General features: G+C 63.1%; 45 protein-coding genes. 25 read left to right on the forward strand and 20 right to left on the reverse strand.

Annotated features, from left to right (window positions below; translation table 11 throughout):
• Positions 1-404 precede the first annotated feature (404 nt).
• The 3 genes from NKI85_RS30055 (at position 405) to NKI85_RS30065 (ending at position 2,410) form a co-directional block, all read left to right on the forward strand.
• On the forward strand, positions 405-938 hold the full coding sequence (locus tag NKI85_RS30055; RefSeq protein ID WP_352523929.1) for a hypothetical protein: 534 nt from the start codon (positions 405-407) through the stop codon (positions 936-938).
• Between the two features lie 14 nt (positions 939-952).
• Positions 953-1,663: a hypothetical protein gene (locus tag NKI85_RS30060; protein ID WP_352523927.1), complete on the forward strand. Its 711-nt coding sequence runs from the start codon at positions 953-955 to the stop codon at positions 1,661-1,663.
• A 108-nt stretch (positions 1,664-1,771) separates the two neighbouring features.
• Positions 1,772-2,410, forward strand: coding sequence for a hypothetical protein (locus NKI85_RS30065; RefSeq protein WP_352523926.1), 639 nt, complete (start codon positions 1,772-1,774; stop codon positions 2,408-2,410).
• Here NKI85_RS30065 and NKI85_RS30070 read toward each other — a convergent pair.
• Positions 2,394-2,609, reverse strand: coding sequence for a hypothetical protein (locus NKI85_RS30070; RefSeq protein ID WP_352523924.1), 216 nt, complete (start codon positions 2,607-2,609; stop codon positions 2,394-2,396). The genes NKI85_RS30065 and NKI85_RS30070 overlap by 17 nt on opposite strands.
• Before the next feature lie 135 nt (positions 2,610-2,744).
• On the opposite strand from NKI85_RS30070, the gene NKI85_RS30075 reads away from it, so the two are divergent.
• Both NKI85_RS30075 and NKI85_RS30080 read left to right on the forward strand, forming a co-directional pair.
• A complete protein-coding gene (locus NKI85_RS30075) occupies positions 2,745-3,005 on the forward strand; it encodes a hypothetical protein (protein WP_352523922.1) in 261 nt (86 codons plus the stop codon).
• Positions 3,006-3,008: 3 nt separating this feature from the next.
• On the forward strand, positions 3,009-3,269 hold the full coding sequence (locus NKI85_RS30080; protein WP_352523921.1) for a hypothetical protein: 261 nt from the start codon (positions 3,009-3,011) through the stop codon (positions 3,267-3,269).
• On the opposite strand, the gene NKI85_RS30085 is transcribed toward NKI85_RS30080, so the two are convergent.
• From NKI85_RS30085 to NKI85_RS30115, 7 genes are all read right to left on the reverse strand, one after another.
• On the reverse strand, positions 3,266-3,970 hold the full coding sequence (locus tag NKI85_RS30085) for an SOS response-associated peptidase (RefSeq protein ID WP_352523920.1): 705 nt from the start codon (positions 3,968-3,970) through the stop codon (positions 3,266-3,268). The genes NKI85_RS30080 and NKI85_RS30085 overlap by 4 nt on opposite strands.
• 115 nt (positions 3,971-4,085) lie before the next feature.
• Positions 4,086-4,304, reverse strand: a complete 219-nt coding sequence (locus NKI85_RS30090) for a hypothetical protein (protein ID WP_352523919.1) — start codon at positions 4,302-4,304, stop codon at positions 4,086-4,088.
• A gap of 134 nt (positions 4,305-4,438) precedes the next feature.
• A complete protein-coding gene (locus NKI85_RS30095) occupies positions 4,439-6,226 on the reverse strand; it encodes an ABC transporter ATP-binding protein (RefSeq protein WP_352523917.1) in 1,788 nt (595 codons plus the stop codon).
• Between the two features lie 9 nt (positions 6,227-6,235).
• A complete protein-coding gene (locus NKI85_RS30100) occupies positions 6,236-7,264 on the reverse strand; it encodes a glycosyltransferase family 2 protein (protein WP_502896172.1) in 1,029 nt (342 codons plus the stop codon).
• A 6-nt stretch (positions 7,265-7,270) separates the two neighbouring features.
• The gene (locus NKI85_RS30105) at positions 7,271-8,374 is read right to left on the reverse strand and encodes a glycosyltransferase family 2 protein (RefSeq protein ID WP_352523915.1); all 1,104 of its coding nucleotides are present in this window, start codon (positions 8,372-8,374) and stop codon (positions 7,271-7,273) included.
• 2 nt (positions 8,375-8,376) lie between these two features.
• On the reverse strand, positions 8,377-9,570 hold the full coding sequence (locus NKI85_RS30110; protein ID WP_352523913.1) for an acyltransferase family protein: 1,194 nt from the start codon (positions 9,568-9,570) through the stop codon (positions 8,377-8,379).
• 487 nt (positions 9,571-10,057) lie between these two features.
• Positions 10,058-11,464 (reverse strand): MFS transporter, encoded by a 1,407-nt coding sequence (locus tag NKI85_RS30115; RefSeq protein WP_352523912.1) that lies wholly within the window; start codon positions 11,462-11,464, stop codon positions 10,058-10,060.
• Positions 11,465-11,668: 204 nt separating this feature from the next.
• On the opposite strand from NKI85_RS30115, the gene NKI85_RS30120 reads away from it, so the two are divergent.
• Positions 11,669-12,571 (forward strand): sigma-70 family RNA polymerase sigma factor, encoded by a 903-nt coding sequence (locus NKI85_RS30120; protein WP_352524200.1) that lies wholly within the window; start codon positions 11,669-11,671, stop codon positions 12,569-12,571.
• Between the two features lie 120 nt (positions 12,572-12,691).
• On the opposite strand, the gene NKI85_RS30125 is transcribed toward NKI85_RS30120, so the two are convergent.
• Complete coding sequence (locus tag NKI85_RS30125) at positions 12,692-13,894, reverse strand: MFS transporter (RefSeq protein ID WP_352523910.1); 1,203 nt, start codon at positions 13,892-13,894, stop codon at positions 12,692-12,694.
• Entirely contained in the window at positions 13,891-14,058 is a 168-nt protein-coding gene (locus NKI85_RS30130; RefSeq protein ID WP_352523908.1) for a hypothetical protein, read from the reverse strand. Before NKI85_RS30130 ends, NKI85_RS30125 begins: the two co-directional genes overlap by 4 nt.
• Positions 14,059-14,131: 73 nt before the next feature.
• Between NKI85_RS30130 and NKI85_RS30135 the strand changes: the two genes are divergently transcribed.
• The gene (locus tag NKI85_RS30135) at positions 14,132-14,560 is read left to right on the forward strand and encodes a VOC family protein (protein WP_352523907.1); all 429 of its coding nucleotides are present in this window, start codon (positions 14,132-14,134) and stop codon (positions 14,558-14,560) included.
• A gap of 97 nt (positions 14,561-14,657) precedes the next feature.
• Here the strand turns inward: NKI85_RS30135 and NKI85_RS30140 are convergent, their stop codons facing one another.
• Positions 14,658-15,542 (reverse strand): LysR family transcriptional regulator, encoded by an 885-nt coding sequence (locus NKI85_RS30140; protein WP_352779793.1) that lies wholly within the window; start codon positions 15,540-15,542, stop codon positions 14,658-14,660.
• A gap of 104 nt (positions 15,543-15,646) precedes the next feature.
• Here NKI85_RS30140 and NKI85_RS30145 point away from each other — a divergent pair, with 104 nt between their 5' ends.
• Positions 15,647-16,396: a glucose 1-dehydrogenase gene (locus tag NKI85_RS30145; protein ID WP_352523904.1), complete on the forward strand. Its 750-nt coding sequence runs from the start codon at positions 15,647-15,649 to the stop codon at positions 16,394-16,396.
• A 160-nt stretch (positions 16,397-16,556) separates the two neighbouring features.
• Positions 16,557-16,940: a YybH family protein gene (locus tag NKI85_RS30150; protein ID WP_352523902.1), complete on the forward strand. Its 384-nt coding sequence runs from the start codon at positions 16,557-16,559 to the stop codon at positions 16,938-16,940.
• Between the two features lie 119 nt (positions 16,941-17,059).
• On the opposite strand, the gene NKI85_RS30155 is transcribed toward NKI85_RS30150, so the two are convergent.
• A complete protein-coding gene (locus NKI85_RS30155) occupies positions 17,060-17,521 on the reverse strand; it encodes an Lrp/AsnC family transcriptional regulator (protein ID WP_352523900.1) in 462 nt (153 codons plus the stop codon).
• A 155-nt stretch (positions 17,522-17,676) separates the two neighbouring features.
• Between NKI85_RS30155 and NKI85_RS30160 the strand changes: the two genes are divergently transcribed.
• Positions 17,677-18,684, forward strand: a complete 1,008-nt coding sequence (locus NKI85_RS30160; RefSeq protein ID WP_352779796.1) for an ornithine cyclodeaminase family protein — start codon at positions 17,677-17,679, stop codon at positions 18,682-18,684.
• An 80-nt stretch (positions 18,685-18,764) separates the two neighbouring features.
• On the opposite strand, the gene NKI85_RS30165 is transcribed toward NKI85_RS30160, so the two are convergent.
• Both NKI85_RS30165 and NKI85_RS30170 read right to left on the reverse strand, forming a co-directional pair.
• On the reverse strand, positions 18,765-19,697 hold the full coding sequence (locus tag NKI85_RS30165) for a dimethylarginine dimethylaminohydrolase family protein (protein WP_352523897.1): 933 nt from the start codon (positions 19,695-19,697) through the stop codon (positions 18,765-18,767).
• Positions 19,698-19,730: 33 nt separating this feature from the next.
• Positions 19,731-21,323, reverse strand: a complete 1,593-nt coding sequence (locus tag NKI85_RS30170) for a zinc-binding metallopeptidase family protein (RefSeq protein ID WP_352779798.1) — start codon at positions 21,321-21,323, stop codon at positions 19,731-19,733.
• Between the two features lie 75 nt (positions 21,324-21,398).
• On the opposite strand from NKI85_RS30170, the gene NKI85_RS30175 reads away from it, so the two are divergent.
• The 6 genes from NKI85_RS30175 to NKI85_RS30200 all read left to right on the forward strand — a co-directional run bounded on the left by NKI85_RS30175 (position 21,399) and on the right by NKI85_RS30200 (position 26,872).
• The gene (locus NKI85_RS30175; protein ID WP_352523894.1) at positions 21,399-22,289 is read left to right on the forward strand and encodes a LysR substrate-binding domain-containing protein; all 891 of its coding nucleotides are present in this window, start codon (positions 21,399-21,401) and stop codon (positions 22,287-22,289) included.
• 251 nt (positions 22,290-22,540) lie between these two features.
• Positions 22,541-23,635, forward strand: a complete 1,095-nt coding sequence (locus NKI85_RS30180) for an ABC transporter ATP-binding protein (protein WP_352523893.1) — start codon at positions 22,541-22,543, stop codon at positions 23,633-23,635.
• A 75-nt stretch (positions 23,636-23,710) separates the two neighbouring features.
• A complete protein-coding gene (locus tag NKI85_RS30185; RefSeq protein ID WP_352523891.1) occupies positions 23,711-24,826 on the forward strand; it encodes an ABC transporter substrate-binding protein in 1,116 nt (371 codons plus the stop codon).
• 24 nt (positions 24,827-24,850) lie between these two features.
• The gene (locus tag NKI85_RS30190) at positions 24,851-25,684 is read left to right on the forward strand and encodes an ABC transporter permease (protein ID WP_352523890.1); all 834 of its coding nucleotides are present in this window, start codon (positions 24,851-24,853) and stop codon (positions 25,682-25,684) included.
• A 4-nt stretch (positions 25,685-25,688) separates the two neighbouring features.
• The gene (locus NKI85_RS30195) at positions 25,689-26,495 is read left to right on the forward strand and encodes an ABC transporter permease (protein ID WP_352523889.1); all 807 of its coding nucleotides are present in this window, start codon (positions 25,689-25,691) and stop codon (positions 26,493-26,495) included.
• Between the two features lie 89 nt (positions 26,496-26,584).
• On the forward strand, positions 26,585-26,872 hold the full coding sequence (locus tag NKI85_RS30200; RefSeq protein ID WP_352779802.1) for a DUF982 domain-containing protein: 288 nt from the start codon (positions 26,585-26,587) through the stop codon (positions 26,870-26,872).
• 132 nt (positions 26,873-27,004) lie between these two features.
• Here NKI85_RS30200 and NKI85_RS30205 read toward each other — a convergent pair whose 3' ends face one another.
• The 4 genes from NKI85_RS30205 to NKI85_RS30220 all read right to left on the reverse strand — a co-directional run bounded on the left by NKI85_RS30205 (position 27,005) and on the right by NKI85_RS30220 (position 30,639).
• Complete coding sequence (locus NKI85_RS30205; RefSeq protein WP_352455430.1) at positions 27,005-27,313, reverse strand: HigA family addiction module antitoxin; 309 nt, start codon at positions 27,311-27,313, stop codon at positions 27,005-27,007.
• A 26-nt stretch (positions 27,314-27,339) separates the two neighbouring features.
• The gene (locus NKI85_RS30210) at positions 27,340-27,618 is read right to left on the reverse strand and encodes a type II toxin-antitoxin system RelE/ParE family toxin (RefSeq protein ID WP_352523887.1); all 279 of its coding nucleotides are present in this window, start codon (positions 27,616-27,618) and stop codon (positions 27,340-27,342) included.
• Between the two features lie 148 nt (positions 27,619-27,766).
• Positions 27,767-28,831: a glycosyltransferase family 2 protein gene (locus NKI85_RS30215; RefSeq protein WP_352523886.1), complete on the reverse strand. Its 1,065-nt coding sequence runs from the start codon at positions 28,829-28,831 to the stop codon at positions 27,767-27,769.
• A 476-nt stretch (positions 28,832-29,307) separates the two neighbouring features.
• The gene (locus NKI85_RS30220) at positions 29,308-30,639 is read right to left on the reverse strand and encodes a dicarboxylate/amino acid:cation symporter (RefSeq protein ID WP_352523885.1); all 1,332 of its coding nucleotides are present in this window, start codon (positions 30,637-30,639) and stop codon (positions 29,308-29,310) included.
• Positions 30,640-30,877: 238 nt separating this feature from the next.
• On the opposite strand from NKI85_RS30220, the gene NKI85_RS30225 reads away from it, so the two are divergent.
• Together NKI85_RS30225 and NKI85_RS30230 are read left to right on the forward strand one after the other, a co-directional pair.
• Entirely contained in the window at positions 30,878-32,737 is a 1,860-nt protein-coding gene (locus NKI85_RS30225) for a sensor histidine kinase (RefSeq protein WP_352779805.1), read from the forward strand.
• Between the two features lie 13 nt (positions 32,738-32,750).
• Positions 32,751-34,106: a sigma-54-dependent transcriptional regulator gene (locus NKI85_RS30230; protein ID WP_352523883.1), complete on the forward strand. Its 1,356-nt coding sequence runs from the start codon at positions 32,751-32,753 to the stop codon at positions 34,104-34,106.
• 30 nt (positions 34,107-34,136) lie between these two features.
• Here NKI85_RS30230 and NKI85_RS30235 read toward each other — a convergent pair whose 3' ends face one another.
• The gene (locus NKI85_RS30235; protein ID WP_352779807.1) at positions 34,137-34,880 is read right to left on the reverse strand and encodes a 2OG-Fe(II) oxygenase; all 744 of its coding nucleotides are present in this window, start codon (positions 34,878-34,880) and stop codon (positions 34,137-34,139) included.
• A 196-nt stretch (positions 34,881-35,076) separates the two neighbouring features.
• On the opposite strand from NKI85_RS30235, the gene NKI85_RS30240 reads away from it, so the two are divergent.
• The 7 genes from NKI85_RS30240 to NKI85_RS30270 all read left to right on the forward strand — a co-directional run bounded on the left by NKI85_RS30240 (position 35,077) and on the right by NKI85_RS30270 (position 41,040).
• Entirely contained in the window at positions 35,077-35,802 is a 726-nt protein-coding gene (locus NKI85_RS30240) for a 3-keto-5-aminohexanoate cleavage protein (protein WP_352523881.1), read from the forward strand.
• A gap of 483 nt (positions 35,803-36,285) precedes the next feature.
• Entirely contained in the window at positions 36,286-36,789 is a 504-nt protein-coding gene (locus tag NKI85_RS30245) for an Lrp/AsnC family transcriptional regulator (protein ID WP_023677254.1), read from the forward strand.
• Positions 36,786-37,949 (forward strand): saccharopine dehydrogenase family protein, encoded by a 1,164-nt coding sequence (locus NKI85_RS30250; protein ID WP_352523880.1) that lies wholly within the window; start codon positions 36,786-36,788, stop codon positions 37,947-37,949. Before NKI85_RS30245 ends, NKI85_RS30250 begins: the two co-directional genes overlap by 4 nt.
• 112 nt (positions 37,950-38,061) lie before the next feature.
• Complete coding sequence (locus tag NKI85_RS30255) at positions 38,062-38,850, forward strand: ABC transporter substrate-binding protein (protein WP_352523879.1); 789 nt, start codon at positions 38,062-38,064, stop codon at positions 38,848-38,850.
• Between the two features lie 92 nt (positions 38,851-38,942).
• The gene (locus NKI85_RS30260) at positions 38,943-39,614 is read left to right on the forward strand and encodes an amino acid ABC transporter permease (RefSeq protein ID WP_352523878.1); all 672 of its coding nucleotides are present in this window, start codon (positions 38,943-38,945) and stop codon (positions 39,612-39,614) included.
• Positions 39,611-40,285 (forward strand): amino acid ABC transporter permease, encoded by a 675-nt coding sequence (locus NKI85_RS30265; protein WP_023677250.1) that lies wholly within the window; start codon positions 39,611-39,613, stop codon positions 40,283-40,285. The genes NKI85_RS30260 and NKI85_RS30265 overlap by 4 nt, the downstream gene beginning before the upstream one ends.
• A gap of 26 nt (positions 40,286-40,311) precedes the next feature.
• Positions 40,312-41,040, forward strand: coding sequence for an amino acid ABC transporter ATP-binding protein (locus NKI85_RS30270; RefSeq protein WP_352523877.1), 729 nt, complete (start codon positions 40,312-40,314; stop codon positions 41,038-41,040).
• A gap of 86 nt (positions 41,041-41,126) precedes the next feature.
• On the opposite strand, the gene NKI85_RS30275 is transcribed toward NKI85_RS30270, so the two are convergent.
• On the reverse strand, positions 41,127-42,242 hold the full coding sequence (locus NKI85_RS30275; protein ID WP_352523875.1) for a tetratricopeptide repeat protein: 1,116 nt from the start codon (positions 42,240-42,242) through the stop codon (positions 41,127-41,129).
• Positions 42,243-42,943: the final 701 nt, after the last annotated feature.

Raw genomic sequence — 42,943 nt, forward strand, 5'->3', positions numbered from 1 at the left:
TCTGGGCCATCCGGCCACGGCTCTGCTTTGTCCACATCCACAGCTTGAATCATAACCCAGCCTCAGACGAAACCCCAGTAAGCCGATTTTCAAAACGGCCTCTTAGCGCTCACACACGCGCCGATCAAACGTGCTCGGCTCTATCGAGATTTTAACGTACGCTTCTCATGCAATTCTGTATGTCAATAGGACGTCAGCGGACAAGCCGCTTTAAGGCATTGATTTCATGGGGATAATTTTCGTATATAATGTCTTGCATACAGACTTCTACCCGGCATCACTATACACATTGAAACATTGCAGAAGAGCATGGGATCATAACTCGCTGTAACAAAAGCATTTTATCTCAGACAATATCAGATATCCACAGACATGTAGAAAACTTCAACGTCGGCGCGTTGACATTGAACGACGGCGACGATACAGCTTTAGATTGTCGCGATAGGGATGGTGCTGAAATGGCTGATAATGAAGGGCTGGAGCAGTTCACACTGACGCTAAAGGGGAATGGGGTCGAGATCAAGCGTGAGATCAGCCCAGATCAATTTGCTGCGATCATGAGCGTGGTTATTGGCAGAGATATGTCTGCCAGTAATACTTCGACCGCATCCACGGGAGCGCCGGTAGAGCTAGCAGTTAAAATCTCGCTCAGAGAATTTCTCGACGAGGTCAAAGCAGTGCGTAAGCCGGATCAAATTGTGGCAATAGGTCATTATATTGGCCTTCATGAGGGTCAGCCCACCTTCTCCCGTGAGGACATAAAGGACCGCTTTGCTGCTGCGAGAGAACCTATGCCCTCGAATTTCCCGCGAGATTTCGGGGTGGCCATCAAAGCTGGGGCAATCGCCGGGGCACATCAAAAGGCGGGCCACTACTACGTGACCAAAACCGGAATACAGGCTGTTGATCGGCACTTCGGGGCCGACGCGAAGAAGTAAGAGGATACGCATCCATGGCTCTCAAGGATTTGGTTGCGGATCGTGGCAAGATCACGGAGGAGATGATCGAGAAGATCATAGCCGATTATATCCGGTATGATCCAGGAACCTACGAAATCGTATTTACCCGGGCCGGCATGGCATTGGGGAACGACGCCAAAGTTCTAGTAATGCTTGTTGCGATTGTGGGCTGGAAGTACGTGACCGACGAAACTCGCTCGGCCGACACGCGACCTGCTGCTTTGGAAGCGCTTACTGGCATCCATGGCGGCTCTTTGCGCCCCACGCTCAAGAAATTGAAAGATTCCCGCCTTCTTGCAGTTGTTGATGGCCATTATTCGGTCAAGGTAGCCAACCTCGAGGCAATTGCGAGCACGGTTGCGGGGGAGAAGGCGTTGGCTCCCGCCAAGCGCACTGCCGGTAAAGCTGACAAGATAGCGAAAACGCTTTCGCCAGATGAACAGGCGACCATCCAGACTGGTCAAACAAGCAGGCGGAAATCGGTTGTGCCGATCCGGGCATCGCTAGACCGGTTAGTAAAAGATGACTTCTTCTCAGAGGTGCGGACTTTGCCACAAGTCTTGGCTGAGCTACATGAGCGCGCAATTATAGCCAAGACAACATCCCTATCTGGACCCATCGCCGATCTGGTTCGAAACGGCAAGTTGAAGCGCAAAAAGGTCATCAACGGAAACAAGGAAATATGGGGCTATAGGGCGGCTTAACATGCGCGACACCATCATCGCGAACCTGTCCGCACATATCCAACCCTGCTGGTAACTGAACTGGTCGACGCTTACGAGCAATTATTAGCAAAACATCGCGCTGGAGACTTGGAGGGCGCGCTGGTGAAAGGCGGCCGGCTCGTCGAGCAGGTGTTTCGGACGATCGAACATCTCCGTACGGGCACCACGCCCGTCGAGATAAAACAGGTCGCCCAAACTATGAAGCAGATAGAAAACGACACGTCACTTTCGGATTCGCTGCGATTCCTCATACCTCGTGCCGCTTATGGCATGATCTACGACCTCCGCAGCAAGCGAAACGCCGTGCACGTGAAGGAAATTGATCCAACTTCCATTGACGTATCCCTAGCGGTGGCAGGGGCGAGTTGGATCATCGCAGAGTTCCTACGGCTCTATCATGTCAGTGATGACAAAGCTGTAGCCCAGGCGATGCTTGCGCTGACGCGAACTTCGATCCCATTGATCGAGGCCATCGATGGAGAAGTGTTTGTGGGTAAACCCGTCGCGGCAAAGTATGAGCTGCTGTTACTACTGGCCCATGCAAGGCCGGCAGGATTGACGCGCACCGAATTAGGTACCGCTGTCAAGTGCAGTCAGCCCTCGGTCAGCAACGGACTTAAAGACCTAGTCAAGAAACGCTATGTTCATTTGTCTTCAACAGGCCAGTATTTCGTAACCAGTGCCGGCGAACAAATGTTAGCGGAGTGGCTCATTTCTGTTCAGTGAAGGTTGAGCGGCACCCTTCTAGCCTCTCACCCGGCGCGCTCCCTCCACCCGCGTCAAGCCGCTCCTGCAGATGCCCATTGAGCACAATCATCTCCTTCAGCGCCTTAACCGCATCTCCCTTATGCAATGCAATGAACTTGTCAGCGATGGCCTGCAGCGCTACCTCCTGGCGGCTGTCCAGTGTCACAATGTGGTCCATGGCGGCGCCTCCGATCGTGCCTGTTGAATTGAACAAAACGGGAACAAAAATGTCAAGAGCGAGTTGACTCAGCGAGGAATGCCTTCCTATTTGTCAGCAGGCGGGGCGGTTGCTCACAAATCGAGGAGAGCCGCGATGGGCAGACGAAAAAGCCGGTTTGACAGGCTGTCGGCAAGGGATGCGGAGGCGCTCATCAGGGACGCTTTGAGCCTGCGCAGGACTGTGCAGTCGTCGCAGTTGCATCTCAAGGCGCATGGCGAGCTGTTCTGGCAGCTTTGCGGGCTTGTCGAGAAATTGCACGAGGTGCTGGCCAGCGTCGCGGAGAAGCAGCCCGATTATCGGATGGCGCACCTTGGCCTGCTTCCCCTCCCCGAGGATTACTCGACCCGGAAGTGACCCATGGCCGGGCCGATGGACAGCGTTGGGCGTGCCGCCAAGGCCAACATGCTGCTCATCGTGGAGTGCGGCCATTGCTACCATGTCGGACGCTTCAAGGCCAATGATGTCGCCCAGGTGGTGGGCTGGAACAAGCCGCTGGAAGCGATCAGGTTCAGGTGCAAGCGATGCAGCCGGAAGGACACGACGGTGAAGACGCAGTTCATCGACCAGGATCATCCGCCCAAGGGCTACATCTGGGTGCTGCAGAAGGTCAAGCGCTAGAACAATGAGCCTTGCGCCGGCGCCTGCTGCGGAAACTTGATCTGCGTCGCCGGTTTTTCGACGATCACCAGCGCATCACCGGGCGCCGGGCGCTGCAGGTGCCTTGCCTCCGACCACGGCGCGGTGAGCCATGTCTCGGTTTCTTCCGGCGTGGTCAGGATCACCGGCATTGCCTTTTCGTGGATCGGCGCGATCAGCGCGTTGGGCCTGGTCGTCATGAAGCCATAGACCTGGTGATCGGCGGGGCCGTCCTTGACCTTGCGAATGCCCTGCCAGCGCGTCCACAGGCCGGCGAAGAAGAACAGTGGGCGGTGCTCGCCGAGTGCAAACCAGTAGTTGCGCTGAATGCCGGTCTCGGGGTCCTTGTCGCCGGGCGTCGGGCTCGGCTCGGCGAAACTGGTGACGGGCACCACGCAGCGGTTCTCGATACCGAGATATTGCTGCCAATGGCCGTATTGCGGGTTGCGGATATTGGTGGTGCCGTAGTCGGCCTTGCCCTTGACCCGCTCCAGCGGCGTCGGCATGCCCCACAGCAGATTGGCCAATTCGCGTTCCCCGTCCGGCGCGTTCCGCACCACCGGGCCTGGCTGGTTGGGATAGATGTCGATGGAGGGTTCGAGATTGCCGAGGATGTCGCGCAAGGCGCGGGTCCACTGGCGGATGGCCTCCTGGCTGGTCGTGATGTTGTAGAGATTGCACATTCCGAGCCGTTCCCAAATGCTCAGGCATCTTGTTGGAAACGGCCCGGAATTTCCAGCGCTGTCCGCCCGGTTGCTGACACGGCCGGCCGTGTCAGCAATGGCTTTTCAATGAGACCTACCGCGCCGATTGTCTCATAGCTTGTGCGGCGACTGCCGCGAGGAAGGCTCTCGCCGCGGCATCGCACGCCGCTCGGGATGGGCCTTTGGCAAAGAGAAGAAGCTCGGCGGCTCGAATGTTGAGGCCGTGCTTGTTCGCGAATGTGGCTAGATCGTAGGGCTTGCTGTCGTACGGCTCGTTGTCGTAGTCGATCGTCAGATCGTAGTTTTCTCTCATTTTTCTTCCTCCCGTTAGCGATCTTCCCCCTCCTGTCGCTAACGCAAAGTTAACGTCGAGGGCGGCGAGCGAGTCCACCAATCAGGGATTGTATAAAACCGGTACCGTGCGAGGTTTTCTCGGAACCGAGGCCCTCAGCCGTCCAGCGCCTCGTGCTGGTAGAGCTCGTCCATGCTGAGCGTCGCCAGCGCCGCGAAGGGCGCCTGCTTTTGCACACGGCCGTGGCTCAGGATCACAACGTCGTCGCAGAACGAGATGGTGCTGCGGTGATGGCTGATAACGATGGTGGTACGGCGGCCGGCCCGCGACTTGAGCGTCTCGACGATCGCCGCTTCCGACAGGCCGTCGACTGCATTGGTGGCTTCGTCCAGGATGAGGATATCGGGATCGCGCACCAGGGCTCTGGCCAGTGCGATCCGCTGCCGCTGTCCCGCCGAGAGATTGACACCGCGGTAGCCGACGACCGTCCTGTAGCCCTGCGGCAGTTGCTCGATAAACCCATGCGCTTCGGCCAGTCTTGCGGCGCGCTCGGCGTCGGCGGTGGAGGCCGCGTCCTGCCCGTAGATTATGTTTTCAAAAATCGTGCCGTCGACCAGTTCCAGCTCCTGGCTGGCGAGCGCGATATGCTTTCGCCATTGGCTGGGGTCGATCCGGTCGAGAGGCGATCCATCGACGAGAATCCTGCCGCTATCCGGTTCGACGAAGCGGCACAGGAGATTGACGATCGTTGTCTTGCCCGCGCCCGACCGGCCAATCAGCGCGGTCGAGCGGCCGCTGCGGAGGTCGAAACTCGCCGCATGCAGCACCACCGCGCGCTGCTCCGAGCCGGAATAGGTAAAGGTAACGTCTTCGAACTTGATGCCTTGGCTGAGCCCGGGGAATGGCCTGTTGCCTTGCGGCGGCTGGGGCTTGTCGGACGGGTCCAGCATCCACGTCACCTCTTCCAGCGATCCGCTCAGGCCTTGCAGCTGGCTCCAGGCCATTTGCAAAGACCGCATATAGGGCTGCAGCCTATACAGCAGGATGACGAAGGCGACGATCAGCGGGAAGCTGACATTGGCGAACCAGGCGCCGATCACCACCGCCAGGAACAGCATGGCGTGCAGGACCTCGGTCAGCGGCGGCAACGCTCCCTGGCGCGTCAGCAGGACGAAGGCAGCCCGGCGCACCGCATCCGACGCCTGGTCGAATGCCGCCTTCTCGCGTTGCTCCTGGCCGAAAATGCGGATCAGCCGTCCGGCATGCACCAGATGCAGCATCTGCGATGCGAGCTGGCTGTTGCGGGAGGCGACGCTGCGGCTCGGCGCCTTCAGATTGGCCGACAGCATGGCGTGCGCGACCTGGACGAGGGCCAGCCCCAGCGTGACCAGCAGCGTCATCTGCCACGATAAAAGCAGCAGGAAAGCCAGAAGGATGATCGCGGCCGATGCATTGACGATTGCCCCCAACGTGATCTGGATGGCATCCGAGGCCCGCCAGGATTCGTTGGAGATGATGTTGAGCAGCCGTCCGGGGCTTTGCTGCAGGAAGAACGGGTAGCCCACCCGCAGCAGCTGCTCCGACAGCGCGCTGCGGATCGAATGGCTTGCCTTGCCGTAGATGAAGGTGGTCAGCAGCGTGTTGGCGAAGGCGAAAAGGTTCTTCAGGAGGATGGAGCCGAGGATGGCGACCGAAATGACGATCAGCCGGTCGCGCTCGCTCAAGCTCGACCCGACATGCTGGAAGACGGCGGAAAAGCCGGCCATGCCGGTCTGCCCCTGCTGGCCCATGATTATGTTCAGCAACGGGATGATCAGGCCGATGCCGAAGCCTTCAAGCGCCGCGCTGAGCAGCCCGAGCACCACCACGGCAGGAAGCAGGCGCAACTGCTTTCTTCCAAGCGCGCGGCGCAGCATCGGCAGGCTAGGCGGCATTATTCGCATAGTGGCGGATCACCTCGCCTCGGCATTTGCCTGTTGCTCCTGTCGCATCTGCGCCGGCTGCGGCGATTTCGCCAGCAAAAGCACCGCGAATTTGGCTGCGCCGAGCAGATTCATGCCGACGATCGGCCAGTGCGACAGCTTGAGTTCATGGTCGAACGGGGGACCATTCACCAGTTCGCGGAAGGCCGCCCTCGTCGACCAGTAGAAATGCCGAAGCAGCCACGGTGCATGGCGAATATGCTTCAGGCAAAGCCCGCCATTGCCCATACTGTAGTCGCGGTGCAGCTTTTCGATGGCCTTGCGGTCGCGCCGGCCGTGATGGTGGTAAATCGTCATGTCCGGCACATACTCGACCGGGATGCCGAGCAGCACCGCCCGCACCAGATAATCCGTATCCTCCGCCGAGCGCAGCGGACCGCCGGCACCGAACCGTTCGTCGAAACGCCCGATGCGGGCGGCAACATCGCGGTGCATCGTCATGTTGCAGCCGAGCACGAAGCCGCCGGGATGGACATCGGGGGTAAGCCGCTCGCGCACCGGCGACCGTTTGATCGTGAACGGCAGGTCCCGGGGATCGCCGATCTCGACGCGCCCGCCCCTGATGACCCGTTCGCCGGCCGCATAGTGCCGCTGCAGATCGCGCAAATAATCCTTGTGGACTGCGCAATCATCGTCGACGAAGACCAGCACGCGGCCCCGCGCGCGCTCCAAGCCGGCATTGCGCGCAGCCGCCAGTCCGGGTCGTGGCTCACAAATAGCGGTGAGCGGGATGTCCGACAGTTCGGCGATGCTGGCCAGCCGTTCTGCCGTGCTGTCGGTCGAGCCGTTGTCGACAACCACCAGTTCGGCGGCAAAAGCGGTATGGGCGCGACAGGCGGCCTGAATCGACCTGATGCAGGGCTCGAGCACGGCGACGCGGTCGCGCGTGCAGACAATGAAGCTGACCGCCGGCGCCGGCCCGTGCTGCGGCCGGGGCGACATGGCCGCCGGCACCGTCGAGCGGCCGCGTTGCTGGAGCTGGTGCGATTTGACGAACATGCGCTGCTAGCTCAACTGGTTCGAAGGCAAAACCGCCGCGGCCGGCACGGATTGCAGATACCGTGACAAGGCATCGACCTGCCTGGTGATCGACATCGAGACGAGACTGAAACGCGGCGCGAAGGCACCGGTCCGAAACACGTACTGCTCGCGGCGCCGGATGAGTTTCCATTTCGCCGTCCGCGTCAGGAATTCGTGCATCAGCAACGGCTGCCTTTCCCCCGCTATGAGCTGGTAGAGGAAATAGAACAGGTTCAGCGTGCCGGCCTGATAGCTCGGCCTCGTCTCGGCCGGCAGCCCGGCTATCCTTTCTTCCAGCGCGAGGATCCATTCGGCGACACGGCGAACCGTGTCCATCGACAGGACCTCACCGATGGCGCGGAGGTCTTGCGTTTCTTCCGCGAGCCCTTCGCGCTCGAGGTTCTCGGCCACGATCTTCAAATGCGTCCTGCGCATTTCCCGCTTGTGCCTGTTGGTCACGCTGTCGTCATGGATACGATAGGCGATCAGGCTTTCGGGGATCATGGCTGCCGGATAACGATCGGTCAGCCGTCTGAACAGATCGAAATCCTCGGCGTGCTTGTAGCTTTCGTCATAGTATAGAACGCGGTCTTCGATGATCCTCCTGTTATATACCACCGTCGAATGCATGAAGATCGTGAAGAACATCGACAATACTCGCAGGATATTGTCCTGGAATACCGGGTCGGGCATACCCCTGACGATGCGGTTGCCAAGCAAGGTATCGAAGCTTGCGCCGCATAGAGCGAGGTCAGGCTGCTGGTTGAACAGCGCGACCTGACGCGACAGGCGCGAGGGATAGGCAATGTCGTCGGCGTCCATCCGGGCGACCAGATCGCCGCGGGCCACGGCCAAGCCTTCGTTCAGCGTTGCGATCAGGCCGCGGTTTTCGCGTGAGATGATCGAGATGCGGTTGTCGGCCTGGCGGTATTTCTGCAGGACCTGCAGCGAGTTGTCGGTCGAGCCGTCATCGATGGCGATGACCTCCAGGCGATCGTAATCCTGGCGCAGGATGCTGCCCAGCGCAGCGGCCAGATAAGGTCCCGCATTGTAGATCGGCAGCAGAACGGACACCAACGGCGCAGCCATGATCAGCCCCGATCGGTTCGTTGCAGATTGCGTGGCAAGCGTGATGTGCCATCAACCGGCGTACCCAGATACGCTCCTGCCGCGAGCCATCCGGCATTGGTCGTGTTGACGCCTGTCGGGAAGCCGGCGCGGCCGCTTCGAGCAACATAGGGGAAGTGGCGCTTCAGGCTGTTGAGCGGCTTTTCGAAAAGCAGCCACGAGACTGAAGCCAGCATGAGGGTCGCCGTTCCCGCCACCAGGAACCGCCCCGGCCCTTGCTCCGAGACGTTGAGCGGCACCCAAGGCTGCGACTTGACGACCAGCGCCAGCACTATGGGATGGTAGAGATAGACGCCGTAGCTGATGCGGCCAAAACCGAGTAGCGGCGGCAGTTCGAGAAGTTTTCCGGCGCGACCGCCAATGCCCGTCGAACAGCTTGCGACGATGACCACCAGCGGCGCGACAGGCAGGATCTGCAACAGCAGCCAGAGGCCCCATTCCTGCACGGGATTTGCCGGCGTCGGCGCAAACCACTGCAGAACGAAAAACGCCGCCGCGAGCCCCGGCCAGCCAACTCGAAGCCATTGCGGCAAGCCAGAAGCTCTTGACCGGTAGGCAGCAAGCAGCGCGCCTGACGCCAGTGCATCCATCGACGCCGGCGGCAGCAGGTCGCGCGCTAGGCTGGGCGTTCCAGCGATCGGCCAGTAAAAGCGATAGGCCAGCGACAACAGGATAACGCCGACGCAGATCGCCTCGAGGCGCCGGCGCGGCGCCAGCAAAACGATCAGCGGCCAGGCAATATAGAACTGCTCCTCGATGCTCAGGCTCCAGAAATGGCAGAGCAGCCAGGGCGTCCATTCATTCTGCGATGCGTACCAGAAATTCGACAGATAGAGCGCATGCCAGATCAGCGATCCCCTGGACTGCTCCAGGTCCACCAGCCAGACGAAACCCAACACGGCGAAATAGGGCGGGAATATCCGCAGCGCCCGCCTGATATAGAAGGATTTCAGCGCCGGCGCGGCTTCGAATTCGGCGGCCGAGCGGGCTTCCAGCAGCAGGCGGGTGATCAGAAAGCCGCTCAGCACGAAGAACAGGCGCACGCCGATATGGCCCCAGAACGAGGACCCTCCGGCCGCGAAGAAATGAGAGTACAGCACCATCGTCACGGCGATGGCCCTCAGCGCGTCCAATTGCGTGTCGCGCGCGTTTCCCATCAGCGGCGTGCGCCGGCGGGACGGCGAAACTGCCAATTGGTCAACATGGCGGCGTCGTTCACGGCGCATTCCAATCGGAAGCGCCCCCCTCAGGCAGAATAGGGCGAACATTGTGCAACGCAACACAAAAAGTTGACACATTTGAAACAGGCACGTGAGGCGTGGCTAATAAAGGCTCAAAAAACAGCAGGAAACAGCCTGAATTGTCCACTTTTGACGATTATCGCGCGCTGCCTGGCGCGCCGATATCGGCGGCAGATGTGCTGCGATGCAGCATACTCGCCGCCTTCACGGGCGCAAAATTCGTCTGGGGATAGGTTGGCCCAGCGGGCCCGCTGTTGCTGTGCCGGCTGCAACTCCGTTCGCGGCAGCGGTGGGTATGCGGTCGCGACCGACAGAGCCGGCGACAGAAAAGCCCCCGGAAGCGGCGTGTTGAAGCGGGACCCGCTTCGCGGCACCCACGCGAGCTTTCCGCCTCCGAGCGACATTACGCCTCCTTGCTCGCATTCGCGAGCACCACTGTGCGACGCTCCGGGAGCCCCATTCCAACGAGCGCGCCGGCGAGCGAGAGCAGAGCGGAGACGCCGATTGCTGACGCGAAGCCGTCGCTGAAGGCAGTTGTGGACTCGAAGCTTCCCGTCCCGGCGAACACCGCACCGGCGATGGCGATCCCTGACACGCCGCCGAGGAAGCGGAACGTGTTGAACGTGCCGGCAGCCTTGCCGACCTCCGGCCGCGCGACCGCATTGAGGACCGCGTTCTGCGCGGCAGGCATGGCCATCGATACGCCGGCGCCCGTAATGATCAGTGGGGCGACTAGCTGGATGTAGGGCAGATCAGGTGCTGCGATCTGCGCCAGCCAAGCCATTCCAGCCGCTTGCAGGATCAATCCGGCCACGACAAGCCAGCGCTCGCCGACGCGGTTGATCAGGCTGCCGGAGATCGGTGCGACCACGAAAAGCGTGGCAGTCCAGGGCAGCAATCCCATACCGGCGCCGAGCGGCCCACGGCTCTGGGCAAACTGCAGAAACTGCGGCAACAGGAACACGAGCCCGTACATGGCGGCGCAAAGCAGGAAGTTCGCGCCGACGCCCGAGGAGAATGCGCGTGCCCGAAAGAACCGCAAAGGCAGCATAGGCTCACGGGTACGCAACTGCCAAAGGACGAATGCGATGGCGAGAAGCAGCCCGGCAGTCAGCGCCGTCAGCACTTCAGAGCTGCTCCAGCCCACGATGTTGCCGCGCATCAGACCCCAGACCACTCCAAATGACGCCGCAGTTACCAGCACGACGCCGAGGACATCGATTGCCGTGCCCGGCCCGTAACTCTCCGGAATCCGACGCAGCACCAGCGGGATGAGAACGATGCCGACCGGGACATTAAGCCAGAAGATCCAGTGCCAGGAGAGGCCTTCGGAGATCGCACCGCCCGCCATCGGACCGATGATCAGGGCCAGGCCGGTGATGCTGCTGAAGATCCCCAGCGCCTTGCCTCGTTCCTCCGGGGGGAAAGCGACGCTCAGCAACGCCATGGCCAGCGGCATGACCATTGCGGCACCTGCGCCCTGAACCGCACGGGCCGCAATCAGCAATCCGGCACTACCAGCGAGCGCGCAGGCAACCGACGCTGCGACGAACAGCGCCAACCCGGCGACGAGCGTACGGCGGCGGCCGAACCTGTCACCGAGCGCTGCCCCGGTCATGAGCAAAACGGCAAAACTCAAATTGTAGGCGTTCATCGTCCATTGCAGCGTCTCCAGCGAGGCATCGAGCTCGATCCGCATCGTACTCAATGCGGTCGCGACGACCATCGCATCGAGAACGACCATCAAAGAGCCTATCGACGTGAGGGCGAGAACCCAGACCTTCGTTGATCCCGCACTTTGCTTGCTCATGATTGTAGCGCCTCCGGATTGGACAGAGGGCCCGGTAGTTCACGAGCCCACGTTCCAGAGACGCGTAGGGACCATCAAAGGATTCCAGCTAAAGAAAGTTTTTTCGACCGAATCCTTTTGCCATCGTCGAGCGTCTACAAGACGCTTCGCCCGATGACGGGCGCGTCTGCCCTGGGAGATACGCTTGAAATCGATCCTTGTGCGATGACCGGATCCGCAACCGGCACGCCGGAAGGACGGGAGCCATTTGACCGGCTGCTCGGCGAATTGCGGCCGAAACTGCACCGCTATTGTGCCCGCATGACCGGTTCGGTGATCGATGCCGAGGATGTCGTCCAAGAAGCTACGGTCAAGGCCCTCGAGGCGTTCCCCGGGACCGGGCCGATAGCCAATGTCGAGGGCTGGCTGTTCCGCATCGCGCACAATGCCGCGCTCGACCATCTACGCCGTCGTGCCAGGTTGGATGCCGCGCATGTCGTTGAGGATATCGATATGATACCTGACCCCGGTATGTCGGCCGAGAGTCGTCACACTGCAGCCGCAAGCCTGCAAACCTTTATGCGCCTGCCCGCCGCGCAGCGTAGCAGCGTCATCCTTATGGATGTGCTCGGCTATACGATCGAAGAAATCGGCAACATTATCGACAGCAGCGTTCCGGCGGTGAAAGCCGCACTCCATCGCGGCCGTCTGCGCCTGCGCGAGGTCGCCGGCGAGCCTGACGACCGGCCTGTGCCGGTGTTGGCCGAGCCCGAGCGGGCGCGTCTGGCAGAATACGTGGAGCGGTTCAACGCCCGCGACTTCGATACCATCCGCGACATGCTGGCCGACGACGTGCGGCTTGACCTCGTCAACCGGCTCCGGGCGAGTGGCCGCACAAATGTGGGCCGGTACTTCCACAATTACGCGGGTATCCACGATTGGCGGCTGCTTCCAGGCCTGGTCGATCGGCACCCAGCCATTCTTGTGATCGATCCGGATGACTCGGCCGGAGGGCCAAAATACTTTATCCTGCTGGAATGGGCGGACGACAGATTGGTGAGAATTCGCGATTTCCGCTATGCGCGCTACACGCTTGATGGCGCCGAGGTGGTGCCTCTGCGAGCGTAGCAATTCTCTTTTCAGAATATCGAACCGAGCACTGGCCAGACCGCTTCCCGGGACCGCACCAGCTATTTTGGATCGCGACCGCTTGCCTCCAAGCGGCCGCCCTTTTTCGCCGATCCTGCTTTAAGCCGGTTGCAACTCCCTGCGCGGCAGCGGCGGGAAGGCGATCGCAATCGCCATCGCGCCAAGCCCGACAAGGGCCGAGCCGATGAACAGCCAGGAATAGCTGGCATAGGCATCGAACACCATGCCGCCGGCGAGCGGGCCGAAAGCCATGCCGAGGCTGGACAGCATGGTTACGGCACCGAACACCGTGCCGAGGATGCGCTGGCCGAAATATTCGCGCGCCAGCACCGCATAGAGCGGCATGACGCCGCCATAGGTGGCGCCGAAGATGACGGCGAGCGTGTAGAATTGACCAAGCTCACTGACCGCGAGATAGGCTGCGATGACCACGGCCTGTATGGCCAGCCCGGTGATCAGCACCGGCTTGACGCCCAGCCGATCGGCGAGCACGCCGTAAAGGAGCCGGCCACCCAGCCCTGCCAAGCCCTCGATGCTGTAGATGCTGACCGCCGCCATCGGGGCTATGCCGCACAGCATCGCATAGCTCACCATATGGAAGATTGGCCCCGAATGCGCGGCGCAGCAGGCAAAGAAGGTCAGTCCCAACACGATGAATTGCGGCGAGCGCAGCGCCTGCGGGACCGTCATGCCGGCACCCTCCGCTGCAACGCTTGGGGTGGCGCCGTCAGCAGCGGGCTTGGGCGGCTGGCGCACCAGCAAGGCGGCTGGTAGAAGCAGCACCCACGCCGTGATGCCGATGTCGAACATCGCGGTGCGCCAGTCATAGGCCGAAATCAGCCAGCGCGCGAAGGGCGAAATGGTCATTGGCGCCACGCCCATGCCGGCCGAGACCAGTGAGACGGCAAGGCTGCGGTTCTTGTCGAACCAGGCGGAGGTCAGCGCGATCATCGGCGCGAAGAAGGCGCTTGCCGCGAGGCCGACGAGCACGCCATAGGTCAATTGGAAAACGAGCAGCGAGCCGGTGCGGCTGGCCAGGACCAGCGCCAGGCCGAGCAGCACGGCGCCAACCATGACGACGATGCGGGCGCCGAAGCGATCGTAAATGGCGCCCCAGGCGAAGCCGCCGAGGCCCATCACCAGGAAGTTCAGCGTCATCGCACTCGATATGCCGGCGCGCGACCATTGTGTGTCGAGCGCCATCGGTTCGAGGAAGATCGCCAGCGAGAACATCGCCCCGAGGGCGACACAGGTCATCAGCGCGCCAGCCGCGACGATAACCCAACGATAGGGAAGGCTCATTTCACTTTTCTCCCGTGCCGGAAGCGTTGATACGGCACGACCTTTTCGAGCTTCGCCGAGCCGCTTGCGTCCGAAGGACGTTGGAGATGTTTTGAATCCGACAATCCGGTTGCATTTTTTATCCAGTCGGCGCGACGGCGCGGGTCCACGGCTTTGCTGCCCATTCCACGGCTTTGCTGGATTGACCGCGCACCATTCGAAGCGAGATTTCCAACCGGCGATCAGGAGCTGTCAAGCATGGCAAATCAGGAACTTCATCGCGGCCGTCTCATCGACCACCTCCAACTGGTGGTCAGGGATCTTGCGGCCAGCCGCCGTTTCTATGAGGCGGTTCTCAACGTGCTCGGCATACCGATTGGTGGCGCCGGCGATGATTATTTCTGGGCCGACGAGCTGTTCGTCTCCAGCCCCGACAGCCGGGCGGCCAGGGGACAGCTGACCGGCCGCCATCACCTGGCCTTCCAGGCAAAGGACCGCGCCATGGTCGACGCATTCTACAGGGCCGGCCTTGGTGCCGGCGGCACCGACAATGGCGCGCCGGGCGAACGATCCTACCATCCCGGCTATTACGCCGCCTTCCTGCTCGACCCCGACGGCAATAACATCGAGGCCGTCCATCACGGCCCGGCCAACCGCAGCGCCGATTCAGTGAAGATCACCTTCTAGCTTTGGGTAAGGGTGGTTCGCTGCGCAGAAGCCGGCACGGTTGGTCTCTGCCAGAAGCTGGGTGTTGCGTCATAGACCATGCGTCTGCGCTATCGCATCAGCATCGCCATTTGGCCCGCAAGGAAGTCGACGAACAGCCGCGCGCGGACCGGCAATTGCCTGCCGAACGCATGGACGATGTGAACCGGCATGGTCGGCATCGCCACCTCGGGCAGAATGCGGACCAGCCGGCCGGCGTCGAGATCGTCCTGCACGGAAACCGCATCAGATGCGCGATGCCGGCGCCGGCAAGTGCTGCATTGCGGATGGCGCCGCCATCATCGGTGTCGAGCCGCCCATCCGGCACAATCATGGTGCCCTCGGCAAAGGTGACGGGATAGGGCCGGCCGGCCATCTGGTAGCGGATGAAGTCATGGTTTGCCAGATCCTCGATCGAAGCCGGACGGCCGCGCCGTTCGACATAGGCGGGCGAGGCCACCAGCACGATCGGCAGATTGGCGATCTTGCGCGCGACGAGCCCAGTGTCTGAGAGCGGTCCCATGCGCACGGCAACGTCATAGCCTTCGCGGATCAGATCGGCGTGGCGGTCGGTGACGCTGAGCTCAAGTTTCACTTCGCCATGTTGCGAAAGGAACGCTTGCGCCCATGCGGCGATCAGGCCGCGACCGAGTTCGACCGGCGCTGTAACGCGCAGCAGGCCGCGCGCCGTATCGGCCATCTGGACGATGTCTTCGGCATCGTCCAGCGCCCTGAGCAGCGGCGCCACCCGCTCGTAATAGGCGATGCCTTCGCTGGTCAGCCCGAGCCGGCGCGTCGAGCGCTGGATCAGCCTGACGCCGAGCCGGCGCTCGAGCCGCGCCACACTTTTCGATACCGCCGACGGGCTGGAGCCGACCAGCCGGCTGGCGGCGTGAAACGAGCCGGCGTCGACCGTGCGCACGAAGGCGACGAGGCCGGCGGTCTTTTCGAGGATCGTGGTCATTACGGAATTCCAGGCACGAAAGAATGGATCAGGCCGATCCTAATACGCTTTTTGATCGTCATTAAATACCGCTCATCATCGATAATCGATAGAGGAGAGATTTGATGAGCAAGCTGAACGGCAAGGTCGCCATCGTCACTGGCGCCTCCAAGGGCATCGGCGCCGCCATCGCCAAAGGTTTTGCAGCGGCTGGTGCCGCCGTGGTGGTCAATTATGCCTCTTCGCGAGAAGGCGCCGAGCGGATCGTCGCCGAGATCGAGGACCGTGGCGGCCGCGCCGTCGCCGTCCAGGGCGACGTATCGCAAGCGGCCGACGTGCGTCGTCTTTTCGAAGCGGCAAAATCGGAGTTTGGCGGGCTCGACATACTGGTCAACAATGCCGGCGTCTTCGCATTCGAGCCGCTGGAAGCGGTGACCGAGGCCGAGTTCCACCGCGAGTTCGACATCAATGTGCTGGGTATCATCCTGACCATCCGGGAAGCGGTGAAGCATTTCGGCCCGGGCGGCGGCAGCATCATCAACATCAGCTCGATCGCCAGCCGCAATCCGCAGCCGAACTCGCTCGTCTACGCCGCCACCAAGGGCGCGGTGGACACGATCACGCTGTCGATGTCGAGAGAACTCGGCGCCCGCAATATCCGCGTCAACGCCATCGCGCCCGGTGGCGTCGACACCGAAGGCCTCGAGCGCATCGGCATCGTCGGCAGCGACTTCGAAAAGCAGATCATCGCCATGACCCCGCTCGGCCGCTTCGGCCAGCCCGACGACGTCGCCGGCGTCGCGGTGTTCCTCGCCTCCGACGACGCGTCATGGCTGACCGGCGAGCGCATCACCGCCTCGGGCGGCTGGCGATAAGCGTAGAGGGCGCGGACCTGCCGTTTCACGCACCATGCCACACGCAGCGCGACGTCGATGAAACACTGCAATCGATGACGAGAGCGATCTAAGCCCTATGTTGCTGCGAGGGAGGAGCGCGGTGCGGTATCGATGACGGCGAGAAGCTAGGGAGGTAAGGATGACGGGCGACGAAAGAGCAATCCGAAAGCTGGTCGAGACGTGGATGGATGCGAGCAAGCGTGGAGACATCGCGACCGTCCTCAGCTTGATGACGGACGACGCTATCTTCATGGTTCCCGGCCGGGATCCCTTCGACAAGGAGATCTTCGCGGCAGCCGCGCAGGAGACGGCCGACGTTCATATCGACGGCACGAGCGATATCGTGGAACTACAGCTTCTCGGCAGTTGGGCCTTCATCCGCAGCCGCATCGACATGACCGCGACCCCGCCGAATGGCGAGCCGGTCCATCGATCGGGATATGCGCTGACGCTCCTGCGCAAGGAGGCGGATGGTGAGTGGCGGCTCGCGCGCGACGCAAACCTGCTGACCCTGCAAGGCTAGAGCCGGTCTCCGGCATCTCTGCATCGGAAGGCGCGCCAGGGGAGCGACCAGGGGGGAGCGATAAGATGGCGAAGATGCGATGCAGGTCGCCCTGAACAGCGTTCCGCTCCTCTACCCGATCACACCGGCAAAAGCGCGTTCGGCTTGACATCGGCGATGGAGGCGAAAGTGTGCGTTTCGCGCACGCCGGGCAGTGGCAGGATGACCCGCTGCAGGAAATCCTGGAACACCGCCATATCGGCGATCCGCGCCTTGACCAGATAATCGAAACCGCCAACCACCATATGGCACTCCAGAACCTCCGGAGCTTTCGCCACGGCTTCGGCGAAGCGGTCAAAGACATGCGGCGCCGTGTGGTCAAGCCGGACCTCGATGAACACCAGCGTTCCCCGGCCGACCTTGCGCGGATCAAGCACGGCCCTGACCGCGGTGATGAACCCGTCGCGGAACAGGCGCTTCACCCGCTGGCTGGTTCCGGTCGGCGACAGCCCGATACGGCCGGCAAGATCAAGCGTCGTCCGGCGCCCGTCTTCCTGCAGCAGCCGGAGCAGGCTGCGGTCTATCTGGTCGAGGTCGCCCATTTCACAATCCACGCTATCTTGGAGATTTGTGTGCTGATTTCACGCAGAGATGCCAAAATCAACGTATTTCATCACATAAAACCTCGCAATAGCCTGCGCTTCCCTCACCCACTCAAAACGTGGTGAGCCGATTTCGACGAACACAGGAGTGCAGGATGACCAAGGAAGCGTTCAGCCCAGCCGGCAAGAGTGCGGCGGAAATCAGCAAGGGAGCGACCGAGATCCTGGCGCTGAGCGAAGCCGACGTGATGGCGTGCATCGACCTCAGCCAGCTTCTCGATGTTCTGGAGGAGGGCTTCAAGGCGCTGTCACAAGGCAAAGTCGTCAATCCACCCCGACCACAACTCGACATCCCCGAGGCCGGCTACAGCCTCGCCATGCCGGCCTGGATGGAGGGGATGAATTTGACAGTCAAGATCGTCAACGTCTTCGAAGGCAACCTAGCCAAGAACTTGCCCAGCCACCTCGCCACCATCAGCCTGTTCGATCCGCTGTCCGGCCTGCCGGTGTGTATCATGGACGGCACATTCATAACCGCAGTGCGAACCTCCGGCTCCGCCGTGCTGTCGGTGCGCGCGCTTGCCCGCCGGGATGCCAGGACAGCGACAGTGGTCGGCGCCGGCGTGCAGGCCAACCAGCATCTGCATCTGTTGCCCTTGGTGCGCGATTTTGCCGAAATCCGTGTCGCTTCGAAGAGCTTCGACGATGCGGCAGCACTTGCCCGGCTGCATCCGTCGGTGGTGGCGGTCGCCGACCTCGAGACGGCAGTGCGCAGTTCCGACGTGGTGTGCCTGGCGACCCACTCCTACCAGCCGGTGATCGACGCAGGCTGGGTCCAGCCGGGCACGCATGTCTCCTCGGTCGGGGTGGCGCCGCCCGGCGGTGAAATGCCGATCGAGCTCATCGGCAAATCCAGTCTTTTTGTCGAAACCAAGGATGCATTCAAACGGACCCCGGTCGGTTCTTGCGAGCTTGCCGGCTTCGACCGGGATTTCGGCACCGAGCTTGGCGCCATGCTGCTCGACCGCGCGCCGGGCCGCGTTTCGGATCAACAGATCACCACCTACAAGGCGATGGGCATTGCGATGGAAGACATGGTCGCTGCCGACCTCGCCTATCGTTGCGCCCGGCGTCTGCGCAAGGGAAAGCTCATCGTGCTGTAGGCGCGCGCCGCGCGCCAGGCGGGATCGACGTTGCTGACAAAGGCGCTTTCGCGCAAGCGGCCGGGCTAAAGGCCGCCCCCTCAGGCCGGCTCGCGCTTCAGCGCCTGCGCCATGCAGTGAATGCCGCCGCCGGTCTTCGAGATCTCGCTCATGTCGATGGCCGCCACCTCGAAGCCGCGCGCCTTGAGCTGACCGATCAGCGTCTGGCTCGAGGTCGGCGCGATCACCCGGTCCTTGCCCAGCGACATGAAGTTGCAGCCGAGCGCCATCGTGTCCTGGAACGGCACGTCGATGATTTCGTGGCCCTTGCCCTTCAGCCAGTCGACGATGGCCGGCTCCGTGCAGGCGAGGCAGACAGCGGTCAGTTTTTCAGCGATCGGCACCACCATCAGGTCGATATGGACATAATATTCGTCGATGAAGGCGATGCGGGTCTCCCAGCCCTCCTTGTCGAACCAGGCCTGCACTTGGCGCGCGCCCTCCTCCTGCGTGCGGGCGCCACCGCAGCCGATCAGCACGACGCCGTCCTCGATGACGTTGAAGTCGCCGCCCTCGAACGTGCCCGCGGTGACCATGTCGTAGATCGGGATGCCGAGCTTCTCATAGGTGCGGATCGCCGCGTAGTTCTCGCCGCGCCGCCACCACTGGGCCATGGCGGTGATGATGGCGCCATACGGCGTCATGACGCTGGAATCGCGCGAGTAGACCTGCATCGGCAGTTCCGGCGTCGGCTCGTGCCAGTGGATGTTGACACCGAAATGCTCATAGGCGGCGACCAGATCCTTGTGCTGCGCTTGCGCGATCTGGACGTTGCATGGCGCTTCGCGCAGATGCTTGCGCGACAGCGAGCTGGTCGAGAGATGGCGCAGGAAATTCGGCGAGCCGAGCAGCACGTCGGTCAGGACATCGGTTTCGTTGGCGAAACCCCAGGCGGTCAGCGGCTTGGTGCCGCCGGCCGGGTTACGGCGCTGCAGCGAAAACGGCTCAGTGACGATGCGATCATGGACGGTCATGGGGTTCTCCTGGTGAAGGGTGGCCTTGGTTGATCATGTGGCTTGGTTGCTTGGTATCCACCAATCCCGTCCGCGCGGGGTGGTGATGTATTCCGGCCAGCGAAATCCAATCGGCGGCTCGTAGTCGCAGAGCGGCGCGATCCAGTTCGCGCCGCCAATGCCGCCGCCGGTGCGGCTGATGAATTCATCCGTCGCCGCATCGCGCGCGGCCTGGTCTTCCAGCAGGCGAAGTGCCGCCAGCGCGACCGTCTTTGCCGCGCAGGTGACCATCGGATCGATGGTGGCAGAAATGCCGCCCAGCGCATTCATCGCCCAGGACGGATAGGCGTGGCCGTTCTCGGATCGCAGCGCCGGCCGGGCGACGTAGAACCGCGCCGTCGGCGTCTGCCACGACATGTCGGTGTAATCGTCGGAGGTCGAATTCAGCTGCGATGGCGGCAAGTCACGGCGCAGGATCGCCTCGGCATCCTGCGGTGCAATCAGCCGCTCCAGTTCGTCGATGAACGGCTCGTCGGTGGCCGTGCCGCCGGCATTGACCTGGATTTCGCGGGCGATCGCCTTGGCCGTCTCGTCCCAGCGCGGCGGCCCGACCGCCGACAGCGCCTCATAGGCAATATCAGCCATAGCGTGGTTGGCGAGCCCCGGCCGCGACTTCGACACCCAGTGCCGCTCATGGCGGCAGCCGCCCATCTTGGCTGCGGCTTCGGCATTGCGGTCGAGCGTGGCGGTGACCTGCTCGGCCATCGCCAAGGTCGGCACGCGGATCATGTACTGGATCTCGGCCAATCCGGCCGGCAGATTATCGGCGGTCGCCTGCCCCGCCGTCAGGATCGCCTCGCTGATCGACCAGCCGCCCTGATGCGGCAACATGGAATCGCGTAGCGCCTTGGAGGCCATGTACATCATCATGAGCGCGTCGTTAGCGCCGGGCGCCCTGACCGCCGAATGCGCCTGCGGGATGGGCGCTGCGTCGCCTGCCGCCCTCGCCCAGTTCTGAGGCTCGTCGCAGATGAAGCGGTAGATCATCGCATAGGCCGCGCCGCAATGCGTGTCCCAGCGCGCCGTGTTGCACAGCGGCAGCATGTAAAAGGGATGGAAGGAGATCATGCCCGCCAGCCCATCGTAATAGCCCTTCGCGGCATGGATCGGCTTCGATCCCCTCACCTTCTCCGCCGGCTCGCCGGTGAAGCGCAGCGTGCCTGATACGCCGTGGCGCTGCATCGCCGCCTTGGTCGCCAGCAGCCCGCCGAGGCTGGCAATGCCGAGCCCGGAATGCGGATCGGTGTGGCCGCCGGCCTGTTCGCCGAGGCCCGGACGCGGTCGCTTCACCGTCGCCGCATCCTGGCAATTGCCAGGCACCGCGTCGTATTCGGCATATAGGCCGATTGTCGGGCCGGTCCCGTTGGTCCAATGGGCGCAGAAGGCGGTCGGCATGCCGCCGGAGCCTTCTTCGACCGAAAAGCCCTCATCCTTCAGGCGCTCGACATACCAGGCGGCGGACTGGTACTCGCGCCAGGCGGTCTCGCCGAAATCGAAGATCGTCCGCGTCCACGCCGACAGCGACGGCTGGATGTCGTCCAGACAGGCAAGCGCGGTCGCTTGCGCCGAGGTCACCGGTATCTCCATCCGTCAAAGAAAGCAGTGAAGCGCCTCGCCAAAAAGTGATATGTTTTTCCGGCTCATGCAAATTCGGTTCACCTCTTGAGAATTCCCTCGACGCAGGCGCTGCGCGCTCTCGACAGTTTTGCCCGCCACGGCAGCGTCTGGCGCGCCGCTGACGAACTGCATCTGACCCGCAGTGCGGTCAGTCATCAATTGCGCCTGCTCGAACGCGATCTCGGCTTCGACCTGCTCGAGCGCATCGGCAAGGGCGTGGCGCTCACCCCCCGCGGCCAGCGCTACGCCAGCGACGTGCGCAAGGCACTGACGGTGCTGGGCGACGCGGTGACGCGCCATGCCGGCACCGGCATCGGCGGCTCATTTAGTGTCAGTTGTACGCCGGGCTTCGCCTCGCTGTTCCTGTGCACCCATATCGGCGAGTTCCGGCAGATGTACCCCGACGTCGCGCTGCGCATCCTGACGCCACGGCGCCTCGACGATGTCAGCAACGCCGAGGCCGACGCCTTCATCGCCTTCGGCGTCGGCAACTGGCCGAACCGCGCGGTCGAGCTGCTGTGCGAGATTTCCTTCACGCCGCTGTGCAGCCCGACGCTGCTCAACAAGATCGGCGGCTTCTCCAAACCGGCAGACGTGCTGCGCGCCAATCTCCTGCATCTCGGCGATACCGAGGACTGGGCGCGCTGGCTGGCCCTGTCCAAGGTCGAGAACCCCGACGCTGAAGGCGGCATCTTCTTTTCCGACATGAACCTGGTCTTTTCGGCCGCGATCGCCGGCCAGGGCATCGCCATGGGCGACGAGCTGACCAGTCGCCGGGCGCTGAGCGAAGGCCGGCTGGTGCGTCCCTTCGACATCGCGATCAATTCGCCGCGCTCGTATTTCCTCGTCTCGGAACATGCCAAGGCGGCGCATCCGGTGCTAGAGGCGTTTGGGCGGTGGTTAAGGTCGAAGCTGTCGGAGAACAGGGAGCGCTAATCTCCCCCCTCAAGGGGGGAGATGGCCGCGAAGCGGCCAGAGGGGGTCGGTCCGACCGGGCTCGGCCTGCTGCTGCAGAGATTGCCGCTCCACGCGAGGCGACCCCCTCTGTCGCCTTCGGCGACATCTCCCCCTCAAGGGGGGAGATGTCGCCATAGATGAATCAAATTTGCCGGTCGGGCGAAAACTATTCGGTTGCGGTGAACCTATCCCCTGCCCTACGATTTCGCCTACGCTAAGGAAAGGGCAGGATGCAGCAACCCGGCCGGGCCGCAGAGATCAAGGCAATCGGGATCGGCAAGAGCTTCGGCTCGTTCCGTGCGCTGGACGATCTGACGCTCGATATCGGCCGTGGCGAGTTCCTGACCCTGCTCGGCCCCTCCGGTTCCGGCAAGACCACCTTCCTGATGATCCTTGCCGGTTTCGTTGAGCCGACCGACGGTCGCCTTTTTAGCGACGGCATCGACATCACCGACCGCCCGGCCGAGCAGCGTGCCGCCGGCATGGTGTTCCAGGGCTACGCGCTGTTCCCGCATATGAGCGTCGAGGCCAACATCGCCTTCCCGCTCAAGGTTCGCAAGAAATCGTCGGCCGAGATCAAGCGCCGCGTCGGCGAAATGATCGAGCGCGTCGGGCTGAAGGGCCACGAGAAAAAACTGCCGGCGCAGCTTTCCGGCGGCCAGCAGCAGCGCGTGGCGCTGGCGCGTGCTCTGGTTTTCGAGCCGGGCGTGCTGCTGCTCGATGAGCCGTTCTCGGCGCTCGACAAGGGCCTGCGCGGCCAGATGCAGGCCGAGATGAAGCGGCTGCACCAGGAGACCGGCACCACCTTCGTCTTCGTCACCCATGACCAGAGCGAGGCGCTGGCGTTGTCATCTCGCGTCGCCATCTTCAACCATGGCAAATTGCTGCAGGTCGGCGCGCCGGACGAGGTCTACGACCGGCCGGACAACCGCTTCGTCGCCGAGTTCCTTGGCGAGATCAACATGCTGCCGCTGAAGGGCGTGCGCCCGGCCGACAATGGCTCGACGGGCCTCTGCGAAGACCGCGCGATCAGCATGCGCTGCAAGGCCGAGAAGGTCCGTGGCGACGCCATCCTGGCGATCCGGCCGGAATATATGTCGATCGCCCGCGAAGCCGCCGCAGGCGAGAACGGCATTGCCGCGACTGCCGTCGCCTCGACCTATCTCGGCGCTGCAACGCGGCTCGATCTGACGACGCGCCAAGGCGCCAAGGTGACGGTCTCGGTGCCGAACGAGGTCGCCGCCTCTGCCCTCAGCAAGGGCAATTCCGTCTGGCTGACCTGGCCGGCGGAGAAAGGCTTCCTCCTTCCGGATGGAGGACAATGACGATCGGCGACGATCGGCGTGGCGAATTCGCCAAGCTGACTTTCAGGAAATACCAACGAAAAAAGGGGAACTGACATGACAAACCAAACCAAGAAAAATTCCATCGAGGCGCTGTCGGCCAGGGCAGTGCGCGGCGAGATCTCGCGCCGGCAGTTCACGCAACTAGCCGCACTGGTGCTGGCCGGCACGCCGATGCTGCTGCGCTCGACCGGCGCCTTTGCCGCGGCGAAGGAACTGGTGCTGGTCAACTGGGGCGGCGACGCCATCACCGCCTACGATGCGGCTTACGGCCAGGCCTTCACCAAGGAGACCGGCATCACCGTCAAGATGGACGGCTCCGGCCCGACCGAAGGCGCGATCGCGGCGCAGTTCAAGAGCGGCGCGCCGACCTGGGACCTGGTCGACGTCGATCCGTTCTCGGCCATCACGCTCGGCGCCCAAGGCATGCTCGAGCCGATCGACTATTCGATCGTCGACAAGAAGAAGATGCGGCCGGGCTTCGGCTGGGAATACGCCGCCTCGACCTATTTCTTCTCCTACGTCATCGCCTACGATGCCGAGAAATACGGCAGCCAGGCACCGACCGGCATGGCCGACTTCTTCGACGTGGCGAAATTCCCCGGCAAGCGCTCGCTCTACAAATGGGGCGTGTCGAGCTGGGAAGCGGCACTGCTCGCCGACGGCATCGCGCCGGCCTCGCTCTACCCGCTCGACCTCAAGCGCGCGCATGACAAGATCGCCGCCTTCAAGGAAAACGTCGTCGCCTATTGGGGTGGCGGCGCCGAAAGCCAGAGCGTGCTGCTCAACGGCGAGGCCTCGATGGCGATCGTCTGGTCGACGCGGGCTTCGCTCATCGAGCAGGATTCCGGCGGCAAGATCAAGTTCATCTGGGACCAGGGCCTGATCTCGCCCGGCGCACTGGCCGTGCTCAAGGGCAATCCCGGCGGCAAGGACGCGGCGATGAAGTTCATTGCCAGCGCCCAGGATCCGCAAAAGCAGCTCGTGATGTTCGAAAAGCTCGGCCAGGGCCCGGCGAACCCGGCCGCCGACGCGCTGATCCCCGCCGACAAGAAGCGCATCAATCCGGTCGATCCCGAGAACATGAAGAAGCAGATCCCGCTCGACATGGATTGGTACGCCAAGAACTACGGGGCGGCACTCGACGAATACACGAAGATCATCTCCGCCTGACAAGCCGGGATAACCGGGGGCGAGATGAGAGCATACCTCTCCGACAGAATGGGCGCGGCGCTGTTGATGGCGCCGCTGCTCCTCTTTCTTGTCCTGGCCTATGCCTGGCCATTCCTCGGCGTGGTCAAATGGAGCTTCACCCTGCCCACACCGGGGCTGGGGCAGTACAATGCGCTACTCACGGATCAGTTGGTGCAGTCGGTCTTCATCCGCACGCTGCGCATCGCGGCGATCGTCACCGTCGTTTCGGTTGCCGGCGCCTACGCCATCACCGTTGTCTGGGTGCGCGGCACGCCGGCGCAGCGCGTCGTGGCCGAGTTCTGCATCCTGGTGCCGTTCTGGATCTCGGTGCTGACGCGCGCCTTCGGCTGGGTGGCGCTTTTGTCCAATCGCGGCCTGATCAACACCTGGCTGCAGGCGATCGGCTTCATCTCAGAGCCGCTGGCGCTGGTGCGCAACGAGTTTGGCGTCATTGTCGGCATGACGCATTTCCTCATCCCCTTCGCCGTGTTTCCGCTGGCGTCTTCCATGCGCAGCCTCGACGACCGCGTGCTGCTCGCGGCGCGCGGCCTCGGCTCCAGCCGCATGCGCACCTTCTGGTCGGTGTTCGTGCCGATGACCCGCTCCGGCATCATCGGCTCGGCGCTGATCGTCTTCGTCTTTTCGCTCGGCTTCTTCGTCACGCCGGCGATCCTCGGCGGCGGCCGCAGCGTGATGGTCGCCGAGCTGATCTATCTCCGCATCTTCCAGAGCCCGGACTGGGGCCTGGGCGCCGCAATCAGCGTTGTGCTGGTGCTGTTCGTCGGCGCGCTGATGGCGCTGCTGTTCCGCTACGTGCGGCCGAAACAAATGGTGTAGCGCGATGCCGACCTACCGCCCCGGTCCCGTCTCGCTGGTCCTCGCCGCCCTCGTCGCGCTGTTCCTGCTGCTGCCGCTGCTTGCCGTCATCCCGGTGTCGCTGACGCCGAGCCGCATGCTGGCGATGCCGTCGGGCGAGCTGTCGCTGCGCCACTACCGGGCGCTGATCGAGGATCCGCGCTGGATCGCCTCGATCCTGCTCAGCATCAGGATCGGCGTCGTCAGCAGCGCCTTTTCTACCGTGCTGGCGCTCTGCTTCAGCCTCGGCGTCTGGATGTTCCAGCCGCGCTTCACTACAGCACTTGTCGGTTTCGTGCTGCTGCCGATGGTGGTGCCGCCAGTGGTTTCGGCAATCACGCTCTACTTCCTGCTGACCTCGATCTCTGGCGTCAGCTCGTTCTTCGGCTATGACACCTGGCTCGGTGTCGCCATGGCGCATGCGGTGATGACCGTGCCCTTCGCCACGGTGCTGATCCTGGTGTCGCTCAGCCAGCTCGACCGCCGCATCGACCTCGCCGCGCGCGGCCTCGGCGCGACGGTGTGGGAGCGCGCCACCCGCATCATCATGCCCAACATCAAGTTCGGCATCGTCACCGCAGCGTTGTTGTCGTTCGTGCTCTCCTGGGAAGAGATCGGCGTCACGCTGTTCATCACCTCGGTCAACGCCATCACGCTGCCGCGCCTGATGTGGATGGGCCTGCGCGACAACATCGACCCGGCGATCGCCGCGCTCTCGGTGATCCTGATCGTCATCACGGTTCTGGTGCTTGTGGCGCGCAGCGTCGTCGTCAGGCTGCGCGAGACGCAGTAAACGCCGCCTCACGCCGTGGTGACTGGCGCAAATGAAACCTTGCGCTACGATTTTCGTTATAAGTGGTTCAACACGTCGAAGGCTCCGCCATGAACCAGGGATGGTTTTCCAAGCCGGTTGCGGTTGCGGTCGGCATCGTGGGAGATATCCGCAATATTTCCAACACACGGCAGGCTGTCGAGTTGCTGACAGCCCACTGGCGTGACGCCGGCAGCGCCAAACACGGGTTGGCACTGCGCGCATGCCGCCGCGCCACAAGCGACGACCGCTGGACTGAAGCCGCCAGGGACGCGTTCGTCGAGGCCGCGCGGGAGGCGCATGTTCTGGTCGAGCGAGCCGTCGAACCGGAGGACCGGTCCCGGCAGGCGGAGCCGTGATCGATTTGTGAGAGCGTCGGTGGTATTTCCCTGCCTTTCGTCACCGGCCCTGCCTTTCCTTACCGGCAATGTGAGGCCCGGAACCCGACGTCCAGGCCGACAATGCTTCCCGTTCGGCGGACTTATTGCGTTTCAGGCAGCATGCAGCCTCGGGATGGCGCTGACGTCGACCTCGCGCTCCGCATGCCAGGCATCATAGGCAGCCTGCATCCTGAGCCAGATCGCGGCGCCGTCGCCGAACATCTTTCCAAGACGGGCGGCGACAGCCGGCGACACCGGCTTCTTTTCGCGGATGATATCATAAAGCTGCTGGCGCGAGATTCCGAGCAGATTGGCGATTTCCACCTTGGTCTTTCCGGTTGCCGGGATAATGTCGTCAAGCAGCGCTCCAGGGTGGGATGGGCAACGCTCCATCGGACGCATCGGCTCATACACGCTCATAAATCGCCTTCTCCAATCTGGCCGCCTCAATGGTACTGTTCGAAATCGACGCGGGCGGCATCATTGGCGTCGAATTCGAATGTGATGCACCACGGCCCGTTGACATGCACCGTGTAGCGGATCGGGTTGAAGCCCTTCAAAGCGTGGAAGTCGAAGCCGGGCAGGCCCATGTCATCACGCCTTTCCGAGACTTCCAAACGGTCAAGCCGAACGAGGATGCGCTTATGCATCTTGGCGTCGATCTTTCCGGACTTTCCGGTTTGAAAGAGATCCGCCAGCGCCTTGTGCTTGAACGACTTTATCATGCATTATGTAAGCACATAGCTTACGCACGTCAACTAGGTGTAAGCAAATAGTTTACAGAGCAGTTCAGGCCTATCAAAGGCAATGATCGCGCCCATGGACGCCGGGCCGGATCGGGCGAATACTTGGCGGAGCTATGTCACAGCGCCGTTACCCCATAGCGTGGCGAATGGTCTTGGACAGGCGGCTCAGGAATGCCGGCCTCGACGATGCGTCGAGCTTCCACGACAGCACCGCCGTCGCCATTTTCCGCGGCAACACCCCAACCGACAGGAACCATGCGGCAAGGATGGCGCGCCGCCGCAAGGATGCGGTCATTTCGAGGCTGGCGACGGCGCCGGCCGCCCCGAGCGCCAGCCGGGAATCGTCGGCCACGGGGTGTCGGCCTCTGTCGGCGCAGAGCGACGCCAGCCGCTCTTCCAGGTGGACCGGATCGTGGCGGACGGCATCCGACGGCACGATGGTCAGGCCGATCCCCGAGGCCTGGTCCGACAGTGCCTGCATGCGGTGGAAATCGTGGGTTACCCGCCAGCGTGCCCGCTCAGCGAGCTTTTCACCGAAGACTGAATGGTTCGCACCATGGATCCGGTAAGCGCCGACGCATTCGTCGATGGACTGGACGTGCCCGTAAAGCGGCGCCAGCGTTGCAAGATAGCCGTCGGCGCCCTGGCGGAACTCCGGCTCCGGTATCGGCATGATCGATTCCAGCGTCGCCCGGTCAAAGGCCAGCCCACTGGTCACGGTCGTCTGATAGCGACCCTTGTGCAGCAGTTTCGGCATGACGTCGCCGCTGTCGAAAGGCAGTTCGAGTGGCGGAAAGACGTCCTTGATGTGTTGTCCTTCGTCGACGATGTGCAGTCTGGACTGCACCTGGGCGGTTGCCTCGTCCCAGGTGTCGACGATGGTGGAGACGGCGGTTGGGTAAAGATAATCGTCGGCGTCGAGGAACAGAACGATCTTGCCCGAACTTGCGGCAAAGCCGGTGTTGAACGCCGCCGCATGTCCGCCATTTTGCGCTCGCGGGCATGCGAGAATCTCGTCGCGATATGATTCCATGATTATCGTGGAATGGTCCTGCGATGCATCGTCGACGACGATGACTTCGACGTCCGCGTAGTCCTGCTCGAGGGCGCTGTCGATGCTGCGTTTGAGGAAACGCGCATAGTTGTAATTCGGGATAATGATGGATACCGGAATTCTCGGGACAGACTGCATCGCGTTTGACCTCGCATCTTGCTTTGGTTCGGCAAAGGCCCGCTCATGGGCCTGCCCCCTCTTCAAGCGCCCCTCTTGGCGCGCAACGAGTTCCCTGGGAAAAGGCTTGCGCTTTCCCCCAGGAGACAGGTCACGTTTCGCTTTGCGACATCGTACTGAGGCCGCCATTGCCTTCGAGGGCTGCCGCCATGGTCAGGGTCGGCGGCAGCAAAAGCTCCGACGGTTTCGGCCACGGTGATGCGCAACCGAGCACGACGGAAATGACTCGTCGTCGGTCGCGATCAGGTCGGGATCGAAGCGGACGGGCGCCTTGAAGGCATGGCGGATACTGACCTTCAAATGCGGCTGGAACAAGCCCCGCGCCAAAAATAGAGCCACTTCAGGTTGCGTTTCCGGCGGCATGCAGCGAAGGCCGGTGCTTTGCCCCGGAGCCGGCGAACCGGCTCCCGGGCCTTGTAGTCATGTGGCCCGAACAGTCAGGCGGCCTGCAGTCCTGGCCGCGACAGGTCGACTTCCTCCGGCAAGTCGCCGGCCATGGCGGCGGCAAACTTCGTCTGGTCGAGTTCCCCCTCCCAGCGCGCCACCACCACTGTCGCTACCGCGTTGCCGATGAAGTTGGTCAGCGCCCGGCATTCCGACATGAAGCGGTCGACACCGAGGATCAGCGCCATGCCGGCAACCGGCACCGTGGGTACGACCGAAAGCGTCGCCGCCAGCGTGATGAAGCCGGCGCCGGTGATGCCGGCGGCACCCTTGGAGCTCAGCATGGCGACCGCTAGCAGCAGGATCTGATCGCTGTAAGTGAGTGGCGTGTCGGTCGCCTGCGCGATGAACAGCGCGGCAAGCGTCATGTAGATGTTGGTGCCGTCGAGGTTGAAGGAATAGCCGGTCGGGATGACCAGGCCGACCACCGAGCGGTTGCAGCCGGCGCGCTCCATCTTGGCCATTAGGCCCGGCAGTGCCGCTTCCGAGGACGAGGTGCCGAGCACCAGCAGCAGCTCTTCCTTGATGTAGCGGATCAGCGCCAGGATCGAGAAGCCGTTGTAGCGGGCAACCGCGCCAAGCACCACCAGCACGAACAGCAGCGCGGTCAGGTAGAATGTACCGATCAGCATGGCGAGATTGGCGATCGAGCCGATGCCGTATTTGCCGATGGTGAAGGCCATGGCGCCGAAAGCGCCGATCGGCGCGGCCTTCATCAGGATGGCGACGAGGCGGAAGATCGGTGCGGTCAGCGCCTGCAGGAAATCGACCACCGGACGGCCGCGATCGCCGACCAGCGCCAGGGCGACACCGAACAGCACCGAGAAGAACAGCACCTGCAGGATGTCGCCCTGCGCGAAGGCGCCGGTGATGGTATCGGGGATGATGTTCATCAGGAAGCCGACGATGGTTGTGTCGTGCGCCTTCTCGGCGAAGGTCGCCACCTTGGTGGTGTCGAGCGTGGCCGGATTGATATGCATGCCAGCGCCGGGCTGGACGACATTGGAGACGACCAGGCCGACGACAAGCGCCAGCGTCGAGAACACCAGGAAATAGATCATCGCCTTGCCGGCGACGCGGCCGACCTTCTGCAGGTCGGAAACGCCGGCGATGCCGGTCGCCACCGTCAGGAAGATCACCGGCGCGATCACCATCTTCACCAATTTGATGAAGGCGTCGCCGAACGGCTTCATCGCCTCGCCGGTTTCCGGATAGAAATGGCCGAGCAGCACGCCGGCGGCGATCGCCGCCAGCACCTGCACGTAAAGATGCCGGTATAAGGGAAGTTTGCCGCGCGGCTCGGCGGCAGCGAATGCTGTCTGCATGACGTCCTCCATGGCGCCCCGATCGAAAGCTCGACTCCCCGGGGCAGTTGTTTTGACACCAGCAGCCTCGCGACTGCCGAATTCGTGTTTGCAACAGCCGTGCCAAATACGCAGAAGAGCTCTTCATCATTGATTTTGTTGAGCATTCGCGAACGTCCGCACTGCTGGACGCATGGACAAGTGCGAATCTCCGCATAGGTCGAATTGTGTTTTGTGCGAGTTCATGCACAAATGGGCGATGCTGCAACGCCCCGTCGGTGCCTTGTCTTCGATGCCCGAGCAACTCGCCAGGCGGGCACGCCGTGCCTGGCTGCTGTTTACGGCTATCGCCCTGCTGATCGTCACGGCAGCGCTCTACGGCGCCGGCCTCTACGGCCGCACAGCCGAGGTCGGGACCTTGGCGGCGCAGGGACGTACCGACGCCAATCTGAAGGTCGCGCTGCTGCGCGCCGTGCTCGAAAGCCCGCGCGCCCTGCCCCTGCTTTTGTCCGCAGACCAGCAAGTGCGTGACGCGCTGTCGCAGAAAAACGCCACGGCAATCGATGTGCTGAACCGCAAGCTTGAGGGGCTGGTTTCCGGCACCAAGGCGTCGGTGCTCTATGTCATCGGCACCGATGGACTGGCGATCGCCTCCAGCAACTGGCGCGAGCCGATCAGCTTCGTCGGCAATGACTACCGTTTTCGCGATTATTTCTCCGGCGCGATGCAGGCCGGAACCGCCGAGTATTTTGCGCTCGGCAATGTCAGCAAGCGTCCCGGCCTCTACATTTCGCGTCGCGTCGGCAATGCAGCCGCACCGCTCGGCGTCGTCGTCGTCAAGATGGAGTTCGACCAGCTCGAAGCCGACTGGCGCGAGGCGAACCGCCCGGCCTATGTCACCGACGAGAATGGCGTCGTACTGATCACCAGCGTGCCGTCCTGGCGCTTCATGACAACCGCGCCGCTGGCTGCACCTGAGCAAGCCGCGATCCGAGACAGCCAGCAGTTCGGCGACGCGCCGCTTGTTCCGTTGCCGATCATGCACCCGCAGGCGCTGAGTTCGGATGTGTCGGTCGTCCACGCGGTAACGCCCGGCGGCAGCGATGCGGAGTATCTGCGCCTTTCCACGCCGGTCCCTTCGACCGCTTGGCAGCTCGACTATCTGGTCCCGGCCGAACCGCCGATTGCCGCTGCCGTCCGCGAAATGCGGCTTCTGGTGCTGGGTGTCGTCGTGCCGCTGCTCGGCCTGGCCGCGTATCTGTTGTGGCGCCGGCAGTCGGCGCAGATGCGGATTGCCGCCGAACAGGCGGCGCGCACCGAGCTCGAACGTCGCGTCGTCGAAAGGACCGAGGATCTGAGCCGCGCCCGCGACCGGCTGCAGGCCGAGATCACCGGCCACCGCAGCACGGAAGCCAAACTCCAGGTCGTGCAGCAGGATCTGGTTCAGGCCAACCGCCTCGCCATCCTCGGCCAGGTCGCCGCCGGCGTCGCTCATGAGATCAACCAGCCGGTCGCCACTATCCGCGCCTATGCCGACAATGCCCGCACCTTCCTCGACCGCAAGCAGACCGGGCCGGCCGAGGAAAACCTCGGCGCCATCGCAGCACTTACCGAACGTATCGGCTCAATCACCGAGGAACTGAAGGCATTTGCCCGCAAGGGCCGCACAGCCGCCGAGCCTGTCGAATTACGCGATGTCATCGAGGGCGCCGTCGTGCTGCTGAGAAGCCGCTTTGCCGGCCGGCTCGACGCATTGGCCATCGACCTGCCGCCGCCTGCCCTCAAGGTCATGGGCAATCGGGTCCGGCTCGAACAGGTGCTGATCAATCTCTTCCAGAACGCGCTGGAAGCGCTGGAAGGCCGCGACAACGCCAGGGTGCAGGTATCGGTCGAAGAGACCGCGGACGGCGTGACGGTCGGCGTGTCCGACAACGGACCCGGCATTCCGCCTGCGATCCTCAAATCGCTGTTCACGCCGTTCAACACCTCCAAGGAAAAAGGCCTCGGCCTGGGCCTCGTCATCTCGAAGGACATCGTCGCCGATTATGGCGGCCGCATCGATGTTTCGAGCGCTGACAGCGGCACCCGCTTCACCATCCATCTCTCAAAAGCAGCGTAATGGCAAAGGCATCATGACGAACGACAATGCCGCGCCGGTAATCCTCATCGATGACGACAGCGACCTCTTGAAGGCCACCGCACAGACCCTGGAGCTTGCCGGCTTTTCGGTCTCCGCCTTTGCGGTGGCGGCCGAGGCGCTGGCCAGGCTCGACGCCGGTTTTGCCGGCGTCGTGGTGTCGGATATCCGCATGCCGGAGATCGACGGCTTGCAGCTCTTCAATCGCATCCTGCGGCTGGATGCCGACATTCCGGTCATCCTCGTCACCGGGCATGGCGACATCGCCATGGCGGTCAAGGCGATCAAGGACGGCGCCTATGACTTCATCACAAAGCCCTTCGCCGCCGACCGGCTGGTGCAGAGCGTGCGCCGCGCAGCGGAAAAGCGCCGCCTGGTCATGGAGAACCGCGCCTTGCGCGAGGCGGCCGGAGAGGCGCAGGACGGCCTGCCGCTGATCGGCCAGACACCGGCGATGGAAAGGCTGCGCCGCACGCTGCGCCAGATCGCCGACACCGATGTCGACGTGCTGGTGACCGGCGAGACCGGCTCCGGCAAGGAGGTGGTGGCAAGCCTTTTGCACCGCTGGAGCCGCCGCGCCAGAGGCAATTTCGTCGCGCTGAATTGCGGCACGCTGCCGGAGACCGTCATCGAGAGCGAATTGTTCGGCCATGAGGCCGGCGCCTTCACCGGCGCGCAGAAGAAGCGGATCGGCCGCATCGAGCACGCCAGCGGCGGCACATTGTTCCTCGACGAGATCGAAAGCATGCCGGTCTCGACACAGGTGCAGATGCTGCGTGTGCTGGAGATGCGCGAGGTCACCCCGCTCGGCACCAACGAGTTGCGGCCGGTGGATCTGCGCGTCGTCGCCGCCGCCAAGGTCGATCTCGGCGATCCGCACCAGCGCGGCACGTTTCGCGAGGACCTCTACTACCGGCTCAACGTGGTGACGATTTCCATTCCGCCGCTGCGCGAGCGCCGCGACGACGTCGCCCTGCTGTTCTTCTATTTCGCCGAGCGCGCCGCCGCCCGCTTCCGCCGTCCGGTCCCGGCAGTGCCGGCCGCGGTGCATCGCCACCTCAGGGAGCATGACTGGCCGGGCAACGTGCGCGAACTGGCGCATTTCGCCGAGCGGCTTGTGCTTGGATTGGAGGAAGGCCTTGCGGCATCATCCCCTGCCCCGACCCAATCGAACACCGCCATGAAGCTGCCGGGGCGGCTGGAGCTTTACGAGGCCGACATCATCCGCGAGACGCTTGGCCGCAACGGGGGCGACGTCAGGCGCACGATCGAAGCGCTGGGGATTCCGCGCAAGACTTTTTACGACAAGCTCCAGCGCCACGGCATCGTGCGCAGCGATTTTTCCAGGTAACGATCTCGGCGCATCGACCGAGCGACTCGGCTATTTGGCGTCGAGGAAGATGATGCCGACGGTGTGGCGCATGCCGGAGCGAAGCCGGCTGACGCCGTGCCTGAGATTGACCCGGTAGCTGCCTTTGCTGCCCTGGACCGGACGGTTGTGGACCGCGAAGGCGACCGCATCGCCCTGGCGCAGCGGCACCACCTCGGCGCGGCTCTGCATGCGCGGGCGCTGCTCGGTCAGCACGAACTCGCCGCCGGTGAAATCCTTGCCTGGTTCGGATAACAGGATCGCGACCTGCAGCGGGAAGGCAAGATCGCCGTAGAGATCCTGATGCAGGCAATTGAAGTCGCCGGGAACATATTGCAGCAGGAGCGGCGTCGGCCGCGTCTGGCCCTGCTCATGGCATTGCTTGAGGAACGCGGCGTGTTCGTCGGGGTAGCGCTGCGCCATACCCATGCGCTCGTTCCAGTCGTTGGCGACCGCGGCGAGGCGCGGATAGAGCGCGGTTCGCAAGCCGCCGATCAAATCGGGCAAGGGATAGCGGAAATAGCGGTACTCGCCCTTGCCGAAGCCATGCCGCGCCATATGGACATGGCTGCGGAAATGTTGCTCCTGCGGGTAAAGGCCGGCGATCTCCCGGCATTCGTCCGGCGTCAGCAGCTTCTCCATCACCGCGCAGCCATAGCCGCTCAGCTCCTCGGCCAATGCCTGCCAATCATATGCCGCGACGCGCGTTTCGGCCGACCGGACCGCTGCTGCCGGAACAGTCGAATGGATGATCATGGGTTGCCTCCTGTGGCTTGCGTGCCTGTCATCAGAAATGGGTAAGCGACACGCGCAAACCACCCGTTTCCTGCCGAATGGCCACAAAGGGCTCGCATGGGCAACGGTTGCCGCCTGCCAATGTGGCCGCGTCACGCTGGGCATTACAGGCTCGCAGCGCTAGACTGATGGCAACCGTAAACGAGCTGCCTCTCCCATGATTGTCCAGACCTGCATCAATGGCGCTCGCAGCGCCGATTATCACCCGCAGCTGCCGCTTGATCCCGAAGCCATGGCGCGTGACGGTACCGCCTGCGTCGCCGCCGGCGCTGCCGAGCTGCATGCCCATGCGCGCGGGCTCGGCGGCCGCGAAAGCCTTGCGCTGGAGGCGATGGACCGCACCATGCTTGCGCTTCGCCGCGCCTGCCCGGGAACGCTGATCGGCGTGTCTACAGGCGCCTGGATCGAGAACGACGACCAGCGAACGCTTGCCGCGATCGCCGGCTGGAGCGAACTGCCCGACTATGCCTCGGTCAATCTGAGCGAAGACGCCGCGCCCGCCGTCATGGACCGCCTGCGGCAGCGCGGCATCGGCATCGAAGCCGGGCTCGCCTCGGCCGCCGATGCCGAGCGCCTGGTAAGCCTCGACCATGGCAAACGGGTGCTGCGCATCCTGATCGAAATCTCCGAGCAGGAGCCGGACGCGGCGCTGGCGATCTGCGACGATGTCGTCGCCGTGCTCGACGGCGCTGGGATGCGGCGAGCGATCCTGCTGCACGGCGCCGACGCCACGGTCTGGCCGTTCGTGCACAAGGCGGCGGAGCGTAACTGGTCGACACGCGTCGGGTTGGAAGACGGCAAGCAGCTCCCTGATGGAACGGTGGCATCCGGTAACGCCGCGCTGACAGCGGCAGCCGTCGCGATCTTCCAGACCAGCCGGTAGCGCGGGGAAAGGTTGATGACGGCCAAGGCACTGAAACTTTAAAGGTATGAAACAAAAACCCACCTCGGCGACCGGGAGCCCAGCGCGGTATGGCGCACGAAACTATCAGCCGCTGACGCTCCGGACAAAACGCAAAAAGCTCCGGCCTTCAAAGGTATCCGGAAAACAAAAAACCCGCCTCGGGGGGCGGGTCAGCGGCGCGAATCAGCACCATACCCAAATTAGTAGCATAGCTGCCGGCACAAAGCAAGAACAAAATGTGGCGACATCGACGAAGCTGCCAATTTCCCCCTGTGGGGGAGATGCGCAAGGGGGAGATCGCGGCTTCGCCGAAGCGACTGATCATGTCTTGCCTGAACGCACACAGGGAACGGGCACAGAGGGATGATATGGCTCTTGCCGTTGTTAAAAATTCCTCCTAGGGTATTTTCACATCAGAAAGAAAACTCCATCATTTCTTTCCATTTATGAAAGCCTGGGCGTTTGCGGGAACACCTCGATCAGACCGACCGGCGACTGGTCAAGCTGCTGTCGCAGGACGCGCAGCTTGGCGTCAATCGCCTCGCCGAGAAGATGGCGATCTCGGTGCCGACCGTGCGTATGCGGCTGCGCAACCTGCTCGACCGCAACCTGCTCAAGATCGTCGGGCTGCTCAACCTGACCGAACGTCCCGAGCTGATCTCGGCGATCGTCGGCATCAACGCGCAAGGGCGCGGCCGCGCCCGCGAGTTGGCGCAGCGCATCTCAGAACTGCCTTTTGTGAACTCGGCCGCTGTCGTCACCGGGCGCTTCGACATCATCGTCGACGTAACCGTGGCCGGCGATGTTGCCGATCTCTACCGCGTCACCAGCGAGTTGATCCCCGGCGCTGGCGAACCCGGCGAGGTCGTGCGCAGCGAGACCTTCGTCGTCATGGCCTCCTGCAACAAATGGGTCAGCCTGCCGGAAGGCTGCTGGTCGGACGAGACGCGAAAGGAAATGGCATGAAGATCGCGGTTCTCGGGGGGCTCGGCCTGCAAGGCCGGGCGGCGATCGCCGATCTCGTCGCCAGCGTCGGCGTCGAGCAAGTGGTCTGCGTCGATACCGCAACCGACGGCGCTGCGCGGCTTGGCGGCCTGACCGACCTTGCCCGGGTGCGTCTTGTCGTGCCGGAGGGCGCAATCGGCCCGGCATTGGCCGATGTGATGAAGGACGTCGACGCCGTCATCGACCTGTTGCCGCAGCCGTTGATGCGCGAGGCGGTGCAGGCGGCGATCGCGACGCGCACGCCGCTGGTCACCACCAATTACGGCAAGGCCATCGCCGATCTCGCGCCGGAAGCCGAAAAGGCCGGCGTTTCGATCGTGACCGAATGCGGGCTCGACCCCGGCATCGACCTTGTGCTCTACGCACGCGCCGCAAGCCAGTTCGACACTATCACCGCGATCGATTCCTACTGCGGCGGCATCCCCGAGCCGAAGGCGGTGGTCGAGCCGCTGTGCTACAAGGTGAGCTGGAACTTCGACATGGTTCTGATGAGCCAGAACCGCGACAGCGTGCTGGTCGAGGACGGCAAACGGGTCGATGTGCCGGCCGCCCGCCAGCACGACAATCGTTTCATCCACGAGATCGAGGTCGCGGGGCTCGGCGGGCTGGAAGCCTTCCCCAATGGCGACGCACCGCATTATGCCAGCATGCTCGCCGCCACCAAGGGGCTGCAGCGCTCCGGCCGCTATTCGCTGCGCTGGCCGGGCTGGTCGGCATTCTGGGCGCCGCTGAAGCAGCTCGGCTTCCTGTCCGAGGACAAGGTGCCCGGCATCGGTGCCAGCCCACGCGAATTTCTCGGCCGGCTGCTTGGCCCGCAACTGCAATACGGCGCCGACGAGAAGGATCTTTGCGTGATGCGCAATGTCTTTGTCGGCAGCGAAGGCGGCCGACGCAAGACCGTGACCTCGGAACTGGTCATCGAACGCGATCTCGCCACCGGCCTGTTCGGCATGAGCCTCGGCGTCGGCTATCCCGCTAGCATCGTGGCGCAGATGCTGGCGCGGCGCGAGATCGCCACGCCTGGCCTGCTCAACCCGCTGCTGCATGTGCCCGACGGCCGCTTCCTCGACGAACTGGCCAGGCGCGGCATCAAGGTCGCCGAAACGGTGAGCTGGGATTGAAAATTTTCGAACGGTGGTTGCCGCCGGCAACGGCGCTGCCGCCCAAAAAGCACCTCCAACGGGGTGAAACAACAAAGTGGAACGACAAACGACAACAAGGAGGAATGCCCAAATGAAGATTGCCAAGCTTTTCATCGCCGGTCTCGCGCTCGCCGGCCTCACAGCAGCCGCCAGTGCCGGAACGCTCGACGAAATCACCAAGCGCGGCGAGTTGCGCGTTGCCGTGCAGACGCAAGGACCTCCCTTCTCGCTGGTCGGCGCCGCCGGCGAGCGCACCGGCAGTTCGGTCGAACTCGCCGAATTGATGGCCAAGGAAATGGGCGTCAAGATCACCTTCCTCGACTTCGACTGGGACGGCCTGATCCCGGCGCTGCTGTCGGGCAAGGCCGATCTTCTGGTCGCCGACATGACGCCGACATTGGCGCGTGGCATGAAGGTCGCCTTCACCAGGCCTTACATGTACACGGGCAGCACCGTCTTCACCAAGGCTGGTACCGCCTTCAAGTCCACCGAGGACTGCAAGGCCAAGGGCACCAAGATCGCGGTGCTGCTCGGCGCCACCGGCGAGAAGGAAGCCAAGGCCGCCTTCCCCGATGCTGACATCAAGAGCTACAAAGGCGGCGGCCCGCTGCTGCTCGATGCCGTCAACAACGGCCAGGCCGATTGCGGCGTCAACGACGTCTCGGCGGTCAAGGGCCAGTCGACCGCCTACCCGGCCGGCAGCTTCACCATCATGCCGGACATGCTGTCGAAGGAGCCGCTTGCCTTCGCCACGCGCTATGACGAGCAGGACCTGCTGACCTGGATGAACCTGTTCCTCGACCAGGTCAGCCTCGACGGCCGCCTGCAGAAGAACCTGGATTACTGGGTCAATTCCGACGACTGGAAGAAAGACCACTAAGCAGCAAAAGAGTTTCGGACGGTTTCGCGCGCGCCTCGGCGTTCACGAAACCGCCCGAAGTCGCTTGTCCGCTAGAGGAACCCCGCCCAACAATGCTCGAAAACTTCAGCTTCCGCACCATCGTCGAATATCTGCCGTTGTTCGGGCAGGGCCTCGTCACGACCGTGTGGCTGTCTGCGCTCTCCTTTGCCGGCGCGCTCGCCGTCGGCATCGTGCTCGCCGCGATGAATTTGCAGCGCGGCCGGCTGTTTCGCGTTCCGGCCAAGGCCTATATCGACGCGGTGCGCGCCACGCCCTTGCTGGCACAGCTCTATTTCCTCTATTTCGGCCTGCCGCGGCTCGGCCTCATCCTGCCCGAGTTCGTCGTCGGCATTTTAGCGCTGTCGCTGAATAGCGGCGCCTATGTCGCCGAGATCATCCGCGCCGGCATCCTGTCGATCCCGCGCGGCCAGGTCGAGGCCGGCGTCGCCTCGGGGATGACCTATGTCCAGCGCATGCGCCTCGTCATCCTGCCGCAGGCGTTCAAAGTGACGATCCCGCCGCTGCTCGGCCAGGCGATCGTGCTGGTCAAGGATTCGGCGCTGCTGTCGCTGATCTCGGTCGCCGAACTGACGCGCGCCGGCCAGCTGCTCGCCTCAGACCGCTTCATGCCAGCGGAAGGTTTCATCACCATCGCCGCCTTCTACCTCCTGCTCTATTACGGGCTGAAGGGTCTGGCGGCACTCTCCGGGCGCTGGCTCGGCCTCGCGGGGGCACGGACATGATCTGGCAGCAGCTGCAAAGCATCGCCGGCAGCTATCCGCTCGCCTTGCGCGGTCTCGGCATGACCGTGGTGCTGTCGCTGATCAGCCTGGTGCTGGGCACGCTGCTCGGCTTTGGCCTCGGCATCCTGCGCACCGGCGGCAACCGGCTGATCAGCGGCGCGATCGGCGCCTGGGTCGACCTGATCCGCGGCACGCCGTTCCTGGTGCAGATCTTCCTGATCTTCTTCATCCTGCCGGAACTCGGCATCGAGCTCGATGCCTTCACCGCCGGCATCATCGCGCTGACCAATCTGGCCGCCTGCTTCATCTGCGAGATCGTCGTCGCCGGCATCCGCTCGGTGCCGACCGGCCAGGTCGAAGCGGCGCTCGCGTCCGGCCTGTCGCGCTGGCAGCGCATGCGCCAGGTGGTGCTGCCGCAGGCGATGCGCATCGTGCTGCCGCCGCTGGTCGGGCAATATGTGCTGCTGATCAAGGATTCCTCGGTCGTCTCGGCCATCGGCCTGACCGACCTCACCCGCGTCGGCTGGCTGGTGGTGCAGCGTGTACCCAATGGGCTGCTGGTCTTCTTCCTCGTCGGCCTCGGTTACTTCATCGTCTGCTACCCCCTGATCATGCTGGCCCGCCGGCTGGAGCAACGCATGGGCGCGGCCCATGGCGAGGTGCAATTGTGACGAATCCCAGCAAAAATGGCACTGGCATGATCGAATTTCGCGGCGTCAACAAATGGTTCGGCCAGCTCAACGTGCTGAAGGAAATTACGCTCAGCGTCGAGCCGCGCGAAGTGGTCGTCGTCTGCGGGCCGAGCGGCTCGGGCAAGAGCACCTTGATCCGCTGCATCAACGGCCTGGAGACGATCCGCGACGGCGACCTGGTGGTCGACGGCCAGCGCCTCGGCGACGCCGCCACCAACATGACACGGCTGCGCACCGAGATCGGCTTCGTCTTCCAGTCGTTCAACCTCTACCCGCACAAGACCGCGCTCGAGAACGTCACGCTGGCGCCGATCCATGTGCGCAAGATCCCGCGCATAGAAGCCGAGAAGGCCGGGCGCGAGTTGCTCGCCAAGGTCGGCCTCGCCGACAAGGTGAACGCCTATCCGGCGCAGCTGTCCGGCGGCCAGCAGCAGCGCGTGGCGATCGCCCGCTGCCTCGGCATGCGCCCCAAGATCATGCTGTTCGACGAGCCGACCTCGGCGCTCGACCCCGAGATGATCTCGGAAGTGCTCGACGTCATGGTCGCGGTCGCCGAGGAAGGCATGACCATGATGGTGGTGACGCACGAAATGGGCTTTGCCCGCAAGGTCGCGCAGCGCGTGGTGTTCATGGATGCCGGCGCCATCGTCGAGAGCGGCACGCCCGAGGAGTTCTTCTCCAACCCGAAGACCGACCGCAGCCGCGCCTTCCTCAGCAAGATCCTGCGGCATTGACAGCAGCGACAATACGCACCGAACCTGCCGTCGCCTTTGCGCCGAGGTTGCGCTCGAGCCTACAATGAATCATCCGCAGCGGCGCACTATGGCGACACACCGAGCGCGCGCAGTGCCTTGCCTGCCGCGACATATTCGATGAAGTCGTGGGGGCAGTCGCGTACCGCAAGCCGGTACCGCCGCAAGGCTTCATCGTCACGGCCGTCGAGCCGGTAAAACTCCGCGACATAGAGATTGGCCTCGCATAGATTTCCGCGTTTCTTGGCCGGGACGGGATCGTCGGCTGCGGCCAACGCTGCTTCGGGCGTCTGTTCGCCAAGAAACATGCGAACCAGCGGCGCCGGCCATCTGGCCATGTCGAGCCTGCTGGCTGCCTGCCGCAAATGGCTCGCGCCACCACTGCGCCGCTCAGCCAGATCCGCCCAGATCGCAAAATAGGCATTGTCGGGCGCAAGTTCCGCCGCCGCGGCAAGGTCGGCTTGCGCCTTGGCCGGTTCGCGATCGTAGAAGTAGTAGATTCCCCTGCTTCCATAAGGGTTGACATAGGTCGGATCGAGCGTGATCGCCTGGCTGTAGTCGGCGACGGCGCGCTCTGCATCACCCTTTGCGCCCCAGGAAATGGCCCGGTTGTTGTAAGCGTAGGGGTGTTGGGGATCGAGGCTGATCGTCTCGTCGAAATCGGCGATGGCGCGGTCGAACTCGCCCATCCTGTTGAAGACGAAGCCGCGGTTGTTGTAGGCTTGGAAATATGCCGGATCGAACTCGATGGCGTGGCTGTAGTCGGCGATGGCGCGAGTGTCGTCGCCCTTATGAGCCCAGGCGCGGCCTCTGTTGTAGTAGGTCTCAGCTTTTCCTGGATCGAGCTCGATCGCCCGATCGAAGTCACTGATGGCGCTGTCGTTCTCGCCCTTGTCGAGCCATATCTGTCCGCGCTCGTTGTAGGCATCGATGTCGTCCGGATCGAGAGCGATGGCGTTGTCATAGTCTGCAATAGCCCGGTCATCGTCACCGCTGTCAGTCCAGGCGATTGCCCGGCCGTGGTAAGCGATGGCGCGACTGCCCGGGCTTCGCGTCCTGTCCTCGATGATCCGCGTGCAGGCGGCGATCCGCTGTAAGCCTGCAGCAGCGCCACCGCAATCGTCGCTATCCTCGGTCAGTGCGGGAGCACAAAGCGCAAGCAGCACGATGAGACCGGCCAGCACCCGCCGCCCTCCTTGATTCAACCGTTCGATTAGCCGCCCATCAAACATCAGCAGAATTTGATCACAATTATAGGTTGTTGGCCTCATGCCAACTTGATCAAACAAATCTTTGTTCTTCGCAAGTCATCCCCGCAAAGAAATGGTCAAGTCGAGCCCGTCACGCAGCTGAGGCGCCTGTACTCTGGATTAGCCCGTAGGTGCGCTTTCCGGCGGATCTGGCCGGGTCGGGAGGCTGACGGAGCGTGGCGCCGAAGCCTCAGCTGCGCCCCTGTTCCATTTCGATTGAATGGAAATGGGGCTCTATCTTGCTGTTTGACCGCGATCTTATCCGCAAACCGGTTTCCACTTTTCGGGATCATGGTTCTAGAGCGGCCGCGGCCGGCGTCGTCAGCCGAACGTCGCCAGAGGCTCGGCGCTGATCTCAACCCACATCGGTGTCGATCCGGTAATGGACGGTGGTGCCGCAATCCGGGCAGAAGCTGTAGATGACGCGGCCGCCCTCGTCGCCAAATCTTGCGCCGGGTTAACGTCCGCTCTGGGCCTAAGATCTGCCGAAGCGTTCAGCCGACCAAGCGGCAGCAATGGGTGGATTGTGTTGAAAAGTCCGGGTTGCAGCAGTCCTGAAGCACTGATTCAATCTTCGTCGTAAGAGGAGATTGAGTCGATGATGGGCGAGCAAAGTGTGATGCAGGAGGAGCTGT

The sequence above is a fragment of the Mesorhizobium sp. M0571 genome (assembly GCF_040320985.1).
GTDB lineage: Bacteria > Pseudomonadota > Alphaproteobacteria > Rhizobiales > Rhizobiaceae > Mesorhizobium.

Excerpts from the sequence above, each read along its gene's own strand:
- NKI85_RS30060 (WP_352523927.1), top strand. The coding sequence starts at position 953 with ATGGCTCTCAAGGATTTGGTTGCGGATCGTGGCAAGATCACGGAGGAG.
- NKI85_RS30070 (WP_352523924.1), bottom strand. The coding sequence starts at position 2,609 with ATGGACCACATTGTGACACTGGACAGCCGCCAGGAGGTAGCGCTGCAG.
- NKI85_RS30075 (WP_352523922.1), top strand. The coding sequence starts at position 2,745 with ATGGGCAGACGAAAAAGCCGGTTTGACAGGCTGTCGGCAAGGGATGCG.
- NKI85_RS30080 (WP_352523921.1), top strand. The coding sequence starts at position 3,009 with ATGGCCGGGCCGATGGACAGCGTTGGGCGTGCCGCCAAGGCCAACATG.
- NKI85_RS30085 (WP_352523920.1), bottom strand. The coding sequence starts at position 3,970 with ATGTGCAATCTCTACAACATCACGACCAGCCAGGAGGCCATCCGCCAG.
- NKI85_RS30090 (WP_352523919.1), bottom strand. The coding sequence starts at position 4,304 with ATGAGAGAAAACTACGATCTGACGATCGACTACGACAACGAGCCGTAC.
- NKI85_RS30095 (WP_352523917.1), bottom strand. The coding sequence starts at position 6,226 with ATGCGAATAATGCCGCCTAGCCTGCCGATGCTGCGCCGCGCGCTTGGA.
- NKI85_RS30100 (WP_502896172.1), bottom strand. The coding sequence starts at position 7,264 with ATGTTCGTCAAATCGCACCAGCTCCAGCAACGCGGCCGCTCGACGGTG.
- NKI85_RS30105 (WP_352523915.1), bottom strand. The coding sequence starts at position 8,374 with ATGGCTGCGCCGTTGGTGTCCGTTCTGCTGCCGATCTACAATGCGGGA.
- NKI85_RS30110 (WP_352523913.1), bottom strand. The coding sequence starts at position 9,570 with ATGGGAAACGCGCGCGACACGCAATTGGACGCGCTGAGGGCCATCGCC.
- NKI85_RS30115 (WP_352523912.1), bottom strand. The coding sequence starts at position 11,464 with ATGAGCAAGCAAAGTGCGGGATCAACGAAGGTCTGGGTTCTCGCCCTC.
- NKI85_RS30120 (WP_352524200.1), top strand. The coding sequence starts at position 11,669 with ATGACCGGATCCGCAACCGGCACGCCGGAAGGACGGGAGCCATTTGAC.
- NKI85_RS30125 (WP_352523910.1), bottom strand. The coding sequence starts at position 13,894 with ATGAGCCTTCCCTATCGTTGGGTTATCGTCGCGGCTGGCGCGCTGATG.
- NKI85_RS30130 (WP_352523908.1), bottom strand. The coding sequence starts at position 14,058 with ATGGGCAGCAAAGCCGTGGACCCGCGCCGTCGCGCCGACTGGATAAAA.
- NKI85_RS30135 (WP_352523907.1), top strand. The coding sequence starts at position 14,132 with ATGGCAAATCAGGAACTTCATCGCGGCCGTCTCATCGACCACCTCCAA.
- NKI85_RS30140 (WP_352779793.1), bottom strand. The coding sequence starts at position 15,542 with ATGACCACGATCCTCGAAAAGACCGCCGGCCTCGTCGCCTTCGTGCGC.
- NKI85_RS30145 (WP_352523904.1), top strand. The coding sequence starts at position 15,647 with ATGAGCAAGCTGAACGGCAAGGTCGCCATCGTCACTGGCGCCTCCAAG.
- NKI85_RS30150 (WP_352523902.1), top strand. The coding sequence starts at position 16,557 with ATGACGGGCGACGAAAGAGCAATCCGAAAGCTGGTCGAGACGTGGATG.
- NKI85_RS30155 (WP_352523900.1), bottom strand. The coding sequence starts at position 17,521 with ATGGGCGACCTCGACCAGATAGACCGCAGCCTGCTCCGGCTGCTGCAG.
- NKI85_RS30160 (WP_352779796.1), top strand. The coding sequence starts at position 17,677 with ATGACCAAGGAAGCGTTCAGCCCAGCCGGCAAGAGTGCGGCGGAAATC.
- NKI85_RS30165 (WP_352523897.1), bottom strand. The coding sequence starts at position 19,697 with ATGACCGTCCATGATCGCATCGTCACTGAGCCGTTTTCGCTGCAGCGC.
- NKI85_RS30170 (WP_352779798.1), bottom strand. The coding sequence starts at position 21,323 with ATGGAGATACCGGTGACCTCGGCGCAAGCGACCGCGCTTGCCTGTCTG.
- NKI85_RS30180 (WP_352523893.1), top strand. The coding sequence starts at position 22,541 with ATGCAGCAACCCGGCCGGGCCGCAGAGATCAAGGCAATCGGGATCGGC.
- NKI85_RS30185 (WP_352523891.1), top strand. The coding sequence starts at position 23,711 with ATGACAAACCAAACCAAGAAAAATTCCATCGAGGCGCTGTCGGCCAGG.
- NKI85_RS30190 (WP_352523890.1), top strand. The coding sequence starts at position 24,851 with ATGAGAGCATACCTCTCCGACAGAATGGGCGCGGCGCTGTTGATGGCG.
- NKI85_RS30195 (WP_352523889.1), top strand. The coding sequence starts at position 25,689 with ATGCCGACCTACCGCCCCGGTCCCGTCTCGCTGGTCCTCGCCGCCCTC.
- NKI85_RS30200 (WP_352779802.1), top strand. The coding sequence starts at position 26,585 with ATGAACCAGGGATGGTTTTCCAAGCCGGTTGCGGTTGCGGTCGGCATC.
- NKI85_RS30205 (WP_352455430.1), bottom strand. The coding sequence starts at position 27,313 with ATGAGCGTGTATGAGCCGATGCGTCCGATGGAGCGTTGCCCATCCCAC.
- NKI85_RS30210 (WP_352523887.1), bottom strand. The coding sequence starts at position 27,618 with ATGATAAAGTCGTTCAAGCACAAGGCGCTGGCGGATCTCTTTCAAACC.
- NKI85_RS30215 (WP_352523886.1), bottom strand. The coding sequence starts at position 28,831 with ATGCAGTCTGTCCCGAGAATTCCGGTATCCATCATTATCCCGAATTAC.
- NKI85_RS30220 (WP_352523885.1), bottom strand. The coding sequence starts at position 30,639 with ATGCAGACAGCATTCGCTGCCGCCGAGCCGCGCGGCAAACTTCCCTTA.
- NKI85_RS30225 (WP_352779805.1), top strand. The coding sequence starts at position 30,878 with ATGCTGCAACGCCCCGTCGGTGCCTTGTCTTCGATGCCCGAGCAACTC.
- NKI85_RS30230 (WP_352523883.1), top strand. The coding sequence starts at position 32,751 with ATGACGAACGACAATGCCGCGCCGGTAATCCTCATCGATGACGACAGC.
- NKI85_RS30235 (WP_352779807.1), bottom strand. The coding sequence starts at position 34,880 with ATGATCATCCATTCGACTGTTCCGGCAGCAGCGGTCCGGTCGGCCGAA.
- NKI85_RS30240 (WP_352523881.1), top strand. The coding sequence starts at position 35,077 with ATGATTGTCCAGACCTGCATCAATGGCGCTCGCAGCGCCGATTATCAC.
- NKI85_RS30250 (WP_352523880.1), top strand. The coding sequence starts at position 36,786 with ATGAAGATCGCGGTTCTCGGGGGGCTCGGCCTGCAAGGCCGGGCGGCG.
- NKI85_RS30255 (WP_352523879.1), top strand. The coding sequence starts at position 38,062 with ATGAAGATTGCCAAGCTTTTCATCGCCGGTCTCGCGCTCGCCGGCCTC.
- NKI85_RS30260 (WP_352523878.1), top strand. The coding sequence starts at position 38,943 with ATGCTCGAAAACTTCAGCTTCCGCACCATCGTCGAATATCTGCCGTTG.
- NKI85_RS30265 (WP_023677250.1), top strand. The coding sequence starts at position 39,611 with ATGATCTGGCAGCAGCTGCAAAGCATCGCCGGCAGCTATCCGCTCGCC.
- NKI85_RS30270 (WP_352523877.1), top strand. The coding sequence starts at position 40,312 with ATGATCGAATTTCGCGGCGTCAACAAATGGTTCGGCCAGCTCAACGTG.